This window comes from Bradyrhizobium sp. UFLA06-24 (assembly GCF_054967145.1).
The window spans coordinates 1-56,486 of record NZ_JADFUE010000028.1 but is presented as its reverse complement, the minus strand read 5'-3'; the positions used below and the strand labels follow the sequence as shown (position 1 = coordinate 56,486).

Genomic DNA, 56,486 nt, shown 5'->3' with positions numbered 1-56,486 from the left:
GCCGCCTCCCAGCAATCGGAGGCACCGGTCGCATAGGCCGCGCCGATGAATCGGAACAGCGAAAGCGCGACGCGACAGAATTCATCGCAGCCTTCGACACTTCGCGGCTTGTCCTGCGTCATGCGGCGATCTCGTCAGTGCAAGGTGGGGCTTCCGACGAACCAGCTCTGCATCGTCATCGTCCGCGCGACGTCGAGCGGACGAATTTGTCGATCCGGCAGGATGAGACCGGCCATGCGGAAGATTGTCGCGAGCCCCCTGACGGGCACGAGCGCCCAATCGGCGCCGACCGGCGGCAGCCAGCACTCGAACTGCTGGCGTGCGACTTCGATGCGCTCCTCTTGCGCCGCCGCGATCGCGCGCAAGATTCCGTGCTCGCTGCCCGACATCTTCGGGCAGGTGGGACAATGAACCTCGATGGGCGTATGTGCCGTGCACGCAAAGATCTCGACGATGGCCTCCAGCGAAGGCACGGCGTCGCCGACGCGAAAATGGTCGTACACATGCTGGATATCTGCCGCGGTCGGAACTGCGGTCCCGCTGCGCGCCTTGGCACGAAATCCCCAGATGAGGAGCCGCTCTGCTGCGCACAAGGCGGAAAGGGAGAGCGTCCTGGTATCCGTCGATCGATGCATGAAGCCTCCGGCTGGCTGCGCTCTGTGGCGATCGTTCTGCCAGCGGCACGCGCAAGTCAACGCCGCGAAGGGCGATATCGAGGTCTTCTAGAATTCGAGCAGTGGCCCCGCGCGCCGATCCATGCGACAGACCCTGCAAGAGCTCGTGTTCAACGAGCCCGGTTTTTTGAACCGTTCAAATCAGGGAACCGGGACGGGAGCTCACGTCGGCCACGCCGCTTCACCGCGATGGTCCTGCTTCAGAGCGTGCGCGCCGTACCATATTGCCGCAGACGCCGGAAACAAGCGTGGCGCATGGCCTGATTTACGACGCCTTAAGGCGGGCCAAGGCATATCGAATCCATTCGGGCGATGGTCGGGTCGCCCCCGCTTGACGGCATGCGGCGCGCGCTGGCGGCTTGCCTTTAGAGAGAGAAACTGTGCTCAACCAGATTTCGATCCGAACAAAACTTCTGAGTGCCGTACTTGCGATGGCCGTGGCGATCTGCTGCGTGACCGGCATCGCGCTGTGGTCGATGTACCAGCGCATGTATCAGGACAGGGTCAACGTCCTGAAAGCCATGGTCGACGCCGGCTACAGTCTTGCGGAAAAATTCGAGGCCGCTGCGGTCGCGGGACAATTGACCCGCGACGAAGCTCAGGCCCGCTTCAAGGATGCGTTGCTCAAGATCCGATATTCGGGCGACGAGTATCTCTTTGCCCATACCTACGATCAGGTGGGCTTCGCTCATCCCAGCCCGAAATTGATGGGCAAGGACGTCTCCGGCATCAAGGACAGCAACGGAGTTCCCGTTATCCCGGCGCTCCTCGACATCGTGCGCAAGCAGAACGAGGGTACCTACGCCTATGACTGGCCGCTGCGCCAGGACGATCCGAAGACGGCGGTGAAGCTGTCCTACGTCAAGGGTTTTGCGCCTTGGAAGATCTTCATCGGAACCGGCGTCTTCGTCGATGACATCTGGACCGACTTCATGGCGATGGTCTGGAAGATCCTCGGCATCATCGGACTGCTCGCGTTTCCGGCGATCGGTTTGGTCGGACTGGTCGGTTTCGCCGTCAGCCGCAGCATTCGCGGCGTCAGCACGGCGATGCAGGCGCTGGCCGATGGCGATCTGTCGATCGACCTCCCCGAAGCGCAGCGGGCCGATGAAGTCGGGCAGATGGCGCGTGCCACGACATATTTCCGCGACCGGATGGCCGAGAGCGAGAAGCTGCGCGCCGAGCAGGAGCGATTGCGCTCGGATACCGCCGCCCAGCGCAAACAGGACATGTACCGTCTCGCCGATGATTTCGAGCACGCGATCGGCGCAATCATCGAAACCGTCTCGCAGGCGGCAGGCAAGCTCGAGACCTCGGCGGACACTCTGACGTCGAGCGCCGACAGATCACAGGACCTCGCCAAGACGGTGACTGCGGCTTCGGGCGAAGCTTCGACCAACGTCCAGTCCGTCGCGGCCGCGACCGAAGAACTCAGCTCCTCGATCACGGAGATTAGCCGACAGGTGCAGACGTCGGCCCGCATGGCCGGCGAAGCCGTCGCGCAGGCGCACAAGACAAACGAGCGGGTCACCGAGCTCGCGAGAGCTGCCAGCAGCATTGGTGACATCGTTGCGCTTATCAACGGGATCGCGGCGCAGACCAATCTGCTGGCGCTCAACGCCACCATCGAGGCCGCGCGGGCGGGCGATGCAGGCCGCGGCTTCGCCGTGGTTGCTTCGGAGGTGAAACTGCTGGCCGAGCAGACGGCCAAGGCGACCGGTGAGATCAGCGAGCAGGTCAGCGGAATGCAGGCGGCAACCGGCGAGTCGGTCGCCGCGATCAAGGAGATCGGCAACACGATCGGCGGCCTCTCGGAAATCGCGTCTGCAATTGCCGCAGCCGTTGAGGAGCAGGGCACGGCCACGCAGGAGATCTCGCGCAACATCCAGCAGGCTGCGCATGGCACCCAGCAGGTGTCCGCCGGTGTTTCCGACGTGCAGCGCGGCGCGTCCGAGACGGGGGCGGCGTCATCTCAGGTCCTGTCAGCGGCTCGGTCGCTCGCCGCCGACAGCGCAAGCCTGAAGCAGAAGGTCAGCTCGTTCCTTACCTCCGTCCGCGCGGCCTGAGCAGGTCCGCGTTTCGGGGAACCGAAAAGTTTAAGGCTTCGCTAAGGAGGTCGGGATAAAATGGCATATCAGCCCCGCCCAGTCCTTGCGAGCTCCGATGATTTTCTCCCGCATCAGTTTCAAGCTGGTCCTCATTGTCGGCATCAGCCTGCTCGGCATGATCGCGCTCGTGCCGATCGCGCTGTCGACCCTGCGCAGCCAGATGGTCGCCGACCGCCAAGCCAAGACGCAGCACATGGTCGATGTCGGCTACGGCATCCTGGCGCACTATCAGAAGCTCGAGAGCGACGGGAAATTTTCGCGCGAGCAGGCGCAGGCGGCTGCGATGGCCGAGATCAAGAGCCTGCGCTACGACAAGGTCGAGTATTTCTGGATCAACGACATGACCCCGAAGATGGTCATGCATCCGATCAAGCCCGAGCTTGACGGCAAGGATCTCGCCGGGATGAAGGACCCCTCGGGCAATGCGCTGTTCCTCGGCTTCGTCGACGTCGTCAAGAAACAGGGCGCGGGCTTCTACAGCTATCTCTGGCCGAAGCCCGGCTTCGAACAGCCGGTCGGGAAAATCTCCTATGTGAAGGGCTTTGCGCCCTGGGGCTGGATCATCGGCACCGGCATCTATCTCGACGATGTCGACGCCGTGTTCCGCCAGGACGCAATGACGTTCGGGCTCGTGTGCCTCGCGGTGTTCGTGCTCGTGCTTGGCGCTTCCTTCGTGATCGGCCGCAGCGTGACCCGGCCGCTCGCGACGATCACCGGACTGACCGAGCGCCTCGCCGCCGGCGACAGCGCGTTCGAGGTGCCCTACACCAACCGTCGCGACGAGGTCGGCGGGCTCGCCAAGGCGCTGGCGGTGTTCAAGGACAATGCCGCGGCCGTGGGCCGGATGCATGCCGAACAGCAGGAGACGAAGCAGCGGGCCGACGACGAGAAGCGCAAGACCATGGCCGAGCTCGCCGGCAGGTTCGAAGCGAGCGTCCAGGCCGTGGTCCGCGACGTCTTCAGCGAAGCGCGCGCGATGCAGCAGGCTGCGCAAGGCATGTCGGAGACCGCGAACAAGGCGACCGACCGCGCCAGCTTCGTCGCCACCGCCTGCCAGCAGGCGTCTAACAATGTGCAGACGGTAGCCTCCGCTGCCGGGCAGTTGTCGGCCTCGATCACCGAGATCAGCCAGCGCGTGGCGCAGGCGGCAACCGTCGCCGACAAGGCCGCCGCCGACGGCCAGCGTACCAACGACACCGTGCAGGGGCTGGCCGCGGCCGCCCACAAGATCGGCGAGGTGATCGACCTCATCAACCAGATCGCCTCGCAGACCAATCTGCTCGCGCTCAACGCCACCATCGAAGCCGCGCGCGCCGGCGAGGCCGGCAAGGGATTTGCCGTGGTCGCGAGCGAGGTGAAGTCGCTGGCGAGCCAGACCGCCAAAGCGACCGACGAGATCGGCGCCCAGATCACCGCGATCCAGGCCGAGACCAATCAGGTCGTCGGCAACATCGAGAGCATCCGCGCCACGATCCTGGAGGTCAACGAGATCTCCTCGTCGATCGCAGCCGCGGTCGAAGAGCAGGGCGCCGCCACACAGGCCATTGCCCACAGCGTGCAGGAAGCGGCCTCCGGCACCGACCAGGTCTCGCAGAACATCTCCGGCGTCACCGACGCGACCGCGGAGACGGGCCAGGCCGCGGGCCTCGTGCTGCAATCGAGCGGCCGCCTGACCGAGAAGCTCCAATCGCTGGAGAACGAGGTCAGCGCCTTCGTTGCGGGCGTGCGGGCGGCGTAGGTTCTCCGCCTTCCCGCTTTGCTCCGTTCTTGCGGGGAGAAGGGGGGAATCTCTTGGCGCGGGCCCTCACCACCGCCACATCGCCTGAAGCCGGTAGTAGTCGAAACTGCGGCCGCCGGCGTCACGGATGTACTGGCCGGCATAGATGTGGGCATAGAGCGCGTGCAATTGGAGGAAGCGGTTGGCCTCCCAGGTCATGTCGACCTGGCCGATCTGCGCCACGTCAAGCGCCTTCGAGCCCTTTGCGGTGATCAGCGTTCCGATCGGACCATAGACGGAGTCGGCCACGGTGACCTTGCGAACGAAATTCCAGTTCGCTCCGAGCACGAGACCCGGGGCGATCAGCATCTGCACGTAGGGCTGGATGTTGGTCGCATTCGAGACCGAGAGCAGCGACATTTCGGAGATCACGCTGGCCGCCGGATAGGCGCCGGTGAAGTTGTGAAATACGCCGCTGTTGAGATTGTCGTCGCCGGAGGCGTAATGCGCGCGAACCCCCAGCTTGGGCGTGACTTTGCGGCGGAGAAGGTCGCGCGGTGCAAAGCGGTAGCCGACATCGCCGAATGCGCCATAGGCGGAGATGGCTGCCGAGCCGAACGAGCCCCACTGGTAGGTTGCCTCGCCGATCAGCTCAAAACCCCGGACACTGGACGCGATCCGGGCGCCTCCGCTCCAGCGATCCTCGGCCGCCGTTCCCCGCGCGTAGGTCACGCTGGCCTGCTGCCGGCCACACGTAAGCATCGACCGTTATCGGAATTCCGAACGGGCTGCGCACCGTGGCGTAGCCCCCGCGAAAATATTCGCTGTTCAAGGTGGCGTCGTCGAAGCTGCCGGGCAGGATGTTGACGGGATGCGCGGCGAAGGCGCGCAAGGTTAGCATGCGATCGTTGTACTCGGCGAGGAAGCCGTCGAACGATCGCCGGATATTGGTGGGATCGCGGACCGACAGCCAGCGGGAATCGCCGAGATAGAGCTCTTCGCGTCCGCTCCGCACCATGAAGTTGCCGCCTGCCATCGGCAGGACGACGTCCACGAAACCCTGGCGCAGGTCCGGCGCGCTCTGGTCGTAGGCGCGCTGCACCGGGCGACCGTCCTCGTGCGAGGTGTCGAACTGGACGAAGGTCCGGAACACCTGCCCGATGTGAAGATCGAAATCGAGCAACAGCCGCTCCTGGTTCGATGCCCAGTCAAACCCGCTCTTGCCTATCCCGAACAGATAGGGGCTGTAGCCGTCGAGCCGGTAGCGCGCTTCGCCGCCAAGCGAGAGCCAGCTGCCTGGCAAGCCCGGCAGCGGAATGTATTTGATCTGCTCCCAGGCATCGCGTTGCCGCTTGTTCGCGAGATAGGAGTAGTCCTCCTGCCAGCGATAGAGACGGAATGGCTTTGCTTGGGCGGCGGAGACCTCGGCGGCTTCGTCGTCCTCTTCGTCCTGCGCGCGGGCGGGCACCGCGAGTGAGGCGAACAATATTGCCGAACCGATCAGTCCGACTGCGAGACGGCGCGCGATGCCGCGACACGGCACGCTGCTCTCGGGGTGCAGCTTCGCGAACCCCGGTGATTTCGATCCGCCGGGCCCGCACGTGACCCGTCTTCGACACTGCAACGCAACCATCAACGCCCCCGCTGCGCCGCTATCAAACTTATGCGGCACCACGATTCCTCTCCCAATTCTTTCTGGGAACAGAGCATCCCCAGCACGAACTGCAATCGCGATCTTGGTCGTAGCTTCCGCGCAGTCCTGGTCGGCACGCGGATATTCCGGCTCGCGGGAGCCGCCGCTTGCGACCGGCTTTGTTGCCCTTGACGTCTGGCACTAAAGTGCAGAAGCAGGACAATCGAACCCGTCGATCCGCCACGCGGGCCATGGAGATCTCCGAATGTCGTTCTCGAAGCTGCTGATCGCCAATCGCGGCGAGATCGCCATCCGCGTCGCGCGTGCCGCGGCCGATGCCGGCATCGCGACGATTGCGATCCATCCCGCCGACGATGCGCTCTCACTGCACGTGCGTGTAGCCGACGAGGCGCTCGAAATTCCCGGCCGCGGCGCGCGCGCCTATCTCGACATCGAAGCTGTGGTAAAGGCGGCGACGAGTGCCGGTTGCGATGCAGTGCATCCCGGTTACGGCTTCCTCAGCGAGAACGCGGCGTTTGCCAAGGCCTGTGCGGATGCGGGCCTTGTCTTCGTCGGACCGAAGCCGGCCGCGCTCGAACTGTTCGGCGACAAGGTCGCGGCCCGGCAACTCGCGAAGCGTTGCGGCGTGCCTGTGATCGCCGGCACCAGCGGGCCGTCGTCGCTCGATGAGATCACGTCGTTCTTCAACTCGCTGGGCAGCAGCGCGGCAATCGTGATCAAGGCGATGGCCGGCGGCGGCGGCCGCGGCATGCGGGTGGTGGAGAATGCGAACGATCTTGCGGAAGCCTATGCGCGCTGCCAATCCGAGGCCAAGGCGGCGTTCGGCTTCGACGGTGTCTATGCCGAGCGGCTGATCCGGCAGGCGCGCCACATCGAGGTGCAGATCATCGGCGATCATCACCGGGCGATCTCGCATCTCTGGGAGCGCGAATGCACCATCCAGCGCCGGCACCAGAAGCTGATCGAGGTGGCGCCGAGCCCCTCGCTGAGCGATGGCTTGCGCGGTCGCATCATCGAGAGCGCGAAGCAGCTCGCCGCGGCTGCGGCTTACGACAATCTGGGGACCTTCGAGTTCCTGGTCGACGGCTCCGCCGAGGACAGCTTTGCCTTCATCGAGGCCAATCCGCGGCTCCAGGTCGAGCATACCGTGACAGAGGAGGTGCTCGGACTTGATCTCGTTCGCGCCCAGCTCGCGGTCGCATCAGGCGCGACACTCGATTCGCTCGGTCTGGCGCAGGCGTCGATCCCAAGACCGCGCGGCTATGCCATGCAACTGCGCGTCAACATGGAGACGCTTGACGTGTCAGGCGCGACGCATCCGACCGGCGGCGTGCTCGCCGTGTTCGAGCCGCCGTCCGGCCCCGGCGTCCGCGTCGATAGCTTTGGGTATGCCGGTTACAAGACCAGTGCGGCGTTCGACTCCCTGCTGGCCAAGGTCATCGTTCATACGCCGGGTGAAGCCTGGCACGACATCGTCGCCAAGGCCTCGCGTGCCCTGCGCGAATTCCGAATCGAGGGCGTCGTCACCAACATCGCCTTCCTCCAGGCCGTGCTGGCGCATCCCGATTTCAGGACCAACCGCATCGCGACCGACTTCATCGATCGCAACATCGCCAAGCTGGTCGAGTCGGCGGACGGTGCAGCCAAGCCGCTCTACTTTGCCGCGACCGAGCACAGAGGCACACACACCGCCGAGACGCACGTTGTGGAAGCCGTGCCTGAAGGTGCCGTGATGGTCGCGGCACCGTTGCAGGGCACCATCGTCACCATTCAGGTGAGGGAGGGCGAGGTCGTCCGTCCGGGCCAGCAGCTCGCCGTGATCGAATCCATGAAGATGGAGCATCTCGTCATGGCTGAGCAGGGCGGCCGTGTCATGAAGCTGACCGCCGGTGACGGCGTCACGCTGCTGCATGGCGAGCCGATCCTCTATCTTGAGCCGCTTGATGTTGCCGCCGACGCATCGGCAGCGGAAGCCGATGTCGATCTCGATCACATCCGTCCCGATCTCGCCGAACTGACCGCGCGCCAGGCCAACACGCTCGATCAAAATCGGCCGGCCGCGGTCGAGCGTCGCCGCAACACCAATCAGCGCACCGCGCGCGAGAACGTCGCCCAGCTCGTCGACGACGGCTCGTTCATGGAATATGGCAGCCTCGCCATCGCTGCCCAGCGCCGCCGACGCAAACTCGACGATCTCATCAAGAACACGCCGGCCGACGGCCTCGTGATGGGCATTGCCACCGTCAACGCCGAAAAGTTCGGCGCGGACGCCGCGCGCTGCATCGTCGTGGCCTACGACTACACCGTGCTCGCGGGCACGCAGGGCCACATGAACCACAAGAAGATCGACCGCATGCTCACGCTTGCTGAAGATTGGCGCGTGCCGATGGTGTTTTACGCCGAAGGCGGCGGCGGCCGGCCCGGCGACACCGACCGGCTCGGCATGACCGGCCTCGACGGCCCGTCCTTCGTGCAGTTCGCAAGGCTTTCCGGCCTCGTGCCTGTCATCGGAGTCGTCTCAGGCTATTGCTTCGCCGGCAACGCCGCAATGCTCGGCTGCTGCGACGTCATCATCGCCACCAAGAATGCCTCGATTGGCATGGGTGGCCCGGCCATGATCGAAGGCGGCGGTCTCGGCGTCTATCACCCGGCGGAAGTCGGCCCTGTCTCGTTCCAATCGCCGAACGGCGTGATCGACATCCTGGTCGAGGACGAGGAAGAAGCTACATCGGTTGCGCAGAAATATCTGTCCTATTTCCAGGGCGCGGTGACGGAGTGGGAGGCCGCCGACCAGCGGCTGCTGCGTCGTGCCATCCCCGAGAACCGGCTGCGCGTCTACGACATCCGCGGTGTGATCGATCTCGTCGCCGACAAGAACAGCGTGCTGGAGCTGCGCCGCGACTATGGCGTCGGCATGATCACCGCGCTGATCCGCATCGAAGGCAAGCCGTTCGGCCTGATCGCCAACAATCCGCGACATCTGGGCGGCGCCATCGATGCCGATGCCGGCGACAAGGCCGCGCGCTTCCTCCAGCTCTGCGACGCTTTCGATCTGCCTGTCGTCTCGCTCTGCGACACGCCCGGCTTCATGGTCGGTCCCGAGGCCGAAAAGACCGCGATCGTGCGCCACGTCTCGCGCATGTTCGTCACGGGCGCGAGCCTCACCGTGCCGCTGTTCGGCATCGTGCTGCGCAAGGGCTATGGCTTGGGGGCGCAGTCGATGATCGGCGGCGGCTTCCATGCCTCGTTCTTCACCGCGGCCTGGCCGACCGGGGAGTTCGGCGGCATGGGTCTGGAAGGCTATGTCCGTCTCGGCTTTCGTAAGGAGATGGAAGCGATCACTGATCCCGAGGAGCGCGAGACCTACTACCGCAACAAGGTCGCCGAACTCTATGCCAACGGCAAGGCGGTCTCGATCGCCTCGGTGTTCGAGATCGACAACGTCATCGACCCCGCCGAGACGCGGCGCTGGATCATGGCGGGGCTGCGGTCGGTGCCCAAGCCGCCGGCGAGGACGGAGAAGAAGCGGCCTTGTATCGACACGTGGTGAGGGCAGTGCAGCAATAGCTGCATCCCGGTTCCCGATTGACATCCCAGCCTGAGGTGCCAGACTTTGCACAATAATACAGGGTGGAGACGTCCGCGATGGCCAGCCTTTCGGCCTCGAACCATGTCGCCCGCGTCTTGTCCGTGGCCAATCATGTGGCCGACGTCGATGCCTCCTCGCGCATCGAAAACTCCTGGCGGCGATGCCTGATCAGCCACAAGCTCGACCCCGCCCGCCAGGGTCCGCCGCAGACCCTCACCGAGGCCGAGATCCGTCACGTCGCCGAGCCCCTGGAAGAGACCATCCGGCTGCTCACGCCCAAGCTCGACGATCTCGCCCGCGTGCTGCGCGATGCGGGCTATTGCGTCAATCTGGCTGACGCGAACGCGACCATGCTGTTCAGCCGTCTCCCGGGCGAGGCCGACGCGCGGATGTTTCTGGACTGGAAAATCTACACCGGCTCGAATTTCGCCGAGACCTTCGAGGGCACCAACGGACTTGGTACAGCGCTCGCCGAGCAGAAGCCGATCCTGGTGCATCGCGACGAGCATTTCCGCGCGCAATGGCACATGTTCTCCTGCGCCGTGGCGCCGCTGTTCGACCACGACGGCCGTCTCGCCGGCGCGATCAACATCACCTCCTGCCGCGAGGACCTCGAACGGTCCGCGCATCAGCTTGCGCTGGCGGTGACGATGGAGGCGACACGGCGGATGGAGGGCGCGATCTTCCGCGACCATTTCCGCAACGCCTGGATCGCCACCGTGCCAGGCGATGGCGGCAGCGGCCTGCTCGCCTATGACGAGGACCGCCGCATCGTCGGCGCCTGCCGCTCGGCGCGGGCGCTTCTCGGCCTCACCGACGGCCTGATCGCCTCAGGTATCGATCTGTCGCGCTACATCAAGCTCGACCATTCGCACCATGCCGACGACATCCTCGAGATGCGCCGCGCCGATGGGCGTCCATTGGGCCAGAGCCATGTCGCCCCGCCGCTGCGCGCAAAGGCTGCGGCGTTACGTCGTGATGCGCCCGTCGATCGCTTCGATGCCCTGCACCGGCTCGCCGGCCGCGACCCCGGTCTGATCAGGAGCGTGAAGCGCCTCCGGAGCATCGGCGATCACAATCTGCCGGTGCTGCTGCATGGCGAGACCGGCGTCGGCAAGGACGTGTTCGCCCGCGCGATTCATGCCGCGAGCAACCGCGCCCGCAGCAACTACGTCGCGCTGAATTGCGCGGCGATGCCCGAGAGCCTGATCGACGCCGAGCTGTTTGGTTACGAAGCCGGCGCTTTCACCGGCGCGCGCCGCGACGGCTCGAAGGGCCTGATCGTGCAGGCGGACGGTGGCACGCTGTTTCTCGACGAGATCGGCGACATGCCGATCGGCTTGCAGACGCGGCTCCTGCGCGTGCTGGAGAATCGCGAGGTCTGGCCGCTCGGTTCGCTCAAGCCCGTCGCCGTCGACATCCGCCTGATCAGTGCCACCCATCGCGACCTCGGCCGCATGGCGGAGGAAGGGGCTTTCCGCGCCGACCTCTATTTCCGCCTGCGCGGCATGGAAGTGCGGCTGCCCGCCTTGCGCGAGCGCGTCGACCGCGATGACATCATCCGGCAGGTTGCCCGCGAGGAGGCGCCGAACTGCCGGCTCTCGCAGGAGGCTTGGGCGCAGTTGTTGGCCTATCCGTTTCCCGGCAACATGCGCCAGCTTCGCCACGCGCTGCGGCTGGCCGGCTGCACGGCCGAGGATGGCGTCATCATGGACGCCGATCTCGATCTTCCGCCGTTCGGTGGGCGGACAACGGAGATTGATCTCGAGGCGGCCGAGCGCACCACGATCCTCCAGGCGCTGCGCAAGAACGGCGGCCGCGTGACGGAGGCTGCCCGCGCGTTAAAGCTCAGCCGCGCGACGCTGTATCGGAAGATCAAGCAGCTGAAGATCGACGCCGCGCAATAGGGCTCAATCGCAAGCGGCGATGGCAAAGGGTATCTCTCCGCCGGCCCGGAATCGTAGGGTCGGCAAAGGCGCACTTGCGCCGTGCCCACCATCTCTAACCGAGTGTTGACGTGCGTGGGCACGCTTCGCTTTGCCCACTCTACGATACTGTATTCGCGGCGGGGGGCGCTGTTTACGAAAAATCCGTCCAGCTCAAATGCCGTGAATCGAGATCGCCGACTGAAACAGTCTCGCGGATTTCCTGCGGCGTGTGGAAACTGCTGCGCAAATACACCAGCGGCGCCGCCGCGGCCGAATACGCCGCACGACGCACTTCGCCGACGAAGATCGAATGCGTCCCGGTCTCGAACTCCTGCGCCAGCGCGCAATCGAACGCGGCGACGGCGTCGGTCAGAACCGGCGCGCCCGTGACGCCGCGCGTCCATTGGCCGAACGCAAACCGGTCATCGCCATTGACGCCCTTCTGGCCGCTAAAGGTCAGCGCCAGCAGCGCGTGATCCTCGTGCAGGAAGTTGATCGCGAACGCGCCTTCCTCGCGGATGCGGGCGTGAGCGCTGGCATTGCGGTTGACGCAGACGATCAGCGAGGGCGGATTGTCCGAGAGCGAGCAGGCCGACGTCACCGTGAGCCCGGTGCGCTTGCCATGCTCGGCGCCGATAGTGACCAGCGCGACCGCGCCGGCACATTGGCGCATCGCCTGCTTGAAGTCTTTGGCGTCGACGGTCACGCGGACATCTCCGAAAATAGTAGCGGGTGCGACACGTTCGCGCCGCACCCGTATCAGGTCAAGCCGCCTTCTTCGCGGAGCCGAGATGCTTCAGGCGCGGCATCACCTCGTTCTTGAGCAGCGCGAGCGAGCGGTGCCAGGCTTCCGGCTTGTGCTTGTAGTCGAAGCCGAACACGCAGAGCACGCCGAAGCCGCCGACCTCGTCGTAGATCTTCTCGATCTTCTCGGCGACGGTCGCCGGCGAGCCGACGATCCAGTTCCGCTTGGCGCAATATTCGACCGTGACGTCGCTGTCCGGCACGTCGGGGGCGTGCTTCAGATAATCCTTGAAGCCGAAATGGCCGAGCAGCGGCAGGAAGTACTCGCTCATCATCCGGCCCATCATGTCGCCGGTCGAGAGCTTCCAGGCTTCCTCGTCCGTGTCGGCGACGAACACCTCGCGCACCAGCCGCCAGTCCTGCCGGTTCGGCTTGCGGCCTGTTTTCGCAGCGCCAATCTCGACCGAATCCCAATGACTGGAGACATAGGCCGGGTTGAGATTGAGGCTCATCGGAATGAAACCGCGCTCACCCGCAAGCTTCAAGGTGTCCGAGTTCTTGGACAGGCCTGCGACGCCGATCGGCGGATGCGGCGCCTGCAACGGCTTGATGTGAGGCTTGAGGAAATCGAACATGGTGTCCGGCTTGCTCACCGTCCAGAATTTGCCCTTGTGGGTGAACGGTGCCGGCTCGGTCCATAGCTTCAGGATGATCTCCAGCGCCTCGCGGGTCATGTCGCGGTTCTGGCCGCTCATGCCGTCGACGTTGAACATCGCCCAGTCGCTCGGCAGGCCGCTCGCCGCGACGCCGAAATTGAGCCGACCCTCGGAGAGATGGTCCAGCATCGCGACGCGGTTGGCGAGTTCGGCCGGATGATGATAGGGCAGCAGGAAGCCGCCTGGCCCGATGCGCAGGCGCTTGGTCTGCATCAGCGCCTGCGCAATCAAGAGATCAGGCGTGGGATTGGGTTCCCAGGGCGCAGTGTGGTGCTCACCGATCCAGGCTTCCTGATAGCCGAGTTCGTCGAGCCAGCGCAGGACCTGCAGGTCCCAATCATGTCCTTCCTTCAGGCCGCACTCCGGCGGATGTGAAGGCATCGTGAAATAGCCGATCTCCATGGGGTTCCTCATCTGATGTTGACGCGTCTTGCTGCGCGTTCTCTGGCTTGAACAGGAACAGCTTCAGCAAGCGGTGTGCCAGCGCGCTTCGCGGCTCGGAGCTCGCGAGAAAAGGCTGGTTTGTCGCGGCAATTGCCGATATCCCGAGGCAGATTTGCAAGGCGCCGTCTCGATGTCGTGAGACGGCGTCTTGCCGGTGAGACGAGGATAGGCGTGACATGACCGAACCCGCAAACGTCGCGGTGGACTGGGGCACCAGCAGTTTCCGGCTCTGGCTGGTCGATCGCGCGGGGAACGTGCTGGCCGAGCGTCGCAGCGGCGAGGGCATGTTGGCCGCGGCCAAGGCGGGGTTTGCAGGCGTGCTGCGATCGCATCTTGCGGCCGTCGAGGCGCCTGCTGATCTGCCCGTCCTGGTCTGCGGCATGGCCGGGGCAAAGACCGGCTGGGTCGAGGCCGGCTATGTCGACACGCCGGCGCCCTTGTCCGCGGTTCTGAAGCAGGCCGCACGGGTGCCCGGCGAGGTGCGCGACATCCGCATCCTGCCGGGCATCGCGCAGCGCGACATGAAGGCTCCGGACGTGATGCGCGGCGAGGAGACGCAATTGCTCGGCGCGCTCGGACTCGGTGCCGCGGGCGAGGCGCTGGTCTGCATGCCCGGCACGCATTCGAAATGGGTGCGCGTGAAGGACGGCATTGTCGAGCATTTCGCGACGTTCATGACCGGCGAGCTGTTCAGCGTCGTGTCGCGCGAGACGATCTTGGCGCTCGCGGTCGCCGGCGCCGACGAGGCCGAGGATATCGCGAGCTTCAAGGCGGCGGTGAAAGCCGCCTTCGATGCGCCGGCCTTCGCCGCGAATTTGCTGTTCACAGCGCGGTCGCGCCAGCTGCTATTCGGCGGCACGCCGGCTGCCGCGCGCGCGACATTGTCGGGCACGTTGATCGGCACGGAGCTCGCGGCAGGACTTTCCGGCAGCGTGCCGAAAGCTGGCATCACGCTGATTGCGTCGGGCCGGCTCGCTGCATTGTATCGTCAGGCTTTCGATGCGTTGTCGGTCAACGTGAATCCGATCGATGCCGATGAAGCGGTGCGTCGCGGCCTGTCCATGGCGGCGGCGGCGATCTGGACGGAGTAGAAGGATACTTGAGATGAGCGTTCCCTTCCCGCCGATGAAGCGGCCTCTGGTCGCGATCCTCCGTGGCGTCAAGCCCGAGGAGACCGAAGCTATCGTCGGCGTGCTGATCGAGGCCGGCATGACCGCGATCGAGATACCCTTGAACTCGCCGGATCCATTCCGCTCGATCGGCCTTGCGGCGAAGCTGGCGCCTTCAGGCGTGCTGATCGGCGCCGGCACGGTGCTGTCAGCGGCAGATGTCGATCGCCTCAACGATGTCGGCGGCATGCTCATGGTCTCGCCGAATGTCGACACCGACGTGCTGGCGCGCGCGCATCAGCACGGCATGGTGACGCTGCCCGGTGTGTTCTCGCCGACCGAGGCCTTGCTCGCCGCGCGCTCCGGCGCATCCGGCTTGAAGTTCTTTCCGGCAAGCGTGCTCGGCGCATCCGGCATTGCCGCGATCCGCGCCGTGTTGCCCGCGGGCGTGATGATCGCCGCCGTCGGCGGCGTCTCCGACCAGAACTTTGCTGAATACATCAAGGGCGGCGTCTCTGCCTTTGGGCTCGGCTCGAGCCTCTACAAGCCCGGCATGTCCGCCACCGATGTCGCCACGCGCGCAAAGGTGACGATCGATGCCTACGATCTCGCGGTTCAAAGCGGCTGATTGCCTGGCCTTAGCCGCGCTTCGTCGACGGCACGGGCAATCGCTCGTGGCGGCGCTGGAAGCGCTGCCAGTGCAGCACGATGCCGATCAGCGCCGCCGGCACGAAGCCGAGCCCGATCAGCCAGTGCGGCAGCTCCTTGGGCGAGATGAAGGCAATGGCGATGTCGGAGATCAGCCAGAGCGCTGCGAAGATCACCGCGAAATCGGTGCGCGGACAGCGCAGATAGTAGAACACCGCGGTGATGACCACCGCGGGCGCGAGCGCGATCGCGATCAGGACCGCCGTCAGCTCCTTCGGCGTCACCGCGTCGAGCACCATCGAGGCCAGCAGCCAGATGGCGGCAAACATGGCGATGATGTCAATCGGATGCCGCAACCCAATACCTCTTGCTGGAAGGCGCTATCGTGGGAGCTCAAGCCTTCGACACCGAGCCTTCGACGTCAAGGCGCTTCCGTCAAGTAAATTACGCCTATTCCTCGTCACTTCCCGGCGTCGGCCGCAGCATGAAATGACCGAAGGCGGAGGCGATCGGCTTGCCCGGATCGTCCTGCCAGGCTCGCGCTTCGAAGGCCACGATACGCCGGCCCTGCTTCACGATCGAGACATTGGCGATTGTGTCCAGCGCCCGGCCGGAGCGCAAGTAGTTGATGGTGAGCCCAATGGGCTTCGGCAGCGCCACGATGCCGAGTTCGCGCCGCACGCCGAGGATCGCCGTGGTCTCGAGGAACGCGCCGGTCATGCCGCCGTGGATGGCAGGCAGGATCGGGTTGCCGATGATCTTCGGCGAGAACGGCATCGTCAGCGTGCCGTCGCCGTTGACCCGAATGCCGAGGGCGCGCGCGAACGGACTGGTGGCGAACGGGCCGTCCGGATCGTCAGGCGCTTCCAGCGTCGGAAGGCTGCGCGAATCCATCTTGCGGTCCGCCAGCATGTTGGTGCGGTTGGCGCCGATCATGAAGCAGGCAGTTGCGGTCGCCACCGGATCGTCCTCGGAGTCCTGGTACGCGGTGGAGCGCACGAAGGCGATCGAGCGGGTGGTGCGGTAGCAGACCGAATGCGCCTTGATGGCGAGGCCTGGAGTCGCCGGCTTCTGGTAGTCGATGCGCAGGTCGAGCGTTGCGATCGCGCTGGTGCCGTCGAGCGCGAGCTGCACCGCCATGCCGCAGCTCTCGTCCAGCATGGCGGTGACGACGCCGCCATGCAGCACGCCGGTTTCGGTGTCGCCGACGAAGACGGGACGATAGGGCAAGCTCGACCACGCCTCGCCCGGCGCGAAGCGGTCGAGTTGAAGTCCGCTGATATGGCCATAATCGGAACGGCGGCCCTTGATGGCCTCGGCGAGTTCCTCGAAGGAAAGCGTGGTGGATGAGCTGGGCATGACGACGTTCTAGACCAGTGTCGGGGGCGGCGCAAAACCTCGCACGGCGGCCCTGCAATGCCGGTTTGGCCTCGACACAGCCCGCCGAAGCAACGATGGTGGGCGTCCCATCGCCCGCGAGGAGTATCCCATGGCCGACCCCGAAACACCCGTCACCAATCCGGGGCCCGTCACCATTTCCAGCTCGAGCTCGGAACGGGCGCCGATCATCTATTTCGACGGTGCATCCTGCTTCGGCCACCACAACGGTGCGATCCAGATCGAGCTCGCCGCGAATCTCCTGATGCCGGTCGGCGCCGCCGTCAGGGTCGACGTGGTCCAGACCGCGCACTTGCGCTGCAGCGTTGCCGCCGCTCTGGCGCTGCGCGAAGCGCTCGACAAGGCGCTGGCGATGTACAAGCAGGGTCAGGAGCAGCCGCCGCTGGAAGACATTCCGGCCGTGAAGAATTGACGCCTCAGAGAAGCGATCGCATTCGAATGCGATCGCTTCTAATCAGCCGACATGCACCTTCGGCTTCCTGCCGCCGTTCCACTTGCCGTCCAGCGCGCGCTCGATCTGGGCGGCAAGTTGCAGCAAGAGGCCGTCATTGGCCTGCTTGGCGATCGCCTGGATGCCGAGCGGAAGGCCGTGCTCTTGCGCTGCCATCGGCATCGAGATCGCCGGCATGCCGCAGAGATTGGCGAGCGGCGTGAAGGCGAAGAAGCGCCAGAGATTGTCGAACCAATCGCGCACGTCAGGATTGTCGGAGATCGTGAGGTATTGCTTCGTGCCGACCTTCGGCGTCGGCAGCGCGGTGATCGGCGTCAGTATCACGTCCCACTGCTCGAAGAAGCTGCCGAAGCCGCGCGAGGTCGTGTTGAACACGCCCTGCATCTTGGCGCGTTCGGCGAAGCTGGTGTGGCGTCCGGCTTCCCAGATCCGGATGTTCATGGGCTCGATCAGATCTTCCGGCGGCTTTTCCAGCCCGCGCGCGGCCAGCACGTTGGAGATCACCACCGCGAAATTCGAGATGTAACAGGTGGTCTGCGCCTCGAACGCGGCCGGAAGGTCGAGCTCCGGCAAGGCATAGTCGACGTGGTGGCCGAGGCCCTCGAGGAAGCGTCCGGCCTTCGCCAGCTCGGCTGCGATCTCGGACGTCGCGGTGTAGTCGCCCCAGGTGTGGGACAGCGCGATGCGGAGCTTTCCGGGATCGCGCTTGATCATCTCGGAATAGGGCTGCGCCGTGGTCCAGAACGGCATGAACTCGCCGGGCGCGGGCCCGCGGGCATGGTCGACGAAGGCCGCGGTGTCGCGCACCGTGCGCGACTGGCAGCCCTGGATCGAGACGAGGCCGGTGAGATCCGACATGTGCGGCGCCAGCGAGAATACGCCGCGCGACACCTTCAGGCCGATATTGCCGTTGACGCCGGCGGGAATGCGGATCGAGCCGCCGCCGTCGGTCGCATGCGCGATCGGCACTACGCCGGCCGCGACCATCGCGGCGCTTCCGGCCGACGAGCCGCAGGTGGTGTAGTCGGTATTCCAGGGATTGCGGGTGACGTAGACCGCGGGATTGTCGGCCGAAGAGCACACGCCGAATTCCGGCGTCGTGGTGCGCCCGATCAGATTGAGGCCGGCCTGGCGGAATTTACCGGTCAGGAACGTGTCGGCCGCAGCGCGGTTACCGCGCATCAGCAGCGAGCCCATCTCCTGCAGGCGACCCTTCATGGTCGGACCCAGATCCTTCATCAGGAAGGGCAGGCCGGCGAATGGGCCGGCGAGGTTGGCGCCGTCCTTGGCGGGATCGGCGATCACGTCATCGAACAGCTCGACCACGCCCGACAGCGTCGGATTGACCTTGGCAACGGCAGCGGCCGCCTGACGTGCCAATTCCTTGGCCGTCAATTCGCCCTTGCGGACGCGCGCCGCCAGGCCGACGCCATCGTGCTGCGTCCATTCATTCCAGCTCATCGGCATAGTCATGAAGTCAGATCCCTCGAGGTGTTGCGTCACCTTTTTCGCAAGGGCCGGCATGAATCAACTGAGCCGCCGCGAGGGGCAGGGTTGCGCCGGGCGGAGAGGTGGCCCGTTAATCGGAGAGCCGCGCGATCACCGCAACCGGTCCGCCGCCCGCCGGGCCCTGATGCTCGGCGCCGCCCGAAACGTAGACCGCGCCGGTGCCGGCAAGGCCGGCGATCAGGCCGCCGACGGCGGCGCGGGCATGGCGCGTCGAGCTGATGTCGGTGTCCTCGAGCATGGTGTGGCGGAAGCCGCGCACGGCGCCGTCGGGGGAGGCCTCGGCCTTGGCGAAGATGTTTACGAGCTCGCGGTTCGCGGCAACTTGCGGTGCGACGCCAAGCCCGACACTCGTCAATGCCGATATGACGGCCGGAGCATCGATCGCATCGCTCATGACGGCATGTCCGATCTCGAATTCGCTCGCGGAGCCTTCCGAATTGCCGAGCACGATGACGACGTTGTGCATCAGCTCGATCCCGGACGAGGTCGACGCAACCTTCGAGAACAGATCGTAGCGCCGCAGCACGTCTTCATCGCGGATGTCAGGCGCGATTTCGCCGAGCGCGACCGCAACGCCGAGCGCGGATGCGCCGCGCGAATAGGCCATCGAGCTGTAGGCGCTGGTCGTCGCGGTCTTGCTGCCGCGCGCGGCGGCCGCCTCGACACGCTCGCTGGTCAGCAGCGGACATTTGATCTGGACGAAATGGACGTCGGCGGTGTCAGTGATGCCCGCATCCGCCATCGCAGCCTTCACCGCCTTGGCCGTCTCGGTGATCTGCGCCGAGCGGCCGAGTTCCTCGGGCAGGAAATCGCGAGTCTGCGCCATGCCGATGCTCAGCCGCTTGCCGGAGAGGCCTGCCGGTCGCTGTTGAATCTCCTGGCGCGTAAACACTGTGATATGCGGGCTCAGCACGCCTTCGGTGCCGCCGGACATCACGAAGGCGATGCGCTGCTCGACCTCGTGCGGCGCCAGCTTGAGCTTCGGCGCCAGCGCCGTGCACAATGCGGCGACGGCATATTCCCGGGTGAAATCGTTGACGCCGCCATTGCCCTCGGTCTTGCCGAGGATCGCCAGGATGGAGGCTGGATCGACCGCGCCTGATCCGATCAGGCTCATCAGGCCGGAGACGTCGCCGGGGCCCTTGGTGGCAATCTTGAAGACGCCGACCGATGTGGTGCGCATGGAGTGTCCTTGTGGGCAGTTCGGTGGTCCGGCAGGGTCAACCAGCCGTGGAAGCGGGTGGATGTCAAGTGTGAGACGTCCGTAGCCCGCGCGGAGCGCAGCGCAATCCGGGCAAAACGCTCGATCGTCATTCCGGAGCGCGCGAAGCGCGAGCCCGATGAAAGTGAGCTTGAAGCCGGAGCTGTTGCGACATACTCCGTCATTGCGAGCGCAGCGAAGCAATCCAGAGTCTTTCCGGGGAGGAATTCTGGATTGCTTCACTAGTGGAGGGAGTATGCATCGAATCTCGCTTTCGTGCCCCGCCCCGACATCCCCACGATTGTGGCGAGATGGCATCGGTCCGACAAAAAATCCTCTGTCGACGGTTGCGTAGCGCACCTTGATGAATCAACCTCGGTTGGTCCATAAGCGGCGTCCCGCGGCCGGATTCCGGTCTGCGTCGCGTGCTTTGGAAGACAGAGGAAATCTCGCGTGGCAAATATCAACCAGAAAATTGCGCAGGAGCTTGGGGTACGGGCGGAGCAGGTTGAGGCGGCGGTGACGCTGCTCGACGGCGGCGCCACGGTTCCCTTCATCGCCCGCTACCGCAAGGAAGCGACCGGTGCGCTCGACGACGCGCAATTGCGGACCCTGGAGGAACGCCTGGTGTACCTGCGCGAGCTCGAAGATCGCCGCAAGGCGATCCTCGAATCGGTCCGCGAGCAGGGCAAGCTCGATGCCGCGCTGGAGGCCTCCATTCTCGCCGCGGACAGCAAGGCGCGCCTGGAAGACATCTATCTGCCGTTCAAGCCGAAGCGCCGCACCAAGGCGGAAGTCGCCAAGGAGGCCGGCCTCGAGCCGCTCGCCGTCAAGCTGATGGCCGAGCCCGGTAACGATCCGAAGGTCGTCGCCGAAGGCTTCATCAACGCCGAGAAGGGCGTTGCGGATGCGACTGCCGCGCTCGACGGCGCCCGCGCCATCCTGGTCGAACGCTTCGACGAGGACGCCGACTTGATCGGCGCCTTGCGCGAGGACATGTGGACCAATGCGCGCATGGCCTCCAAGGTGCGCGAGGGCAAGAAGACCGAGGGCGAGAAGTTCGCCGACTATTTCGATTTCTCGGAGCCCCTGACCAAGCTGCCGTCGCACCGCATCCTCGCGATGTTCCGCGGCGAAAAGGAGGAGATTCTCGATCTCCAGATCCAGGCCGAGGAAGCGCCGCCCGCAGGCGTTCCGGGGACCTATGAATTGAAGATCATGAAGCGGTTCGGCATCGCCGACCTCAAGCGCCCCGGCGACCGCTGGCTGATCGACACCGTGCGCTGGGCCTGGCGCACCAAGATCCAGGTGCATCTCAACATCGACCTGCGCATGCGGTTGTGGAACGCAGCCGAGACCGAAGCCGTGCGCGTGTTCGCTTCCAACCTGCGCGATCTCCTGCTGGCCGCGCCCGCCGGCACCCGCGTCACCATGGGGCTCGATCCAGGTTACCGCACCGGCGTCAAGGTCGCCGTCGTCGATGCCACCGGCAAGGTGGTCGACACGACAGCGATCTATCCGCACGAGCCGCAACGGCAGTGGAATGAGTCGCTGGCGACGCTCGGAAGGCTGGCGATCAAGCATCGCGTCGAGCTGATCGCGATCGGCAACGGCACCGCCTCGCGCGAGACCGACAAGCTCGCGACCGAGCTGGTTAAGGGCCTTCCAGAGCTGAAGATGTCCAAGATCGTGGTGTCGGAAGCCGGCGCGTCGGTCTATTCCGCCTCGGCTTTCGCATCGGAAGAGCTGCCGGGCCTCGACGTTACGCTGCGTGGCGCAGTCTCGATCGCCCGCCGTCTGCAGGATCCGCTCGCCGAGCTCGTCAAGATCGAGCCCAAGGCGATCGGCGTCGGCCAGTATCAGCATGATCTCGGCCAGGCCAAACTGGCGAAGTCGCTTGATGCGGTGGTCGAAGATTGCGTGAACGCGGTCGGCGTTGACGTCAATACGGCGTCCGCTCCGCTGCTGGCCCGCGTGTCGGGCGTTGGCTCGGGCCTTGCACAGAGCATCGTGGCCCATCGCGATGCCAACGGCCCGTTCAAGTCGCGCAAGGCGCTGAAAGAGGTGCCGCGGCTCGGACCGAAGGCGTTCGAGCAGTGCGCCGGCTTCCTGCGCATCCTCGGCGGCGAGGACCCGCTCGATGCCTCCGGCGTGCATCCGGAAGCCTATCCGGTGGTGCGCCGGATTCTCGCGGCGACCAAGAGCGACATCAAGGCGCTGATCGGCTCGAGCGAGATCGTGCGTACGCTGAAGCCGAAGGATTTCGTCGACGAGACCTTCGGTCTGCCGACCGTCACCGACATCTTGAAGGAACTGGAAAAGCCTGGCCGCGACCCGCGCCCGGCGTTCAAGGCCGCGGTGTTCAAGGAAGGCGTCGAGGAGATCAAGGATCTCCAGAAAGGCATGATCCTCGAGGGCACCGTCACCAACGTCGCCGCCTTCGGCGCCTTCGTCGATATCGGCGTGCACCAGGACGGCCTCGTGCACATCTCGGCGATGTCCAAGACCTTCATCAAGGACCCGCGCGAGGTGGTGAAGCCGGGCGACATCGTCAAGGTCAAGGTGCTGGACTTCGAGGTCGCCCGCAAGCGCATCTCATTGACGCTCCGCCTCGACGACGAGGTCGGCGCCAAGAAGGACGCGCCCGGCATGCAGCGCGACAATTCTTCTCGCAACCCCGCCCGCATGACCTCGTCGGCCCCGCGCAAGCAGGAATCCTCCGGCGGTGGCGGTGGCGGTGCGCTCGCCGAGGCGATGCGCCGCGCCGCGGAGAAGAACAACGGCAAGCGGGCCTAGAAGTGAGCCGCCCGACATAGCGCGCGCTCTCAACATCGTCATGGCGAGCGCAGCGAAGCAATCCAGTCTTTCTCCGCGGAAACAGTCCTGGATTGCTTCGCTGCGCTCGCAATGACGCGGAGAGAGCTGGGCAACCCTCCCTAACTTCCGCGTCAGAATCTGGCGCGCTTGTAAGTTGAAGCCGCCTTCCGCTTCCTCTCTGATCCTCCTCGCGCGGCAGCATATCGCCGCGGCACGGAGGATGCTTCGATGGACAACAGGCTTCTCAAAGGCCTCACTGCGGTGACGATCGCCGCAGCGATGGCGCTCGCTTCGCCGGTTCTCGCCAGAGGTGGCGGCGGCGGTGGCGGTCATGGCGGCGGCGGCTTCGGCGGTGGTGGCCACTTCGGTGGCGGCGGCATGCACGCCGGTGGCTTCGGTGGCGGCATGCATGTCGGCGGCATGGGCGGCGCGCACTTCGCCCATGTCGGCGGACCGGGCTTCGGTGGACCTGCCTTCGGCGGCGCACGTTTCGCCCATGCGGCAATCGGGCCGCGTTTCGCCGGCGCTCCGCTCGCCACCCGCGCAGCCTTCGGTCCCCGGTTTGCCGGTACAGGCTGGCACGGCAGGCCCTTCATCGGCCGGCACGCCTTCTTCTTCCGACATCATCGCTTCCATCGGTTCGCCTTCTTTGGCGCGCCCTTCTATTACGCCAATTACTACGACGATGGTTGCTGGCGCCGGAGCTGGACGCCTTATGGATGGCAATGGGTCAATGTGTGCGGGGACAATTGGTATTAGCATCGCCGGTCCGCACCATTGTCGCGATCGCCACCGGGTGGTTCCGTTCAGCCCCGGAACGGGATAATCTGGTGGCGGTCGTCGCGCGGAGTTTGTCATGACCGGAGGCCACCGCCGCATCCTCATCGTCGAGGACGATCCGGAAACCGCAGGCCAGCTCGTCGAGGAACTGAAGACGTCAGGCTACGAGGTCGATCTCGCCGCCACGGGGCGCGAAGCGCTCAGCCGTGGCGGAGAGCGCGACTATGCCGTGATCACCATCGATCGCATGCTGCCCGATGTCGATGGCATCACCGTGATGCGGCAATTGCGCGACGACGGCATCGCCTCGCCGTTCCTGATCATCTCCGCGCTCGGCGAGGTCGACGATCGCGTTCGGGGCCTGCGCGCCGGCGGCGACGACTACCTGGTGAAACCTTTTTCCTTCGTCGAACTGCTCGCCCGGCTCGAGGCGCTCGGCCGCCGCAGCGAGACCATCGCGAAGGAAACCATTTTGCGCGTCGGCGATCTCGCCGTGGATCTGATCGCGCGCAATGCCAGCCGCCGCGGCCGCAAGATTCCACTGCTGCCGCGCGAGTTTCAATTGCTCGAATATCTCGTCCGCAACCAGGGCCGCGTCGTCTCCCGCGCGATGCTGCTCCAGCATGTCTGGGACCTGCATTTCGATCCCTCCACCAACATCATCGACGTCTATGTCGGGCGCGTCCGCCGCAAGGTCGACGATGCCCAGGCCTATCCGCTGATCCATACCATCCGCGGCATCGGATACTGCCTCCGTGCTCCTGGCTGACACGCTTCGGTCCTCGACCTTCCGCTTGGCGCTGATCGCAATCGCGATCTTCGGCCTGATCGTCGCGGCGATCCTCGCCTACGTCTATTTCGGCACGCTCGCCTATGTGCGGAGCCGGGTCGGCGATGCCGGCGACCACGGCGGCTTCACTGCGATGCTCGAGCTGGCGATGATTGCGGTTGCCGTGCTGCTGGTGGTGCTGTCGGGTGTCGCCGCCGTGCTGGTGACGCGGCGCACGGTCGGGCGGATCGAGGAGATCAATGCCACCAGCCGTGCCATCATGCTCTCAGGCCTCGACCGGCGCATTCCCCTGCGCGGCAGCCATGACGAATGGGACCGCGTCGCCGAAAACCTCAACCAGATGCTCGACCGCATCGAGACGCTGATGGGCGAGGTCAAGCAGGTCAGCGACAATGTCGCCCATGATCTGCGCACACCGCTGACACGGATGCGGGGACGGCTGGAAAAGGCCTATCACGCTCCGCGCGACGGCGAATCCGATGCCGCGCTGATCGGCGACACCATCGCCGATCTCGACGCCGTGCTCGGCATGTTCGCTTCCATCACGCGGATCTCGGAGATCGAGACCCGCGCCCGCCGCAGCGCCTTTCGCGCGCTCAACCTCGCCGAGATCGCCGGCGAAGTCGTCGAGCTCTATGATGCTGCCGCCGAGCAGGTCGCAACGCGCCTGAGCCTCGCCGGCGACCGCGAGGTCGCCGTGACGGGCGATCGCGACCTGCTGTTCGATGCCATCGCCAATCTCGTCGACAACGCGATCAAGCATGGCCGCCCCGGCGGAAAGGTCACCGTGACCTGTCGCAATGGCGGCGATGGCGCGACGATCGCCATCGCCGACGATGGCCCAGGCATCGCCGCCGACCAGCATGATCACGTGTTCAAGCGCTTCTACCGCCTCGAGCAGAGCCGCTACACGCCCGGCAACGGCCTCGGCTTGAGCCTGGTGGCGGCGGTGTCGCGGCTGCATGGCGCCGAGATCGCTTTGCACGACAATGCGCCGGGCCTGACGGTCCAGCTCAGCTTCCCAAATGCGCTATAGCTCGATCACGCCGCGGCGCGCCGCATGCGCCACCGCATCGGTACGCCCGGTCGCGTCCAGCTTGTCGAGCAGCGAGCCGACGTGGAACTTCACCGTGTGCACGGAGATGTTGAGCTGGCGCGCGATCATCTTGTTGGAGGCGCCTTCCGCCATCAGCGCCAGCACGTCGAGCTCGCGCTGCGTCAGGGCAATGTCCTCCGGCATGACGCGCGGATCGCGCGCGACGATGGTCGCATTGGCGATCTCCCCGTGCGCGGCAAGGCGAAGCCCCGCGACATTGCCGAGCAACGTCGCGAGGCGGTCGGCGAGGGCGGGATCGTCTATCTCGAGCGACAGGACGATGTCAGCCGTGGTGTCCTCGCTCACGCCTCCGGCCTCTCGCCGATCGTGACCTTGAAGCTGACAGGCTCGCCGCCGCGGCGGACCGCGACGTCGACCACGGTGCCGACGCTTGCAGGTCCCAACGTTCGTGACAATGCGCGGACGCCCGAGAGCTTCTGGTCGTTGACTGCGACGATCACGTCCCCCTGCCGGATGCCGGCCGTGGCCGCCGGTCCGGCCTTGTCGACGTTCATCACCATCGCGCCGAGGCCGTCGTCGAGCCGGAGCGGCTGGAGGCCGAGCCCGAGATATCCGCGGGCAATGCGGCCGCGGCTCTCCAGCTGCGCCGCGACGCGCTCGATCGTTGCCGTCGGGATCACCAGCACCCGCCGAGGCCCGAGCACGGCCATGCCGAGGGGCTCGCCCGAGGCGTTGAGGGCAAGGCCGCCCTCCTGGCTCGGACGCAGGCGAACATCGAGCTCGATCCGGGCATCGATCTCGCCGCCGCGCAGGGAGCGCCACCCCTTGCCGGAGACCGACACCATCCCGAGCGCCGCGCTCGGGGCATCGCGATTGGTGGACACCACGACCGACAGCGCGCCGAGGGCAGGGACGGTCGCGGCCAGCTTCACCGGAGCGATGGCTGTATCGGCGCGCAGCAATGCAACATCAGTGGTGTGATCGCGGCCGACGACCGTGGCGGCAACCGTGCTGCCGTCGGCAAGCACGATCTGGAACTCGCCCTCGTCGGCCAGCGCCTCGTCGGCGGTGACGATCAGGCCTGTCTTCCAGACGAAGCCGGTCGAGCGGGAGCGATGCGAATGGACGGAGACGACGGAGGGCGCGGTCCGCGCCACGACATCCGCGAGCGCCGACGATAACGAAGTGAGAGCGGTGAGGTCGGTCATGGAAGGCTCCTGTAAGCTGTCCACAATCTGGGATGTCGCGGCAATTTGCGAAACTGGCCGGGTGGCCAGTCCTCCCTACGGCCACGCCCGACGAGCATGGGATTGGGAGCCGCTCACGGGAACGTGTAGCCGCGCGCCGGTGCGACTGCTCAAGGCGTAAGCGGCAGCTCAGAGCTCGCGATAGGCACGCTCGCCGGTTTCGGGCCGCATGAACACCCCGACGCGCTTGTTGGTCTCGGGATCGATGAAGCGTTCGCCGGTGTCGACCCAGCCGGGGCCGATCGGCTGCTTCGAAGCCGGCTTGTAGCGGGTGTCGTAGATGTAGCTCGCGATCAGGCCGATCCCGACGAATGTCACCGGCACGCCGAAAGGAAAGAAATGGCCGACGGCGAGCTGCAGAATCGCGATCACAAGCGCGGCGATACCGATCGGCAGCGACATGCTAGTGCGCGGGTTCGACGACGACGGCCGTTCCGTAGGCGACGATCTCGCTCATGGTCTGGCCGATCTCGGCGGAGTCAAACCGCATCATCACGATCGCATTGGCGCCCATCGCGGTGGCGTTCTCGACCAGGCGGTCGATGGCGTGACGGCGCGCGTCTTCCAGCAGCCGTGTATATTCCGGAATCTCGCCGCCGACGATCGAGCGCAGGCCGGCGACGATATTGCCGCCCAATCCGCGGCTGCGGACGACAATGCCAAAACACTGGCCCAGCGTCCGAACCACGCGGTGGTTCGCGACGTTCTCGGTGGTGACGATCAACATGGGGCGTTCCTGCCTGGTTGCACGCCACCATTAGTACGATTCGGGACGGAACGGTTCATTGGCGCCTATCCTCAGGATATCATCAATGCCGCCTCGCCGTACCCAGGACGTTGTCCCAACGGTAGGAATAGCCAACGCCGATGATGTAATCCGGCGAATTCCGGTTAAGGCCGAACGCCAGGTGGAAATCGATCTGCTCGGTCCGGTTCAAGAGATAGCCGCCGCCGATATTGAACAGCGCGGTGCTGGCCCCGCGCGAGGGATAATCGCCGACATATTCGGCGAACAGCGCCAGCTTGTCGTTGACCTTCCGCTCGACCACGAAGGTCGCCTCGCTGGTCTGGCGGTTGGCGGGATCCGACGGTCGTAAGAAGCTCGTGAACATGCCGCTGATTCCCCAGCCGCCGCCGAGTTCGTAGGACCAGGGCACCTGCAGATAGGGTTGAAGGCCAGGGCCTGATATCGCGGGCGTGCCGGTCGGCAGACCGACCCCTGCTACCACCGAGAGATTGGCCGGCTCCGGCAGCCCACTGACCTGCCATTTCACGGCGGGGGTGACGTTGGTAAAACCGGTGTCGACCGGGCCGGCCAGTCGCCCCACATAACTCGGCACGTCTACCAGCACTTAGAGGCAGGGCGCGACACCAAAACGGAGCCGGCTGTTGCTGCCGTCAAATCCCTTCGCCGCGCTCTGGCCCGATGTGTTGAGGCCGTTCTCGACCTGGATGCTGCCGGCAGGCACGACCAGGCTGGAATTGGTCACGTCAGGGCGATCGGTCGCGATCTCCGATTGCGGCGAGGGGCACTCACCCGCTTCGGCCATGCCGGGGCACGCCGCGACGGCGAGGAGCCCGACGCAGCGCCAAGAACCCCGCCGGCGCGGGAGGACAAGTCGCAAAATCACCAATACGCTCTTCAAAGGCATGTGCTTGCTGGCAATACGACCCCATGTTAGCACGCACCGGATCGCGCGCCTGTCAGGCAAGACTCAGCTTTCCCGGACTTTATTCCCGACATGACCGAATTTCGCGGCGTCTTTCCCTATCTGGTCTCGCCCGTCAGTGCCGACGGCGCAGTGCGGACCGATGTCCTCACAAAGCTCTGTGACGATCTGATCGAGGCCGGCGTGCATGGACTGACGCCGCTCGGCTCGACCGGCGAGTTCGCCTATCTCGATGCCGCACAGCGCCTGGCGGTCGTGCAGACCACGATCGCGGCTGCGAAAGGCCGCGTGCCCGTGGTGGCGGGCGTTGCGTCCACCTCGACGGCCGACGCTGTGGCGCAGGCGAAGGCCTATCAAAAACTCGGCGCCGACGGCATCCTGGCGATCCTCGAGGCCTACTTCCCGCTCGCGGATGCCCAGGTCGAATCCTACTTTCGCAGCATCGCGGATGCCGTGGACATTCCGGTCGTGATCTACACCAATCCGCAATTCCAGCGCTCGGATCTGACCCTCGACGTCATTGCACGCCTCGCCGCGCATCCGCGCATCGGCTACATCAAGGACGCCTCGACCAACACGGGACGGCTGCTCTCGATCATGAATCGCTGCGGCGATTCCTTGCGCGTCTTCTCCGCCTCCGCCCATATCCCGGTTGCGGTGATGCTGATCGGCGGGCTCGGCTGGATGGCGGGTCCGGCCTGCATCATCCCGCGCCAGAGCGTTAAGCTCTACGACTTCTGCCGCGCCGGCCGCTGGGACGAGGCCATGGCGCTCCAGCGCAGGCTTTGGCGCATCAATGAGGCCTTCGCCCGCTTCAACCTCGCCGCTTGCATCAAGGCCGGCCTTGCGATCCAGGGCTACCACGTCGGCGATCCCGTCCCGCCGCAGGCGCCGTTGACGGCGGATGCGCGCAAGGTGGTGGAAGCGGCGCTCAGGGAGCTGACGTGATCGTCATGACGAAATCGTAGGTAACCCGCCCGAAACCGCGGCTGGTCTGACCTCGATTGGTCCGCTAAAAGGCAGCCCGCATTGAAGACCTCGAGGACCCAGCGGAATGAACATCCTTCCCGGCAATCTGCGTTTCGGAGCGGGCCAGCCCGTCAAGCGTTTGGAAGACCAGCGGCTGCTCACCGGGAAGGGACAATTCATCGACGACAAGCCGGAGGACGGCGCGTTGTGGTTGCACGTGCTGCGCTCGCCGCATGCCCACGCGAAGATCGTCTCGATCGACACCAGCGCAGCCGCATCGATGCCGGGCGTTACCGCGATCTACACCGGTGCTGATCTCGTCAAGGACGACATCGGCGCGATTCCGACGCTGAGCATCTTTAAGCGTCCTGACGGCAAGCCGATGACGGTGCCGCCGCGCCGCCTGCTCGCCCATGAGGTGGTGCGCTATGCGGGCGAAGCAGTCGCGGCTGTGGTCGCCTCGTCGCGTGCCGACGCGCAGAGCGCCGCCGAGGCGATCATGGTCGAGTATGACGTGCAGCCCGCCGTGGTCGATCCGCGCGAGGCCGTCAAACCCGGCGCGCCAGTGGTGTGGCCGGAGGCGCCCGACAACATCGTCGGCGCGATGAGCTATGGCGATGCAGCCAAGGTGGACGAGGCCTTTGCCAAGGCCGCGCACACGGTCGAGCTCGATCTCGTCAGCCAGCGTCTCGTTCCTTCCGCGATGGAGCCGCGCTCGACCATTGCCGAAATCGACAAGAAGACCGGCCGGCTGCTTCTCCATGTACAGTCGCAGACCCCGGCCTCGACCCGCGACGTGCTGGCCGAAGCCGTGCTGAAGCGTCCCAAGGACAGCGTGCGCGTGCTGGTCGGCGACATCGGCGGCGGCTTTGGCCAGAAGACCAATCTCTATCCCGAAGACGGCATCGTCGCCTACGCCGCGACCAAGCTGAACAAGAAGATCCGCTGGCGCGGCGATCGTACCGACGAATTCGTCGGCGGCACCCACGGCCGAGATCTCACCTCGACCGCGTCCTTCGCGCTGGACGAGAAGGGCAAGGTGCTCGCCTATCGTGTCAGCTCGATCGGCTGCACCGGCGCCTACTCCTCGGGCGCGGGCAACATCATCCCGCTGGTGCTCGGGCCGTTCGTGCAAACCGGGGTCTACGATCTGCCGCTGGTGCATTTCGAGGTGAAGTCGGTGATGACCCACACCGCGCCGGTCGGCGCCTATCGCGGCGCGGGCCGGCCCGAAGCCGTCTTCATCGTCGAGCGCCTGTTCGACGCGGCCGCGCGAAAGATCGGGATGGATCCGCGGGCGATCCGCAAAGCAAACTACATCAAGCCGGCGCAGCTGCCCTACACCAACGCCGCCGGGCAAGTGTACGATTCCGGCGCCTTCGCCCACATGCTCGATCGCGCCGTGAAGCTTGCCGATTGGGATGGCTTTGCCGCGCGCAAGAAGGCGGCGAAGAAGAAGGGCTTGCTCTACGGCCGCGGCCTGACTTCCTATATCGAATGGACCGGCGGCCGCGCGCATACCGAGAAAGTCAGCCTGCACGCGACCGCGCAGGGCCGCGTCGTGCTGCATTCCGGCACCATGGCGATGGGGCAGGGGCTGCAGACCACCTACACCCAGATGATCTCCGACACGCTCGGCATTCCCATGGACAAGATCGACGTCGTGCAGGGCGACACGGATCTCGCCATGGGCTTCGGCAGCGTCGGCTCGCGCTCGCTGTTCGTCGGCGGTACGGCGGTCGCGGTTTCCTCCAACGACCTGATCCAGAAGGCGCGCGAGAAGGCGGCGAACGTGCTGGAGACCTCGGTCGAGGACATCGAGTATCAGGGCGGCATGCTCACCGTGGTCGGCACCGACCGCCGCATCAGCCTGTTCGATCTCGCCGAGAAGGAGAGCGGCGCCAAGCTCAGCGTCGATTCCGAAGGCGAGGTGGATGGGCCGAGCTGGCCGAACGGCACGCATATCTGCGAGGTCGAAATCGATCCTGAAACCGGCATGTCAAAGGTCGTGCGTTACACCACTGTCGATGACGTCGGCGTCGCCGTGAACCCGATGCTGGTGACCGGACAGATTCATGGCGGCGTCGCACAGGGCATCGGCCAGGCCCTTTACGAAGGCGTCTCCTATGACGCTGATGGTCAGCTCCTCACCGCCAGCTATCAGGATTACTGCATCCCGCGTGCCGACGACGTGCCTCCGATCGTGGTGACGCTGGATGATACCGCGCCCTGCCGCACCAATCCGCTCGGCGCCAAGGGCTGCGGCGAATCCGGCGCCATTGGCGGCCCGCCTTGCGTCACCAACGGCGTGATGGACGCGCTGAGCGAACTCGGCATCACCCAACTGAACACGCCGCTGACACCGCAGAAGATCTGGAAGGCAATCAGGGACGCGAAGGCTGGATAGCAGCCTCGCCCCGGCCGTCATTGCGAGCGCAGCGAAGCAATTCAGGATCCCTTCGCGGAAAAAGTCTGGATTGCCTCGTCGCACCAGCGCAAAATCGCTTCGCGATTTTGTCGCGAGCTCCTCGCAATGACGATCGAGAGAGCCGTCGCCCTCAAATCCCAAGCATCATCTTCGCAATGATATCGCGCTGGATCTCCGAGGTGCCGCCGAAGATCGTGTAGGCGCGGCCGTTGAGATATTCCGGTACCACCGTCAGCATGTCCTCGGGCAGCGCCGGCTCGTGGTTGAGCTTGTAGAGCGGGCGCATCGGCTCGACGGCGAGTGCGTCGTGGCCAATCACGTCGACCCCTAACCGCGTCACGGCCTGGCGGATCTCGCTGTTGCGCAGCTTCAGAATCGATGACACCGCGCCGGGGTTTTGCCCGGTCTGAAGTGCCGACAGCACGCGCAGCTCGGTCATCTCCAGCGCGTCGATGTCGACCTCGACCTCGGAGATGCGGGAAGCGATGTCAGGGCTGTCGATGGCGCGGCCCGTGAGATCGGACTCAGCGAGTTCGGTGATGGCGCGCAGCCCCTCGCGCAGCTTGGCGGACGCGATGCCGGAGCCGCGCTCGAACTCGAGCAGATATTTGCCGTAGGTCCAGCCCTTGCCTTCCTCTCCGACGCGGTTGGCGACGGGCACGCGTACGTCATCGAAGAATACCTGGTTGACCTCGTGGTCGCCGCCGATGGTGAGGATCGGCCGCGTGGTGATGCCAGGCGTCTTCATGTCGATCAGGATGAAGCTGATGCCGTCCTGCTGCCGCGGCCCGTCGCTGGTGCGGACCAGCGCGAACATGCGGTTGGCGTGGTGGGCATGCGTGGTCCAGATTTTGGTGCCGTTGATGACGTAGTCGTCGCCGTCGCGCACCGCGCGCGTCTTGAGCGAGGAGAGATCGGAGCCGGAGCCCGGTTCGGAATAACCCTGGCACCAATAGTCCTCGCCTGAGAGGATCCGCGGCAGATAGAAATTCTTCTGCTCCGGCGAGCCGAAACCTATGATGACGGGGCCGACCATCTTCACGCCCATCACGTTGACGTTGGGCGCGCCGGCCCGCGCGCATTCGGTCTCGAAAATCCAGCGCTGCGCCGGGGTCCAGTCCGGCCCTCCATGTTCGACCGGCCAGCCCGGGGCGCCCCAGCCGCGGCCGTGCAACGCGCGCTGCCAGGCCATGCCGATGTCAGGATCGGAGAATACCGACGGGGTCAGCGCGGTGGCGCGCTTCATCTCCTCGGTAAGATTTTTGGCGATGAAGCTGCGCACCTCGCTCTGGAAGGCGCGCTCTTCGGCATTGAACGACAGGTCCATGATGCGCTCCTCTCAGGCCGTGCGGGCAAGCTGGGCGTGGCGGGCATAGTGGTGCGCGCTGCCGCCGAACAGCGTGTCGAAGGCGACGAGCCGCTTGAAATAGGCGCCGACCTCGAGCTCCTCGGTGACCCCCATGCCGCCGTGGAGCTGGATGGATTGTTCGCCGACGAAGCGCGCGCATTTGCCGATCTTGGCCTTCGCGCCCGATGCGGCGCGAACGCGTTCGAGCGGGGAGCTATCGGCCTTCAGCGCAGCGCGGAGCGCCATCGAGCGGGCTTCGTCGACCTGGATCGCCATATCGGCGAGGCGGTGGCGGATCACCTGGTTGGCGGAGAGCGGCCGGCCGAACTGTTTTCGGATCTTGGTGTAGTCGAGCGTCGTCTCCAGCAACGTCTGCATGATGCCGACCGCTTCTGCACCAAGCGCGGCCGTGGCGCGATCGACGGCCCATTCGACCGCCGGCAGCGCGTCCTTGCCGTCGCCGAGCAGAGAGTCCTCCGGCAGCTGCACGCCTGACAGTCCGACGTTGCAGGCGCGTCCGCCGCCGAGGCGCGGATAATCGGTGAGCGCGAGGCCCGGCGCGGTTGCCGGCACCAGAAACAGGCCGAGCCGCCCTGACGGCCCGTGATGATCATGGAGGTGCGCAGAGACGATGATCTCGTCGGCGGCGTGGCCATCGAGCACGGCGATCTTGCTGCCTTCGAGCCGCCAGCCTTGCGCTGTCTTGGTTGCTGATGTCGCGACCTTGGCAAGATCGAACCTCGCCGCACGCTCGGAGTGTGCAAACGCCAGCTTGAATGATCCGTCGGCGATCTTGGGCAGGCTGGCCTGCTTCTGTGCCGTACTGCCGCATTTCTCGATTAGCGCAGCGCCCAGCACGATCGTCGCGATATAGGGCTCCGATACCAGTCCGCGTCCGAAGGCTTCCATCAATACGCCGATCTCGACCGGCCCGCCGCCGAGACCGCCGAACTCTTCCGCAATCGGCAACGCCAGCCAGCCGAGCTCGGCGAACTGCTTCCACACCATGGGGCTGAAGCCGAGCGGATCGTTCGCCATTTTGCGGCGGTGGTCGGCATCATAGCTCTCGGCCATGAAGCGTTCCGCGCTCTCGCGCAACAGCCGTTGCTCGTCGCTGAGATTGAGGTCCATGTTTCTACTCCGCGGCCGCCGGCTTGCGCACGGAAGGATGCAGTCCGGATGGATCGACCACCATGCCGAATTCCTGAAGATTGTGGGCGTGACAGAGCTGATGCAGTGCAAAGGCCTGGTCGATCGCGGCGGGCTGGCCCATCACGTCGACGGAGCGGTTCACCGCTTCCTTGGTCAGCTTCAGTGCGAAGGACGGCTTTGAAGCGATCCGGCGCGCCAGCTCCAGCACCTTCGATGAAAGCTCCGCGCGCGGTACGACCTGGTTCACCATGCCCAGCTGATGCGCCTCCTGTGCGCTCCAGCTGTCGGCCGTGAACAGGAACTCCTTGGCCTTGCGCGGCCCCAGTTCCCAGGGGTGCACGAACCATTCGACGCCGCAGACGCCCATGGTGACGACAGGGTCGCAGAACTGCGCGTCGTCGCTGGCAACAATGAGATCGCAGGCCCATGCCAGCATCAAGCCGCCGGCAATGCATTTGCCATGCACCTCGGCGACTGTGGGCTTGGCGAGGTTGCGCCAGCGTCGCGTGATCTGAAGATATATTTCCTGCTCGCGAGCGAAGCGACCATGGGCATTGGGTTCGGCAAAGCCACCCCAATTTCCCACAGGCGGAAAATCGACGCCCGCGACATTTTTGCCGCCAGGGCGCAGATCATGACCCGAGGAGAAATGCGGCCCGTTGCCGGCGAGGATGATCACCTTGACCGTGTCGTCCTGCACCGCCGCGTCGAAGGCGGCGTTGAGGTCGTAGGTCATTTGCAGGTTCTGCGCATTGCGCGCCTCGGGCCGGTTCATCACAACCCGGGCAATCGCGGGCTCCGGCCGCTCCACCAGAATGGTCTCGAACGAGGACATGGCGCGCTCCCCTGTCTTATTGTTTGCGTCGAGTTGACTATGCCGCGTGGTGATAGGCAAGAGGCTTGCGTCCGGGCGCCGCTTTTCGCGCCACGACGACATCTGGCGCCTCATGCGCGCAATCTGGTAGTTTGCGTTCGATTCCACCGGGAGAAATTTGATGCGCAAGATCCTGACCGTGCTGGCAGCGCTGGCCTCGCTCAGCCTCACCAATTGCGGCTACAACGCGATCCAGAGCGAGGACGAGCAGATCAGGGCCAACTGGTCCGAGGTGGTGAACCAGTACCAGCGCCGCGCCGACCTCGTGCCCAATCTGGTCAATTCGGTAAAGGGCTTTGCGCAGCAGGAAAAGGACGTTCTGCTCGGCGTCACCAATGCCCGCGCCAAGGTCGGCAGCATTCAGGCGACGCCCGAGGTGCTCAACGACCCCGCCGCCTTCCAGAAATTCCAGGCCGCCCAGGGCGAGCTCTCCAGCGCGTTGTCGCGGCTCCTTGTCGTCACCGAGAATTATCCGCAGCTCAAATCGGATGCCCTGTTCAAGGATCTGATGTCGCAGCTCGAGGGCACCGAGAACCGCATCACGGTCGCGCGCAACCGCTACATCAAGTCGGTGCAGGAGTATAACGTCACCATCCGCTCGTTCCCGAGCAACCTCACCGCCATGATGTTCGGCTACAAGGAGAAGCCGAACTTCTCGGTCGATAACGAGAAGGAAATTTCGACCGCGCCGAAGGTCGATTTCAACCCGGCGCCTGCGCCGTCGAAGTAAGTGTACTTCGTTTTGCGAATGGCTTTCACCCCACAGAACCCTGTCATCCCCCGCGAAAGCGGGGAATCCAGTACGCCGCGGCTTCTCCGTAGGCCGCTAGCGCCTCTGGAATACTGGATCGCCCGGTCAAGCCGGGCGATGACACTGAGGGTGTGGTTTGCAGCCATCGTTACGGCGTTCCTCGTTAACTTCACAATCTCCGCCGCGGCCGACGTCGCGGTCCCCCAGCTCACCGGCCGCGTGGTCGACCGCACCGGGACGCTGTCGAGCGGCGATATCGCCACGCTGTCGCAAAAGCTCAGCGATTTCGAGACGCGCAAGGGCAGCCAGATCGCGGTGCTGATCGTGCCGACGACGGAGCCGGAGACGATCGAGCAGTTCTCGATCCGTGTCGCGGAGGCCTGGAAGATCGGCCGCAAGAAGATCGACGACGGCGCCATCCTGGTGGTCGCCAAGAACGACCGGCATCTGCGCATCGAAGTCGGCTACGGTCTCGAGGGCGCGCTGACCGACGTCGCCTCGCGGCGGATCATCGACGAGGTCATCACGCCGAAATTCAGGGAGGGCGATTTCGCCGGCGGTATCTCGGCCGGAGTCGACCGGATGATGCGCGTCGTGGATGGCGAACCGCTGCCGGTGCCTTCGCGCAGCGTCAACTTTGCCAATCTGGACGACATCGGCCCGGCTGTCCCGTTCGTCCTGTTCGCCTCGCTCGTCGTCGGCGGATTCCTGCGCGCATTGCTGGGGCGACTGCTCGGTTCGGTCGCGACCGGCAGCGTGATCGGCGTGCTGGCGTTGCTGATCCTCGGGTCGGGCGCACTGGCCCTGCTCGCTGGGATCATCGGCTTCGTGCTGTCCTTCATCGCCGATCTGTTTCCGGCCTCGACCGGCTCCTCGCGCGGCGGCTCGTGGTCGGGCGGATCCTCGTCCGGCGGCTGGAGCAGCGGATCGTCGTCCGGCGGCGGCTTCAGCGGCGGCGGCGGCAGCTTTGGTGGCGGCGGCGCCTCGGGGAGCTGGTAGCCATGAGCATCAGGCGTATTGCGAGGCATCTCCTCCAGCACCACTGGCGCGCCAGACGGGTATTTCCTCAAGCCGTGCTCGACCGCATCGAGCAGGCGATCAGACAGAGCGAGAAGACGCATTCTGGCCAGGTCCGTTTCGTCGTCGAGGGCGCACTCGATGGCCGTCCGCTGTTCCGCAATCAGCATGCCCGCGCGCGTGCGCTCGACGTGTTCTCGCATTTGCGGATCTGGGACACCGCGCACAACAACGGCGTGTTGATCTATCTGCTGCTCGCCGATCGCGACGTCGAGATCATCGCCGATCGCGGCATCGACGCGAAAGTCGGCGCGGCGGGCTGGGAGGCGATCTGCCGCACGATGGAGACCGCGTTCAGCGCGGGCCAGTTCGAGCGCGGCGTGATCGACGGCATCGCGGCGGTGTCGCGGGAGCTCGCCAGGCATTTCCCGCCGTCGGGTGCGCATCCGAACGAGCTGCCGGACAAGCCGGTGGTGATGTGAGCCTAGTTGTCATTGCGAGGAGCCCTTGCGACGAAGCAATCCAGAATCTCCCAGCGGAAAGATTCTGGATTGCTTCGCTGCGCTTGCAATGACGGTAGAGACACCGTGCCTAATCATCCAGCTTGTTCAGATCCCGCACCGACTGCATGATCGGTTCGAAATTCGCGCGCGCGTCGAGCGCGTCGAACAGTTGCGCGGTGTCCTCCAAGAGGCCGTGCGACCGGGCAATGGCGATGCGAACGTCCTCCTGTGGTGTATCGGATAGCCGCCCGTGGCCCGACAGCAGGATCCTGGCGTCCAGCCCCTTCAGCCGCTCCAGCGACTGGATGTAGTCGGAAATACTGCCGGAGCCGAACACGCCGCCCATCACGCCGCCGGGCATCAAGGTATCGGCGGCGAACAACAGGCCCTTGTCCTGATCGAACAGCGTGATGCAGGCCGAGGTATGGCCCGGCGTGTACATGACGTTGAGACGGAAATTGCCGAGATCGATCAGATTGCCTTCCTCGAGCCAGATGTCGATGTTGATCGGCACGTTCGGCTCGTTGAACATCTTGCGCAGCATCGAGAAATCGTCGCGCAGCATGATCTTGTTGGCGGCCAGCCGATGCGCGGCGACATAGGTGCGGCGCTCGTTGAAATGCCAGGCCGCGCCGATGTGGTCGAGATGCTCATGGCTCAGCACCACCATGTCGATCTTCTCCGGCGGACATCCGGCGAAGTGCAGGCACTCCACCATCGCCGGATAGTTCGACGACAGCCCGACGTCGATCAGGATGGTGCGCGCCGAGCCGCGTACGAGATAGGCGTTGGCGGCGCGGTTGGAGAAGCGGATCTGGAAGACATCGTCCGCCGCCTGGATCAGCGAGCAGACCTCGTTCTTCATCAGGATCGGGAATGCGGTCGGCTTTCGGTCGCTCATGATTGCCCCGCCCGGTAGGTGACCGCGTTGGAGGCGCGCAGGCGCTTCGACAGCGCGTCCATCACCATCAGTGCGAACGCCGGCTGCTGGCTGACGAGATAGACGAAGCGCGCGTGATTGATCCGCATCACCTTCGTGTCCGGTGCCGATGCGATCGCGGTTGCCGAGCGGGCCGAGCCGTCGATCACGGCCATCTCGCCGAAGAACTCGCCCTTGCCGAGCTTGATGATGCTGGTCTTGCGCGCGCCGTCGAGTTTGGCGATCTCGACTTCGCCGTCGAGCACGACGAACAATTCGCGGCCGGTCGAGCCCTCCTCGAAGATGACGTCATCGACATCAAACGCGTTGATGCATTTCTCGATCGTCATGGCACCCCCCAAACGCCTTCTGGCTGACGGGACGCCCCATGTTAGCCGGGGAACAATCACCGGCAAACACTCCTTCGGCTGGTGAGCATGGCCTACCGCAGAGCAGCATTGGCTGACGATTTGTTGCACGCCGCCACGCCGGTTCCACTTTCCCGACCCAATTCGGCCCCGGACGAGTTCCTAAAATTTCGGTAAGCGGGTCCCGAGGTAAGGAATTCGCAAGCAATGAAAGTTACCAAAAGGTCAACCTGGACTGGAGTATTTGAGCCGTGAGCGAACCCATGCCCGAACTGGCCGGCCAAGAGACCAACGACCGGACTGGCGCTGTTGAGGCCGCCGCAGGCATCGAGGCCCCCTCGATCGCCCCCGACCACGAGACGCCGCCCAAGCCTGATCAGATCAAGCCGGATGCTCCGAAGGTCGAGCCGCCCCGCGCCGAGGTCCCGAAATTCGAGGCCAAGAGCGAACCCAAGGCCGAACCCAAGGCCGAGCCGAAGCCGGGCAAGCTGATCGTCATGGCGCCCTCGGAGCGGTCCTGGGAGCGCGAAGAGTTTGCCCCGCATGTGAAGGCCGATGACGTGCGCGAGACTGGCAGCAAGCGCCGCCTGTCGGCGATGGCTGCTGTGGTGGCGATCGCGGCCTGCGTCGGCGCCATCAGTGGCGCGCTCGCGACCGCGGGCATGATGCATTTCGCCGCCGCCCCGGCGCCTGCGCAGGTCGCCGATACCATCGCGCTCGACGCCTCCATTGCGCGGATCGATGGCGATATCGTCGCGCTCAAGGCCAATGTCGAGCACACCTCGAAGGCCGGCCTCAGCCAGATCAACCGGACCAATGACCGTCTCGACAAGCTCGAGAAGGCGCAGGCCGAACCGATGGCCAAGCTCGCAAAACTGTCCGAGACCGTCGACAAGCTGCGCGCCACGCCGCCCGCCGCCCCCGCGCAGGCCGCCGCAGCAGTGCCCGCAAACGAGACCACCGGCACGATCGCGCCGGCTCCGGCCCAGGTCGCGACAGCCGCTGCCGCGCCGGCCGCACCCAAGGCCGAGGTCGGCCGTCTGCCGACGATCGAAGGCTGGCGGCTGCGCAACGCGGCCAACGGCGGTGCGCTGATCGAGGGCCGTGGCGGCTTGTACGAGGTCTATCCCGGCGACCCCATCCCCGGTCTCGGCCGCGTCGATGCGATCCGCCGCCAGGATGGCCGCTGGGTGGTCGTCACCCCCAAGGGCCTCATCGTCGCGCGCTGAGCGTCCGATAGCCGAATTTCAAACAGGCGCTTCACCACCGCGTGAAGCGCCTTTTGACTTGAATAGGCTGTCAGGCGCGGTGTTAGTTGAGGCATGAGCCGCGCGCTGCGAATTCTCCTGGCCGTCACACTGTTGCTTGGCGGCGTCATGTCGCTCTCGGCAGCGGAGAACGCGCCGCTCGTTCGCGGCACCGCGATCACCGATCCTGATCTCCTGCGCAGGCTCGACCAGAGCGATGCGCTGTCGATCTCGCGGCTGTTGCAGCCCGAGCGTAACGGCAATTTTCCGCTGACGAGCGATGTGCTGTTCGCCTCGCTGCCGCAGCTCAAGGAGATTCCACCAGCGATCGATGCGGAGTTCGACCGCTACATCGCCCGGCACAAGCAGGCCTCCCCGAGCGAAGCCATCGGCGTCGGCGAGGGTTTCGACGTCCAGCTGTTCGATCGGGGCAATCTGAAGTCCGCCGACACGCGCTTCGTGCTGGCCGGCATCGTCAACCGCATGGACCGCGCCTATGTCTCGGAAGAGAGCTGCGGCGAGATCCGGCTGATCTATCGTCTGGCGCGGTTCGAAACCGGCAATACCGCGACGCGCCTGCCGATGACGTTCAACCTGGTGGTGAAGGCCCGCGATGCGCGCCCGTTCGACCAGAACGGCAAGCCCGTCACTTGCGCCGAGGTGGCGCGGCGCTGGCTCGACAATGGCGACTGGCAGGGGCTGATCGGCAGCCGCACCGCGCCTTACGACGCAATGATCGACCGTATCGAGACCAACATCCAGATCTCAATCGCGCCGAAATCGGCGCTGCACGATTTCCGCTCCGATTATCTGCTCAAGGTGTTCAAATACGATGCCGCCACCGGGACGTTCGTGGAATCGACGCTGGAGAACCAGATCGACCGCGATCGCATCCTCGCCGATGACGCACTCCGGCGCGACTTCAAGGACTGGCTGCTGACGCCGGCGAATCTGCGCGAGTTCGATCGCGGCACCGTGCTGATCCCGGAAAAGTATCTCGCCAAGGCGGCGGTGACGCCGACACCGGCGGGCCTTGATGCTTCGACATTGCAGCCGGAGTTCGGGATGATGCAAGGCGAGGGCGAGAGCGATCCTCTCTTCACCGACAACGACGTCGTCGGCGCGCTGAAGCAGGCGGCCGCGCGCGGCATCGCCTTGGACAACATCCGCTCGGTCGCGGGCTTCCAACGCCGCCTCAACGATGTCACCTGCTCGGGTTGCCACCAGACCCGCGGCATCGGCGGCTTCCATTTCCCAGGCGTGGACTGGCTGACGGACGGGGCCTCGAATTCCACCATCGTGCCGGCCTCGCCGCATTTCTTCGGCGACCAGATCCGCCGCCGCGACATCCTGACGGCGTTCGCGGAAGGCAAACGCCCTGATTTCTCACGCGGATTTGCCGGCCGCCCGCAAACCCGCGGCAACCGTGAGCTCGCCGGTACCGAATATCAGGATGGCTGGGGCGCTCATTGTTCCCTGCAAAATGCAGGATCGGGAACGGCCGACAAGAGTTTTACGTCATGGACCTGTGCTAAAGGTCTCACATGTCAGCCTGCGGCGGCCTCGAGCCGCATCGGCATGTGCTTCATCAAGACGCGTTAGCGCATGATCCGGAAAAGTGTGTGGCGGTTTTCCGATCAGATCATGCGCAAATCAAGCGACCCAACCGGTTCGGATGACCCATGACGGACACCAGCGAAGCCAACAAGGAGCGCAATCGCGAGATCGCGCAGAATGAGGAAGCCAAGCAGGTCGCCGGCAGCGTCCGCGTCAGCGCCTCGGCTGTCGCGGCGGCGGTCATCATCTGCGGAATCCTGTTCACGCTCCTCTGGCTGGCGCTGAGATAATAGCCGCTCTCACTTCGCGTAGTTCGTCATCCGTTTTCCCGGCAAGAGCTCGTAGGCCGGCTTCCAGCCCGGCAGTGCGGCCATGCGGCCGAGCCAGGCGTCGATGGCGGGATGGCTTTCCGCGAAATCAAAGCCGTGCTCGTCATCAGGATAGTGCAGATAAGCCATCATCGAGATATCGGCGATGGTCGGCTTGGCGCCGATCGCGAACGCGTTGTGCTGGAGGTGGCCGTCGAGAATGCCGAGGAAGTCGTCGAGCCGCCGGCGAAAGTGCTTCAGCACTTGCGGATCGCTCTTCTCGGTGAAGGCCCGCATGAAGCGGTAGGTCGCCATGTAGCCGGTGAGCTTGTGGTTGTCCCAGAACAGCCAGCGCAGCAGCTCGAATTGTTCGGCTTCCGTCTCGGCGCCGAAGCGGCCGTATTGTTCGGCCAGCTTGAGCAGGAGGGGTGCGGTCTGCGTCATCTTCACGCCGTCGACCTCGAGCACGGGAATTTCGCCCATCTCGTTCACGTTCCGGCGCCATTCCGCCGTGCGCGTGACGCCGCCGCCGAAATCGGTCCACACAGGCTCGAATGTCTCGCCGCAAAGCGTGAGCATCAGCGCCAGCTTGTAGCTGTTGCCGGATTCAGGGAAGTAGTGCAGGCGATAAGCGGGCATGGGACCTCGCGGCATTCCGTGTTTGCCGATGACTATACCGACATGGTTCTACCCCGTCATTGCGAGCGCAGCGAAGCAATCCAGCAATGCATCCGCGGTGGGATTCTGGATTGCTTCGCTGCGCTCGCAATGACGGGTCGAGAGCAGTGCGTCGCTACCCCACCGCCCCCTTCGCCCGCAGCTGCTGAATCGCGGCTTCGTCGTATCCTGCGCCACGCAAAATCTCGTCACTGTGCTCGCCGACGCCGGGCGGCTTGCGCGGCTGGACCTTCTTGGTGCCGTCGATCCAGATCGGGGAGTTGATGGTGAGCATGGTGTCGTTCTCGAACGGCACCAGCACTTCGTTATCGAGCATCTGCTTGTCGTTCGGAATATCGTCGAGAATGCCGACGATGCCGAACACCAGCCCGCTGCCGTCGAGAATCCTGCGCCATTCGGCGAGGTCTTTGGTCGCAAAAATCTCGTCAAAAATCTTGATGAGCTCGACCGAGCGGGCGTGGCGGTCGGGCTTGGTGGCGAAGCGCGGATCGTTGGTCAGGTCCTCGCGTCCGAGGCGTTTGGCCAGCGTCGGCCACTGCTTCTCTTCGCTGAGCAGCGACAGGATCAGCCAGCGGCCGTCCTTGCACTGATAGTGGTTGGCGACCGCATTGAGCGCGCGCTCGCGCGGCCGCCGCTCGCCGAACTTGGCGCCGCAGAGCTTGGCCTGCGCCAGCACGCTGGCGGCCCAGACGCCGTTGGCCATCAGGTTGGAGGCGACGTGCGAGCCCTTGCCGGTCTTCTCGCGCTGGTACAGCGCGGTGACGATCGCGCTGTACAGCGCCATGGCGCAGGGATGGTCGCCCATGCCGGCGACCGAGCGGGCCGGTGTGGTGTGGGTATCGGCGCGAACGAGGTCCATCAGGCCGGAGCGCGCCCAATAGGCGTTGCTGTCGAAGCCGGGCTTGTTGGCTTCCTCGCCCTTTTCACCATAGCCGGTGAAGGAGGCGTAGATCAGCCGGTCGTTGAGATGGGCGAGATGGTCATAGGAGATGCCGAGCCGGCCGCGCACCGGCGGCGGCATGTTGGTGATGAAGACATCGGCTTGTTCCACCAGTCTGTAGAGCACGGCCTGCGCCTCGGGCTTGGAGAGGTCGAGCGCGAGGCTCTTCTTGTTGCGGGCCTCGAGCAGCCAGGCGAAATTATGTTCGCTGGTGGGATAGCCGGGCAGGTTGGGCAGATTGCGGTAGGGATCGCCGGCGCCGGGCGGCTCGATCTTGATGACGTCGGCGCCGAAGTCGGACAGCACGGTCGCAGCCGCGGGCGCCGCGATGAAGCTTGCGCAGTCCAGAACCTTGAGCCCTGCAAAAATGCCTTTTTCCATCGCGGCGTTGCTCCCTCGCTCTTGTTGTTTCCCGCTGGCTGGAATTGGCGCGGGCACGTCGTGGGAGCCATTAGACCGATGTTTTGGCGGGATGCAACGGTATCGGGCGCAGGGCCTTACTCCTCTCCCGCAAGCAGCGCAGCGTTGCCGCCGGCCGCGGCGGTGTTGATGGTCACGGTCTGCTCGGTGGCGAAGCGTGCGAGATAGTGCGGGCCGCCGGCCTTGGGGCCGGTGCCGGACAGGCCATTGCCGCCGAACGGCTGCACGCCGACCACGGCGCCGATCATGTTGCGATTGACGTAGATGTTGCCGACCTGGACGCGGTCGATGATGGCCTCAATCGTGTCGTCGATGCGCGAGTGGACTCCAAGCGTCAGTCCGTAAGCAGTGCGCTCGATCGCCTGCAGCACGTGTCCGAGCGTCTCGGCGCGGTAGCGCACCACATGCAGGATCGGGCCGAACACCTCCTCGGTGAGCTGGCCGGCATCCCTCAGTTCGAAGATGTGAGGCGCGACGAAGCAGCCCTGCGGAGCTGTGCCCGCAAAATGCAGCCGGGCCTCGCTTTTCATCCGCGCGATGTGGGCATCGAGCCGCTGCTTGGCCTCGTTGTCGATCACTGGCCCGACATGGGTAGCGACATCTGCGGGATCGCCGATCTTGAGCTCGCGGGCGGCGCCCGCGATCATCTCGATCATGCGGTCGGCGACGTCCTCCTGCACGAACAAGAGCCGTAGCGCCGAGCAGCGCTGGCCGGCGGAGCGGAACGCTGAGGTCACGACGTCGTCGGCAACCTGCTCGGGCAGCGCGGTCGCATCCGCGATCATGGCGTTGATGCCGCCGGTCTCCGCGATCAGCGGCACGATCGGCCCGTCCTTGGCGGCGAGCGTCCGGTTGATGTGACGGGCGACCTCGGTCGAGCCGGTGAAGACGACGCCAGCGATGTCAGGCTGCGCGGTGAGCGCCGCGCCGATGCGGCCGTCGCCGGTGACGAGATGCAGCGCGCTTCTCGGGATACCTGCCTCGTGCAGCAGCGCGACAGCCTCGCGTGCGATGCGCGGCGTCTGCTCGGCAGGCTTGGCCACGACGCTGTTGCCGGCCATCAGCGCCGCGGTGACCTGTCCGAGGAAAATCGCCAGCGGAAAATTCCATGGCGAGATCGCGATGAAGACGCCGCGGCCGCGCAGCGCGAGCGTGTTGCTCTCGCCTGTCGGGCCCGGCATCGCTGTCTCGCTGCCGAACAGTTTTCGGCCCTGAGCTGCATAATAGCGGCAGAAATCGGCGGCTTCGCGCAGCTCGGAGAGCGCATCGTCAAGCGTCTTGCCGCCTTCGCGCTGAAGCAGCGCGATGTACTGTGCGCTGCGGCTCTCCAGCAGATGCGCGGCCTGCTCCAGCGCCGCCGCGCGCGTCCAGGCCGGCGTCCGGCTCCATCCGGCAAAGCCGGCGCGGGCCGCGACGACCGCCGCGCCCGCCTGCTCGGGCGTGGCGTCGGGGACCGGCTTGAGCTCGGGAGTCGCAGCCTTGACTTCGGCGAGCAGCCGGTCGAGCGCCGTGCGCTCGCCGAACTCGATGCCGGCTGAATTGTGCCGCTCCGGCGCGAACAGATCGCCCGGCAAAGGGATCTTGGCGTGATGGGCGTGATCCGGACGGATGATGAGATCGACCGGGCGCTTCAACAGCGCCGGCACCGGCACGCGATAATCGGCGGCCTGCGCCACGAAGGAGGAGTTGGCGCCGTTTTCGAGCAGTCGGCGCACCAGATAGGCGAGCAAATCGCGATGGCTGCCGACCGGGGCATAGGTGCGATAGGCGATCTCGGGGTGATCCCTGGCGAGCTGCTCGTAGAGCGCTTCGCCCATGCCGTGCAGGCGCTGGAATTCGAAGCCACCGCTCTCGCCCGCGAGCTCCAGCACGGTTGCGACGGTGAGCGCGTTATGGGTGGCAAATTGGGGAAATATGCGCGGGCGCAGTCCCAAGAGCTGCGATGCGCAGGCGACGTAGTTCAGATCCGTCATCGCCTTGCGGGTGAACACCGGATAGCCGTCGAGCCCGCGCTCCTGCGCGCGCTTGATCTCGGTGTCCCAATAGGCGCCCTTGACCAGACGCACCATCAGCTTGCGATCATGCGCGCGGGCCAGCTCGTGGACGTATTCGATCACCGCGCTGGCGCGCTTCTGATAGCCCTGGATCGCAAGGCCAAAACCGTCCCAGCCTTTGAGCGAGGCATCGGCCAGCGTTGCCGCGATGACGTCGAGCGACAGCTCCAGCCGGTCGGCCTCCTCGGCATCGACCGTGAAGTTGAGGTCATACGCCTTGGCGCGCCGCGCAAGATCCAGCAACTGCGGCACCAGTTCGCGCATCACGCGGTCGCGGCTGATCGCCTCGAAGCGCGGATGCAGCGCCGAGAGTTTGACGGAGATACCTGGGCGGTCGGGCAGGGGATGGTTGCCCGCAGCCTTGCCGATCGTCTCGATGGCGCTCGCATAGGCGTCGAAATAGCGTCGCGCATCCGCCGCCGTGCGCGCGCCTTCGCCGAGCATGTCGAAGGAGTAGCGCGACTTCTGACCAGAGCGCGGCTTGCCTCGCTCCAGCGCCTGCTCGATGGTCTCGCCCAGCACGAAATGATTGCCCATCAGCCGCATCGCCTGGCGCGTGGCGGTGCGCACTGCCGGCGCGCCCAGCCGCTTTACCAGCCGGCCGATGGTGCCGTCGGGCGTTTCGCCGGGCTGGATCACCCGCGCGGAGAGACCAAGCGCCCAGGCCGAGGCGTTGACCAGGAACGCCGTGGACTTGGTCTCGTGATGGATGAAGTCACCCTCGCCGAGCTTGTCCTCGATGAACTGGTCGGCGGTGCGGGCATCCGGCACGCGCAGCAGCGCCTCGGCCAGCACCATCAGCGCAAGGCCCTCCTTGGTGGAGAGCGCGAACTCGCGCAGCATGTCCTCGACCCCGCCGAGCCGGTCGTCGCGCTTGCGGATCGCCTCAATCAGCCGCGTTGCCGTGCGGTCGATCCGGGCTTCCTGCGCTGGGCTGAGATGCACCAACGGAAAGAGGCGCGCAGCGATGTCGGCGTCATCAGGCGCGTAGGGGGCAGAGAAGGGGGGCGGGAGGTTTGGCATGGCGTGTCCTGTAGCTGAGATCAGGATAAGACCCGCGCGACCGTGGTTCGATAGGCAAATTAATCAATTTGCCTTAAGAAATGAAGATAAGAAAGAGACTGAACGTAGAAAATATGGATCTTGATCGCATTGACCGGAAAATCCTCGCCATTTTGCAGGAGGATGGGCGAATCGCCAATGTCGAGCTCGCCGAGCGCATCGGCCTGTCGCCGACGTCAATCGGCGAGCGGCTGAAGCGGTTGCAGCGCGAGGGCTTTGTCGAAGGCTATGGCGCGCGCCTCAATCCGCACCGGCTCGGGCTAGGCTTGCTCGTGTTCGTCGAGGTGCTGCTCGACAAGACCACGCCCGACAATTTCGAGCGCTTTGCGCGCGCGGTGAAGCTCGCGCCCGAAGTGCTGGAGTGTCACATGGTTGCAGGCGGCTTCGACTATCTGGTGAAGGCGCGGCTGGCGGACATGACCGCGTATCGGCGCTTCCTCGGCGAGACCCTGCTGTCGATGCCGGGCGTGCGCGAGACGCGCACCTATGCGGTGATGGAGGAGATCAAGCGCGACGCACCGTTGCCGGTGGGCTGACCACATGCGGTCGCGATTGTCGTTGCTGTGGGGTTCATCGGCGATCTCTCCAGGCAAAAAGCCTTTCGCGTGCAGTCGCAACGCCTGTCGTCGAATGCACTGATCGTCTTCTAATTTTTTTGGCCTCACTCCCGGATGAGATCCGGGAGGCAGCAAAGGCTGGCGGGCTTATACTTTGAGGTTCTCTGCGGACGTCTTGCCCCGGTTTGCGATCTCTTCATATTCAACCGTCTGTCCCTCGTTGAGCGAGGACAGGCCGGCTTTCTGCACTGCCGAGATATGCACGAACACATCCTTGCCGCCCGACGCAGGCTGGATAAATCCATAACCCTTCGTCGGGTTGAACCACTTGACCGTACCTTTGGGCATCACGTCTTCTCCGCGGGTCTTCCTCCGAGATCACGAACCGCCAGTCCCCGCCAACCAGCCGGTTCGGTTCTACAGGATACGCGGAATGTGGCGGGCTTGGTAGATCAAACCACATCCGCATTTTACCGAAATTCGCTCAACTTCGCGGCGTTTTTGCCGGATTTGCCCGTTTCGCGGTCAATTGGCCCTGATGCCGTCAATAAGTCGCGGCCAGATAGTCGACGATCTTGCCGACGTCGCCCTCGGCGATCGGCGCGCCGTAGACCTTGATCATCTTGGTCACCTCGGCCTGCCAGAAGGCTTTCTTGTCCTTCATCGGCGGCTGGGTCGCGATGTAGTCGGACGAATGGCAGGCGGCGCAATTGCCCTGCACCACTTCGAGATTTGGCCCGGGCCTGAAGGCTGCGGTCTCATCCGGTGTCTTGTAATTGATCGGGGCGGCGATGGCCGACCCGACCAATGCGGCGGCGGCGAGCGCGATGGCGCTGAGAACGGTGCGCTGCATGATCATTCTCCTCAGGCCACGTTGACGCGGACGGTTTCGACGACGTTGCGCAAATAGCCCGCAGGGTTCCAGCGCGGCGTGTCCGGCTGTGTCTCGCCGGAATTGCTGGTGGCGCGCACCTTGAGCTCGACCTCTCCAGCCGCGAGCTTCACCGGCAGCTTCCATTCCCGGAACGAGTAATTGCCGAGGTCCTTGCCGAGCCTGGCCGAGGCCCAGGTCTTGCCGCCGTCGGTGGAGACCGAGACGTCTTTGATGCCCTTGCCGCCGTCGAAGGCGATGCCACGCAGCGTCGTCCGTCCGGCCTTCAGCTTGGCGCCATCAGGCACGTTGGTGATGAAGGAGCGGATGGTGAAGCGGTTGATCGGGATCGTCGCTTTCGGTGTCGTGCCGGGCTCGACCGAATTGTCCGGGGTGTCAGGAATCCGGTAGGCCGACTTCATCCAGAAGCCGTCATAGACGCCGTCGATGACGGTGATCTCGTTGAGGTGTTTGACCCAGTAGGTGCCGTAATAGCCTGGTACGACCAGGCGCAGCGGGAAGCCGTTGAGGAACGGCAGATCCTCGCCGTTCATGCCATAGGCCAGCATCACCTCGCCATCGGCGGCGTGGGCGAGATCCAGCGCCTTGGCGAAGTCAGGCGTCTTGTCGATGACCGGACCGTCCATGCCGCCGAAGACGACCTGCTTGGCGCCGGCCTGCACGCCCGCCATGTCGAGCACGGTCTTGAGCGACACGCCGCGCCAGCGCGCATTGCCCATCGCGCCATTGGCGAGCTGGCCACCGGCGACCCGCGGCTCGAAGAAGCCGCGGCTGTTGCCGGAACATTGCGTGACGGCGACGATCTCGGTCGCCTTCATCTTCTTGATGTCCTTCAGCGACAGTTTGAGCGGCTTGTCGACCTTGCCCTTGACCTCGAGCGTGAACTTATCGGGGTCGAGATCGTAGGGCAGGCCGGCGAGGTGATAGCGCACGAAGAACGCGTTGTTCGGCGTGATCGGGCCGTCGTTGAAGATTGCAAACGGCGTCTCTAGCTGCGGCGGACGGCTGGTGAGCCCGATCATCGGCCGCTTCTGCGGATATTTCACCAGTGGCCGCTCGCCATTGCCGAACGGCAGCGTCACGGTGTCGAGTGCCAGGGCCTTGGTGGAATTCAGTGTGGCCGCCATGGCGGCAAGGCCCGCTCCTTTGAGCAGGTCGCGTCGGTCGAACATTCAGGTCTCCTCCCGGAGCTTTTCGTTGCCTCGCGGTCATCACCGCAAGACCTGCGCTCATCTGTCTCAACCATCAGGTTGAAGTCAATTCGTGCTTTCGCAGCAAGCCCATGCCGCTGCGCTGCAACAGGCCGGTGTTACGCGGTGATGATTCTTGCTTCACCTCTCCCGCTTGCGGGAGAGGGCCTTTTCCTCTGGGGGATTGTCCCATTGCGGAGATACCCTCTCCCGCAAGCGGGAGAGGGAGCGCAGCTGTCGGCGTGGATCGCCTTACGCCGCGACGCGCTCGCCGCCGGCGATGAGGGCGGACAATGTCCTGGTATCTGCAACGACGCGCACCACCATCGGCTCGTCCCGGCCGCGGATCGCGACCTCCTGCTTCGGCAGCGCATCGTCGTGAAGGCCGGCGGTGCGGCGGACCTCCTCGGAGACGATCGCCTCGCACTGAAGCGTTTTGGTCATGTCCTGAAGCCGGGCTGCGACGTTGACGGCATCGCCAAGCGCCGTGAAGACGATGTGGTCGCGATAGCCGATGTCGCCGATGATGACCTCGCCGCCATGGACGCCGATGCCGAAGCGGATCGGCTGGCGCAGATCGTGGCTCAGCAATTCGTTGAGCTCGTCCACATGGGTTGCGATGCCCGCCACCGCCTTCAGAGCCTGCCGGCACGCAGTGTGCGGATCGGTCGTGAGGCCGAACAGGGCCAACATGCCGTCGCCGACGAACTGGTTCGGCTGACCGCCATTCTCGATCACCGCCTGCGACACCGCGCCGAGGAAACGATTGACGATGAAGACGGTGTCGAACGGCAAACGCTTCTCGGCAAGCTGCGTCGAGCCGCGCATGTCGACGAACAGGCTGACGAGATAGCGCTCCTGGCCGATCCTCGCGGGCGACGACGCCTGTGCGTTCGCCGACAGCATCTGTGGCATGAACAGCTGGAAGAAGGAGAGATCGCAATCCGGCCGCAGCTGGCAGGCCAGCCGGATCGAGGGATCGGCGGTGCCGACGCGGGCCAGCACGAAGGCTTCGCGCTGCGATGGCTCGGGCAGGGCGCCGTGGTCGCCGATGATGCGGATGCGGCAGGTCGAGCAGCGGGCGCGGCCGCCGCAGACGCTGGCATGCGGCACGTTGTGGCGCAGGCTCGCCTCCAGCACGGAGAGCCCCTTGGGCACGCGCACCGTCTTGCCGTTGCCATAGGACAGCGCGATCATGCCGCCGCGCCGCTCGCGCCAGCCGCGCACGCCGCGTCCGAGCAGCGCCAGGCCGAGTAGCCCGATATAGCTGATGGTGAGCGCGCCGGTGATGCGGTCGAGCGTGTCGGCCTGGGCGAACGTGCCGACCTCGCGCTGCGTGTAGTTTTGCTTGCGCCAGTCTCCGTCTTCGCTGTCGGCAGCGACGCTGCGGCCGCCCTGGTAGATGCCGAGCAGAGCCAGCGTTGGAATCAGTACGGCGGCCGCCAGCAAATAGGGCGCCGCGCGGGTGAAGAACGGTTTCAGCCGAAGCCAGAAATAGATGCCGATGCAGCCGTGCACCCAGGCGACGATCAGCAGGATCGTCATGGTCCAGAGCCGGGCGGGCGCCACGACGAAAAAGAGATAAAGCTCCTGCGGATACAGCTTCTCGTGCCCGTAGAGCATCTGGCCGAGCCGAATGCCGATCACATGGGCCATCACCAGCGCGGGGATGCTCAGCCCCAGCAAGAGCTGCAGCGGCTCGATCGTCCGCCAGCGGAACTGGCGGCGCTGGTAAAGCGCGTAGACGCCGAGACCCATATGGGTGAGGGCGGCGGTGTAGAACACGATCGCGACCGGGAGGAACTGCCAGAACGAGGTGTGGTAATAGACCCCGACCTGCATCGCATCGACCGAGATATTGCCGAGCGCGTGGTTGAGGAAATGGCTGACCACGTAGGCGAACAGGATAATTCCGCAGACCAGCCGGACCTGCCGCGCGCTGGTGGAGCGGACGAGTTCGGGCAATCGCAAAAGGACGGTCCTGGCCATGATTCGGTTGTATCAGCTCATTAAGGAGAACAGCCAGCGGAGAGTTAAATTCCGCCGGGTCGATGGCCGATCCGATCACATGCGCGACAAGGTTACGTAACGGTAAGTCTTGTAAGGTGGGCAAAGGCGGATCAGCGCCGTGCCCACCGTTTTGCCTCCACACCCCCGCTATCATCCCGGGCCGCGCTTCGCTTGCCCGGCATGACGGTGGCCACATTGACTCCCCCTCCCAAGTCGGGGAAAAGCGCGGCCGTGACGATCGCTCCCGACATCTCCGTGAAGCCCCACGACGCCTCGCGTCGGCCGCTTGTGGTGGCCGCGCTGGTGATTGCCGCGATGACGGTGCTGCGCATCGTCTACGCCTCCGCGATCGAGCTGCGCACCGACGAAGCCTATTACTGGACCTGGTCGAAAGAGGCGGCATTGAGCTTCCTCGATCATCCGCCCGGCATTGCCTGGCTGATCCGCTTCGGCACCGCGATCTTCGGCGACACCGTGCTCGGCGTCCGCTTCGGCGGCATTGTCGCGATGCTGGTGATGCAGCTGCTGCTCGCCGATATGGTCCGCCGCCTCACCCATGACGTGCGCGCGATCGTTGTGGCGGTGCTGATGCCCGAGGCCGCGCTCTATTACGGCCTGCTGATGGCCAAGGTCGCGCCCGATGTTGCCATGATCCCGTTTGCGGTAGCGATGATGTGGTCCCTGATGCGGCTTGCTCAGAGCGGCGACGGCCGCTGGTGGCTCGCCGCTGGCTTGTTCGCAGGGCTCTCGCTGCTGTCGAAATTCACTGCCATCATGTTCGCGCCGGCGGTTGCTGCGTTCCTGCTGGTGCCGGATTGGCGCTGGCGCTGGCTGCGCAGTCCCTATCCTTATCTGGCGGCGCTGATTGCGATCGCCGTGTTTTCGCCGGTGCTGATCTGGAATGCGCAGCACGACTGGGCCTCGTTCCGCTTCCAGGGCGTGCGCGCCACCGCCAATTACGGCATCTCGCTGCGAACCGTCGGCGACTACATCGGCCTGCAACTCGGTCTCGTCGGTTTCGTCATGCTGCCGGTGGTGCTGTCGGGCCTCGTCCTGACGGCATGGCGCGGCACTCGTTCCCGCGAGCCGGTGGCGATCCTGCTCTCGACCGCGGTGCTGGTGCCGTTCGTCTATTTCGTTCTCAAGTCGTTTACACTCCGGGTCGGTGACACCTGGCCGATGTTCATGTGGCCGGTCGGTTTTGCCGCTGCCGCGGTGAATCTAACGATGCTGCCTGGAGAAGGTTGGTCGGCACGGATGATCCGCTCGAGCATCTTTTGGGCGGAAACGGCGCTGGTGTCCGGGATCGCCTTCGTCGTGATCGTGTTCCTTTATTACGTTGCCGCGCCCTGGAACTTGCTCGGCAAGATGGATCCGATCGGCGCGGAGGCCGGCTACGAGCAGGTCGCCGCACGCGCCCAGGCCGCGCTCGACGAGACCGGCGCGACCTGGATCGCGACCACGGATTATCGCACCTATGCCATGATGCGCTGGCTGTTCCGCGGCCGCGTTCCCGTAGTCGAGATCAACGAGCGCGGCCGCTTCCAGGATTTCCATGATCCTGGCATGGACAGGATCAGGGGACACGTAGGACTCTATGTCGGTCGCCAACCCGATGATCATTCACCTCTGTGGGAGACAATCCCCGCGACGCGCACGCCAGTGGGGCAAGTCGAACGCCGCTGGCGTGGAGTCCTGATCGATACCTATACGCTCGACAAGCTCACCGGATGGACCCCGCAGCTCTCGCCGCCAAAGGACTCGCCGCTGTTCCAGTGGCGCGTGCTGGCGGGGGAGTTTGAGGTTCGTCCGCTCGCCTAGCGCTACTCCTCGTCCTCTTTCCTGCGCAACAAATCCGTCGCGAGGTCTGACAGTTTCGGCGGCGGCAGCGCGGCGAATGGCAACGGCCTGGTGACGTCGATCGCCGCCAACCCGAGCCGCGCTGTCAGCAGTCCGTTCAACATGCCTTCGCCCAGCCGCTGCGACAGCTTTGCCGCAATCCCATGCCCGAGCATCTGCTGCACCAGGCTGTCGCTGGCGGCGAGGCCGCCGGTGATGGCGAGATGGGCGATGACGTGGCGGAGCAGCCGGATCATGCCGAGCGCGCCGGGGCGGCCGCCATAGAGCCGGGCGAGCTGGCGGATCAGCCGCAGCGAGGCCACGAACACGAACAGCACGTCGAACAGTGCGCGCGGCGACACCGCCGTGACGATCGAGACTCGCTGCGCGGCCGAGGACACCAGCCGCCGCGCCTCCTCATCAAGCGGCGACATCAATTCGCGCTCGGCGAGCCGGATCATGTCGGCGCCGTCGATGATCTCGCCGGTGTGGCTTTCCAGCGCGGCACGGGCGCGCGCAAGCCGCGGGTTCTGGTGCGCGATCGCGATCAGGTCCTTGACGATGTCGCGGCTCTCCTTGCGATCGTCGGTCAAGAGCACCTCGGCGGCACGCCGATGCAGTTTCTCGATCGTCGCAAGCCGCGCAAGGCCGAACGCCTCGCGGCCGATCACCACCGCGAGCGCAAGCGTGGTGACGAAGGCGAGCGCAACGCCGACGAAGCCGAGGCTCTCGCTGCGCGCAAAAAGATCCTCGATCAGCCTGACCACGCCGAGCCCGGTGCCGAGCAGCGTCAGGCCGGCGACGCCCGACCAGAACAGCGCGCCCCAGGGAAAGCCGCGCCGCACGGGAAGCGCGGTTTCAATGGGCACCGGCAAGCTGGCCGGATCTGGCTCCGGCGTGATCTGGACGGTGGCGCGACTGAGCCGGCTGGTCTCGTCGGCCTCGGTCACGACGACATCGGGATTGTCGAGCCGGAACGTCGCCGGCCGCCGTGGCTTCGATCGGTCGTTCATGCGAGCTTGTCTCCGATCAGGAACTGCAGAGTACGGTCGAGGCGGATGTGCGGCAGCGTGGGCTCGTTCGTTCCTTCGCGTTCGAGCTTTGGCGGACGGAAGCGCAGGAAGCGGAAGTCGCTCTTCTCGGCGGCTTGCGTCGACAATCCGCGGAACGCGTCCGTCCCATCAAAGAGCGGCTCGGGATCATCAGGCAGATCGCCCGGAAACGTCGCGACCTCGGTGTTGCCGTCAAAGAACTCGCCGTTCGCGCTTTCGCCCGCCGCGGGCGTACCCAGGATGGAGGGCAAGACGTCGCGGCCATGCGCAACCTGGGCCTCGCGCGTGGCGCGGACCGCGGCGAGCGCCACCACGTCGATCTCGGCGCCGGTATCTTCGGCACGTGCGACAGCGCGAGCGACGGCGCGGCGCAGCACGGCCTCGAGGCGGTCGTGACTGGAATGATGCAGATGATCCGCTTTCGTTGCCGCGAACAGGATACGGTCGATTCGCGGCCGGAACAGGCTGGAGAGAAACGTGCTGCGGCCGATGCGGAAGCAATCGAGAATGCCCGATAGTGCCGCTTCGAGATCGTGCAGCGCCTCGGGTCCCGCGTTGAACGCGGAGAGGGCATCGGCCAGCACGATCTGGCGGTCGAGCCGCGCGAAATGATCGCGGAAGAACGGTCGCACCACGATATCTTTGTAAGCCTCAAATCGACGCGCCATCATCGCCCACAGCGATCCCTCCGGCGCCTGTCTGCCTGCGGGAACGTCGAGCGGCGCAAAGGTCAGCGCCGGCGTATCGGCGAGATTGCCGGGCATCAGGAAGCGGCCGGGCGGCAAGAGACTCATCGCGAAGCGTTCGTCGCGGCAGGCGCGCAGATATTGGGTGAACAGCTTTGCGGCTGTCAGCGTCGCCTGCTCGTCCTCGTGCGCTTCGGGCTTGAGCATGGCCAGATGCGCGTGCCAGTCTGCGGCCAGGTGCGCGCGCGGCACCTCGCGCGAGAGCGCCAGGCTCTCGGCCGACCATTGCTCGTAGCTCTTTTGCAGCAGCGGCAGGTCGAGCAGCCATTCGCCGGGATAGTCGACGATGTCGAGCGTCAACGTGCGGTCGGCTCCGTTCGGGCGCTGGTAGTCGATGACGAGACGCAGCTCGCTGATGTCCACCGTCGAGCTCGGCCAGCGACGTTCCTCGACCAGCGCGCGCAGATGGTTCTCATAGGCAAAGCGCGGCACGGCATCGTCGGGCTGCGGCGCCAGATGCGCCCGCGCGATCCGGCCCGAGGCATAGGCTTCGAACACCGGAAACCGGCCGCCGCGGGTCAGCCCGTGGATCAGCGCGGTGATGAATACGGTCTTACCGGCCCGCGACAGGCCAGTGACACCAAGCCGCACCGTCGGACTGAAGAAGTGCTCGCCATAGTCGATCAGCGCCCTTGCCGAAAGCCGCGCCTCCTCGACCATGTCCTGAAAACTGAATGCCATATGAACGCTGGTAATCCCGGGGCGGGCGGAACAGAGAAGCCGTTCACAAAAGTGGCAATTGCATGAGGAAAATCAAGCTTCATACTTCCACCGTCTTTGTCGGCAAATCAGCCGATTGAACGACGCGTGGGTCCCGAAAGACCCATATAGAAGGGCATTGCCACAGCTATCGCGGATTGCCATGACCGTCTTCCAGTTGAAGCAACTTGCATCCACCTCCGTCCACGCCGCCGCCGACGCCTTCGGCTGGAATTACGATCGCGCCGAGCTGATTGCCGACGGCATCATCCACGGCGTCGGCGTGCTCGCCGGCATCAGCGCGGCGACCGTGCTGGTGGTGCTGGCAGTCGTCTATGCCGATGCGACCGATATCGTCGGCGTCTCGATCTATGTCGCCGGGCTGATGTCGATGCTGGTGCTGTCGGCAACCTACAATCTCTGGCCGGTTTCGCGCGCCAAATGGCTGTTGCGCCGCTTCGATCATTCCGCGATCTACCTGTTGATCGCGGCGACCTACACGCCGTTCATCCTGGAGGTGAAGGACAGCGCGTTCGCGCTGGTGCTGCTCACCGGCGTCTGGTGCGTCGCTATCCTTGGTATCGTGCTGAAGCTGTTCTATCCGGGTCGGTTCGACCGCGTCTCGGTCGGCATCTATCTCGCCATGGGCTGGAGC

At 65.1% G+C, this 56,486-nt stretch carries 50 protein-coding genes and 1 pseudogene (1 of these 51 running past the window's edge); 22 read left to right on the top strand and 29 right to left on the bottom strand.

Going from position 1 to position 56,486, the window contains the following annotated elements:
• Both IF809_RS22330 and IF809_RS22325 read right to left on the bottom strand, forming a co-directional pair.
• On the bottom strand, nt 1–122 hold the beginning of the coding sequence (locus tag IF809_RS22330) for a hypothetical protein (RefSeq protein WP_453993006.1). 283 nt of this gene lie to the left of the window's left edge; only the first 122 of its 405 coding nucleotides appear in the window; the start codon lies at nt 120–122; the stop codon falls past the left edge of the window.
• Nucleotides 123–134: 12 nt separating this feature from the next.
• Complete coding sequence (locus IF809_RS22325; RefSeq protein WP_453993004.1) at nt 135–635, bottom strand: hypothetical protein; 501 nt, start codon at nt 633–635, stop codon at nt 135–137.
• Nucleotides 636–1,054: 419 nt separating this feature from the next.
• Between IF809_RS22325 and IF809_RS22320 the strand changes: the two genes are divergently transcribed.
• Both IF809_RS22320 and IF809_RS22315 read left to right on the top strand, forming a co-directional pair.
• On the top strand, nt 1,055–2,740 hold the full coding sequence (locus IF809_RS22320; protein ID WP_453993002.1) for a methyl-accepting chemotaxis protein: 1,686 nt from the start codon (nt 1,055–1,057) through the stop codon (nt 2,738–2,740).
• A gap of 97 nt (nt 2,741–2,837) precedes the next feature.
• Entirely contained in the window at nt 2,838–4,520 is a 1,683-nt protein-coding gene (locus IF809_RS22315; protein WP_453993000.1) for a methyl-accepting chemotaxis protein, read from the top strand.
• A gap of 66 nt (nt 4,521–4,586) precedes the next feature.
• Here IF809_RS22315 and IF809_RS22310 read toward each other — a convergent pair.
• Nucleotides 4,587–6,132 (bottom strand): annotated as a pseudogene (locus IF809_RS22310) (alginate export family protein).
• Nucleotides 6,133–6,397: 265 nt separating this feature from the next.
• Here IF809_RS22310 and IF809_RS22305 point away from each other — a divergent pair.
• Both IF809_RS22305 and IF809_RS22300 read left to right on the top strand, forming a co-directional pair.
• Nucleotides 6,398–9,703 carry an acetyl-CoA carboxylase family protein gene (locus IF809_RS22305; RefSeq protein WP_462838536.1) on the top strand — a complete coding sequence of 1,102 codons (3,306 nt, stop codon included), beginning with the start codon at nt 6,398–6,400 and terminating at the stop codon, nt 9,701–9,703.
• Nucleotides 9,704–9,798: 95 nt separating this feature from the next.
• On the top strand, nt 9,799–11,649 hold the full coding sequence (locus IF809_RS22300; protein WP_462838535.1) for a sigma-54-dependent Fis family transcriptional regulator: 1,851 nt from the start codon (nt 9,799–9,801) through the stop codon (nt 11,647–11,649).
• Between the two features lie 172 nt (nt 11,650–11,821).
• Here IF809_RS22300 and IF809_RS22295 read toward each other — a convergent pair whose 3' ends face one another.
• Nucleotides 11,822–12,376: a flavin reductase family protein gene (locus tag IF809_RS22295; RefSeq protein ID WP_462838534.1), complete on the bottom strand. Its 555-nt coding sequence runs from the start codon at nt 12,374–12,376 to the stop codon at nt 11,822–11,824.
• 58 nt (nt 12,377–12,434) lie between these two features.
• Nucleotides 12,435–13,532 (bottom strand): LLM class flavin-dependent oxidoreductase, encoded by a 1,098-nt coding sequence (locus IF809_RS22290; RefSeq protein ID WP_128968215.1) that lies wholly within the window; start codon nt 13,530–13,532, stop codon nt 12,435–12,437.
• Between the two features lie 218 nt (nt 13,533–13,750).
• On the opposite strand from IF809_RS22290, the gene IF809_RS22285 reads away from it, so the two are divergent.
• Together IF809_RS22285 and IF809_RS22280 are read left to right on the top strand one after the other, a co-directional pair.
• The gene (locus tag IF809_RS22285; protein ID WP_462838533.1) at nt 13,751–14,665 is read left to right on the top strand and encodes a 2-dehydro-3-deoxygalactonokinase; all 915 of its coding nucleotides are present in this window, start codon (nt 13,751–13,753) and stop codon (nt 14,663–14,665) included.
• Nucleotides 14,666–14,678: 13 nt separating this feature from the next.
• Nucleotides 14,679–15,311, top strand: coding sequence for a 2-dehydro-3-deoxy-6-phosphogalactonate aldolase (locus IF809_RS22280; protein ID WP_462838532.1), 633 nt, complete (start codon nt 14,679–14,681; stop codon nt 15,309–15,311).
• Between the two features lie 10 nt (nt 15,312–15,321).
• On the opposite strand, the gene IF809_RS22275 is transcribed toward IF809_RS22280, so the two are convergent.
• Nucleotides 15,322–15,687 (bottom strand): hypothetical protein, encoded by a 366-nt coding sequence (locus IF809_RS22275; RefSeq protein ID WP_164938868.1) that lies wholly within the window; start codon nt 15,685–15,687, stop codon nt 15,322–15,324.
• 94 nt (nt 15,688–15,781) lie between these two features.
• On the bottom strand, nt 15,782–16,690 hold the full coding sequence (locus tag IF809_RS22270) for a PaaI family thioesterase (RefSeq protein WP_462838531.1): 909 nt from the start codon (nt 16,688–16,690) through the stop codon (nt 15,782–15,784).
• A 130-nt stretch (nt 16,691–16,820) separates the two neighbouring features.
• Here IF809_RS22270 and IF809_RS22265 point away from each other — a divergent pair, with 130 nt between their 5' ends.
• Complete coding sequence (locus IF809_RS22265; RefSeq protein WP_128968211.1) at nt 16,821–17,141, top strand: hypothetical protein; 321 nt, start codon at nt 16,821–16,823, stop codon at nt 17,139–17,141.
• A gap of 42 nt (nt 17,142–17,183) precedes the next feature.
• On the opposite strand, the gene IF809_RS22260 is transcribed toward IF809_RS22265, so the two are convergent.
• Together IF809_RS22260 and atzD are read right to left on the bottom strand one after the other, a co-directional pair.
• Complete coding sequence (locus tag IF809_RS22260; RefSeq protein ID WP_462838530.1) at nt 17,184–18,653, bottom strand: amidase; 1,470 nt, start codon at nt 18,651–18,653, stop codon at nt 17,184–17,186.
• A gap of 106 nt (nt 18,654–18,759) precedes the next feature.
• On the bottom strand, nt 18,760–19,872 hold the full coding sequence (atzD, locus tag IF809_RS22255; protein ID WP_462838529.1) for a cyanuric acid amidohydrolase: 1,113 nt from the start codon (nt 19,870–19,872) through the stop codon (nt 18,760–18,762).
• A gap of 471 nt (nt 19,873–20,343) precedes the next feature.
• Here atzD and IF809_RS22250 point away from each other — a divergent pair, with 471 nt between their 5' ends.
• The 4 genes from IF809_RS22250 to IF809_RS22235 all read left to right on the top strand — a co-directional run bounded on the left by IF809_RS22250 (nt 20,344) and on the right by IF809_RS22235 (nt 25,313).
• Complete coding sequence (locus IF809_RS22250) at nt 20,344–22,686, top strand: Tex family protein (RefSeq protein WP_462838528.1); 2,343 nt, start codon at nt 20,344–20,346, stop codon at nt 22,684–22,686.
• A gap of 249 nt (nt 22,687–22,935) precedes the next feature.
• Entirely contained in the window at nt 22,936–23,466 is a 531-nt protein-coding gene (locus IF809_RS22245; protein ID WP_128968208.1) for a hypothetical protein, read from the top strand.
• Between the two features lie 97 nt (nt 23,467–23,563).
• Entirely contained in the window at nt 23,564–24,256 is a 693-nt protein-coding gene (locus IF809_RS22240) for a response regulator transcription factor (RefSeq protein ID WP_462838527.1), read from the top strand.
• A complete protein-coding gene (locus tag IF809_RS22235) occupies nt 24,243–25,313 on the top strand; it encodes a sensor histidine kinase (RefSeq protein ID WP_462838526.1) in 1,071 nt (356 codons plus the stop codon). The genes IF809_RS22240 and IF809_RS22235 overlap by 14 nt, the downstream gene beginning before the upstream one ends.
• Here the strand turns inward: IF809_RS22235 and IF809_RS22230 are convergent.
• The 6 genes from IF809_RS22230 to IF809_RS22205 all read right to left on the bottom strand — a co-directional run bounded on the left by IF809_RS22230 (nt 25,308) and on the right by IF809_RS22205 (nt 28,131).
• On the bottom strand, nt 25,308–25,679 hold the full coding sequence (locus IF809_RS22230; RefSeq protein ID WP_128968205.1) for a response regulator transcription factor: 372 nt from the start codon (nt 25,677–25,679) through the stop codon (nt 25,308–25,310). The two genes, IF809_RS22235 and IF809_RS22230, sit on opposite strands and share 6 nt — an antisense overlap.
• The gene (locus IF809_RS22225; protein WP_462838525.1) at nt 25,676–26,542 is read right to left on the bottom strand and encodes a S1C family serine protease; all 867 of its coding nucleotides are present in this window, start codon (nt 26,540–26,542) and stop codon (nt 25,676–25,678) included. The genes IF809_RS22230 and IF809_RS22225 overlap by 4 nt, the downstream gene beginning before the upstream one ends.
• 168 nt (nt 26,543–26,710) lie before the next feature.
• Complete coding sequence (locus IF809_RS22220; protein WP_462838524.1) at nt 26,711–26,983, bottom strand: hypothetical protein; 273 nt, start codon at nt 26,981–26,983, stop codon at nt 26,711–26,713.
• 1 nt (nt 26,984) lies between these two features.
• Nucleotides 26,985–27,308 (bottom strand): YbjQ family protein, encoded by a 324-nt coding sequence (locus IF809_RS22215; RefSeq protein WP_128968202.1) that lies wholly within the window; start codon nt 27,306–27,308, stop codon nt 26,985–26,987.
• Nucleotides 27,309–27,390: 82 nt separating this feature from the next.
• The gene (locus IF809_RS22210; protein ID WP_462838523.1) at nt 27,391–27,921 is read right to left on the bottom strand and encodes a transporter; all 531 of its coding nucleotides are present in this window, start codon (nt 27,919–27,921) and stop codon (nt 27,391–27,393) included.
• A gap of 12 nt (nt 27,922–27,933) precedes the next feature.
• Nucleotides 27,934–28,131 (bottom strand): hypothetical protein, encoded by a 198-nt coding sequence (locus IF809_RS22205; RefSeq protein WP_462838522.1) that lies wholly within the window; start codon nt 28,129–28,131, stop codon nt 27,934–27,936.
• A 192-nt stretch (nt 28,132–28,323) separates the two neighbouring features.
• Between IF809_RS22205 and IF809_RS22200 the strand changes: the two genes are divergently transcribed.
• A complete protein-coding gene (locus IF809_RS22200; protein ID WP_462838521.1) occupies nt 28,324–29,199 on the top strand; it encodes a dihydrodipicolinate synthase family protein in 876 nt (291 codons plus the stop codon).
• A 106-nt stretch (nt 29,200–29,305) separates the two neighbouring features.
• Nucleotides 29,306–31,627 (top strand): xanthine dehydrogenase family protein molybdopterin-binding subunit, encoded by a 2,322-nt coding sequence (locus tag IF809_RS22195; RefSeq protein ID WP_462838520.1) that lies wholly within the window; start codon nt 29,306–29,308, stop codon nt 31,625–31,627.
• Nucleotides 31,628–31,778: 151 nt separating this feature from the next.
• Here IF809_RS22195 and IF809_RS22190 read toward each other — a convergent pair whose 3' ends face one another.
• From IF809_RS22190 to IF809_RS22180, 3 genes are read right to left on the bottom strand one after another with little or no spacing between them, the layout of a single operon-like run.
• Nucleotides 31,779–32,975, bottom strand: coding sequence for an acyl-CoA dehydrogenase family protein (locus tag IF809_RS22190; protein WP_128968198.1), 1,197 nt, complete (start codon nt 32,973–32,975; stop codon nt 31,779–31,781).
• Between the two features lie 12 nt (nt 32,976–32,987).
• Nucleotides 32,988–34,127: an acyl-CoA dehydrogenase family protein gene (locus IF809_RS22185; protein WP_462838519.1), complete on the bottom strand. Its 1,140-nt coding sequence runs from the start codon at nt 34,125–34,127 to the stop codon at nt 32,988–32,990.
• 4 nt (nt 34,128–34,131) lie between these two features.
• Nucleotides 34,132–34,983, bottom strand: a complete 852-nt coding sequence (locus tag IF809_RS22180) for an enoyl-CoA hydratase (protein ID WP_462838518.1) — start codon at nt 34,981–34,983, stop codon at nt 34,132–34,134.
• A 160-nt stretch (nt 34,984–35,143) separates the two neighbouring features.
• Here IF809_RS22180 and IF809_RS22175 point away from each other — a divergent pair, with 160 nt between their 5' ends.
• The 3 genes from IF809_RS22175 to IF809_RS22165 all read left to right on the top strand — a co-directional run bounded on the left by IF809_RS22175 (nt 35,144) and on the right by IF809_RS22165 (nt 37,272).
• Nucleotides 35,144–35,752 (top strand): LemA family protein, encoded by a 609-nt coding sequence (locus IF809_RS22175; RefSeq protein ID WP_462838517.1) that lies wholly within the window; start codon nt 35,144–35,146, stop codon nt 35,750–35,752.
• Nucleotides 35,753–35,890: 138 nt separating this feature from the next.
• Nucleotides 35,891–36,772 carry a TPM domain-containing protein gene (locus IF809_RS22170; RefSeq protein ID WP_462838516.1) on the top strand — a complete coding sequence of 294 codons (882 nt, stop codon included), beginning with the start codon at nt 35,891–35,893 and terminating at the stop codon, nt 36,770–36,772.
• 2 nt (nt 36,773–36,774) lie between these two features.
• Complete coding sequence (locus tag IF809_RS22165; RefSeq protein ID WP_462838515.1) at nt 36,775–37,272, top strand: TPM domain-containing protein; 498 nt, start codon at nt 36,775–36,777, stop codon at nt 37,270–37,272.
• A 109-nt stretch (nt 37,273–37,381) separates the two neighbouring features.
• On the opposite strand, the gene IF809_RS22160 is transcribed toward IF809_RS22165, so the two are convergent.
• Nucleotides 37,382–38,194: an MBL fold metallo-hydrolase gene (locus tag IF809_RS22160; protein WP_128968194.1), complete on the bottom strand. Its 813-nt coding sequence runs from the start codon at nt 38,192–38,194 to the stop codon at nt 37,382–37,384.
• A complete protein-coding gene (locus tag IF809_RS22155; RefSeq protein ID WP_453992963.1) occupies nt 38,191–38,562 on the bottom strand; it encodes a cyclic nucleotide-binding domain-containing protein in 372 nt (123 codons plus the stop codon). Before IF809_RS22155 ends, IF809_RS22160 begins: the two co-directional genes overlap by 4 nt.
• A 281-nt stretch (nt 38,563–38,843) precedes the next feature.
• Here IF809_RS22155 and IF809_RS22150 point away from each other — a divergent pair, with 281 nt between their 5' ends.
• The 3 genes from IF809_RS22150 to IF809_RS22140 all read left to right on the top strand — a co-directional run bounded on the left by IF809_RS22150 (nt 38,844) and on the right by IF809_RS22140 (nt 41,674).
• On the top strand, nt 38,844–39,809 hold the full coding sequence (locus IF809_RS22150; protein WP_462838560.1) for a hypothetical protein: 966 nt from the start codon (nt 38,844–38,846) through the stop codon (nt 39,807–39,809).
• A gap of 93 nt (nt 39,810–39,902) precedes the next feature.
• Entirely contained in the window at nt 39,903–41,429 is a 1,527-nt protein-coding gene (locus IF809_RS22145) for a hypothetical protein (protein WP_462838514.1), read from the top strand.
• A gap of 80 nt (nt 41,430–41,509) precedes the next feature.
• Nucleotides 41,510–41,674, top strand: coding sequence for a hypothetical protein (locus IF809_RS22140; RefSeq protein WP_462838513.1), 165 nt, complete (start codon nt 41,510–41,512; stop codon nt 41,672–41,674).
• Nucleotides 41,675–41,683: 9 nt separating this feature from the next.
• Here IF809_RS22140 and IF809_RS22135 read toward each other — a convergent pair whose 3' ends face one another.
• From IF809_RS22135 to putA, 3 genes are all read right to left on the bottom strand, one after another.
• Nucleotides 41,684–42,331 (bottom strand): glutathione S-transferase family protein, encoded by a 648-nt coding sequence (locus tag IF809_RS22135; RefSeq protein WP_462838512.1) that lies wholly within the window; start codon nt 42,329–42,331, stop codon nt 41,684–41,686.
• Nucleotides 42,332–42,485: 154 nt separating this feature from the next.
• Nucleotides 42,486–43,691, bottom strand: a complete 1,206-nt coding sequence (locus IF809_RS22130) for a CaiB/BaiF CoA transferase family protein (protein ID WP_462838511.1) — start codon at nt 43,689–43,691, stop codon at nt 42,486–42,488.
• Nucleotides 43,692–43,807: 116 nt separating this feature from the next.
• Nucleotides 43,808–46,807, bottom strand: a complete 3,000-nt coding sequence (gene putA / locus IF809_RS22125) for a bifunctional proline dehydrogenase/L-glutamate gamma-semialdehyde dehydrogenase PutA (RefSeq protein WP_462838510.1) — start codon at nt 46,805–46,807, stop codon at nt 43,808–43,810.
• Between the two features lie 113 nt (nt 46,808–46,920).
• On the opposite strand from putA, the gene IF809_RS22120 reads away from it, so the two are divergent.
• Nucleotides 46,921–47,382, top strand: a complete 462-nt coding sequence (locus IF809_RS22120) for an Lrp/AsnC ligand binding domain-containing protein (protein WP_128968187.1) — start codon at nt 46,921–46,923, stop codon at nt 47,380–47,382.
• Between the two features lie 168 nt (nt 47,383–47,550).
• Here IF809_RS22120 and IF809_RS22115 read toward each other — a convergent pair whose 3' ends face one another.
• From IF809_RS22115 to IF809_RS22100, 4 genes are all read right to left on the bottom strand, one after another.
• Nucleotides 47,551–47,751: a cold-shock protein gene (locus tag IF809_RS22115; RefSeq protein ID WP_128968186.1), complete on the bottom strand. Its 201-nt coding sequence runs from the start codon at nt 47,749–47,751 to the stop codon at nt 47,551–47,553.
• 196 nt (nt 47,752–47,947) lie between these two features.
• Complete coding sequence (gene sorB, locus IF809_RS22110) at nt 47,948–48,256, bottom strand: SorB family sulfite dehydrogenase c-type cytochrome subunit (RefSeq protein WP_164938864.1); 309 nt, start codon at nt 48,254–48,256, stop codon at nt 47,948–47,950.
• Nucleotides 48,257–48,267: 11 nt separating this feature from the next.
• A complete protein-coding gene (gene sorA, locus IF809_RS22105) occupies nt 48,268–49,467 on the bottom strand; it encodes a SorA family sulfite dehydrogenase catalytic subunit (RefSeq protein ID WP_462838509.1) in 1,200 nt (399 codons plus the stop codon).
• Between the two features lie 270 nt (nt 49,468–49,737).
• Nucleotides 49,738–51,474 carry an adenylate/guanylate cyclase domain-containing protein gene (locus IF809_RS22100; RefSeq protein ID WP_462838508.1) on the bottom strand — a complete coding sequence of 579 codons (1,737 nt, stop codon included), beginning with the start codon at nt 51,472–51,474 and terminating at the stop codon, nt 49,738–49,740.
• Between the two features lie 336 nt (nt 51,475–51,810).
• On the opposite strand from IF809_RS22100, the gene IF809_RS22095 reads away from it, so the two are divergent.
• Nucleotides 51,811–53,316 carry a glycosyltransferase family 39 protein gene (locus IF809_RS22095; protein ID WP_462838559.1) on the top strand — a complete coding sequence of 502 codons (1,506 nt, stop codon included), beginning with the start codon at nt 51,811–51,813 and terminating at the stop codon, nt 53,314–53,316.
• 2 nt (nt 53,317–53,318) lie between these two features.
• Here IF809_RS22095 and IF809_RS22090 read toward each other — a convergent pair whose 3' ends face one another.
• Both IF809_RS22090 and IF809_RS22085 read right to left on the bottom strand, forming a co-directional pair.
• Nucleotides 53,319–54,347, bottom strand: a complete 1,029-nt coding sequence (locus tag IF809_RS22090; protein WP_128968181.1) for a YcjF family protein — start codon at nt 54,345–54,347, stop codon at nt 53,319–53,321.
• Nucleotides 54,344–55,813, bottom strand: coding sequence for a YcjX family GTP-binding protein (locus IF809_RS22085; protein WP_462838507.1), 1,470 nt, complete (start codon nt 55,811–55,813; stop codon nt 54,344–54,346). The genes IF809_RS22090 and IF809_RS22085 overlap by 4 nt, the downstream gene beginning before the upstream one ends.
• A gap of 181 nt (nt 55,814–55,994) precedes the next feature.
• Between IF809_RS22085 and trhA the strand changes: the two genes are divergently transcribed.
• The coding region (gene trhA / locus IF809_RS22080) for a PAQR family membrane homeostasis protein TrhA (RefSeq protein WP_462838506.1) at nt 55,995–56,486 on the top strand (492 nt) is incomplete at its 3' end.

What these genes read in the sequence shown, in the direction of transcription:
- IF809_RS22325 (WP_453993004.1), bottom strand. Translation starts at nt 635, where the DNA reads ATGCATCGATCGACGGATACCAGGACGCTCTCCCTTTCCGCCTTGTGC.
- IF809_RS22315 (WP_453993000.1), top strand. Translation starts at nt 2,838, where the DNA reads ATGATTTTCTCCCGCATCAGTTTCAAGCTGGTCCTCATTGTCGGCATC.
- IF809_RS22305 (WP_462838536.1), top strand. Translation starts at nt 6,398, where the DNA reads ATGTCGTTCTCGAAGCTGCTGATCGCCAATCGCGGCGAGATCGCCATC.
- IF809_RS22300 (WP_462838535.1), top strand. Translation starts at nt 9,799, where the DNA reads ATGGCCAGCCTTTCGGCCTCGAACCATGTCGCCCGCGTCTTGTCCGTG.
- IF809_RS22290 (WP_128968215.1), bottom strand. Translation starts at nt 13,532, where the DNA reads ATGGAGATCGGCTATTTCACGATGCCTTCACATCCGCCGGAGTGCGGC.
- IF809_RS22285 (WP_462838533.1), top strand. Translation starts at nt 13,751, where the DNA reads ATGACCGAACCCGCAAACGTCGCGGTGGACTGGGGCACCAGCAGTTTC.
- IF809_RS22280 (WP_462838532.1), top strand. Translation starts at nt 14,679, where the DNA reads ATGAGCGTTCCCTTCCCGCCGATGAAGCGGCCTCTGGTCGCGATCCTC.
- IF809_RS22270 (WP_462838531.1), bottom strand. Translation starts at nt 16,690, where the DNA reads ATGCCCAGCTCATCCACCACGCTTTCCTTCGAGGAACTCGCCGAGGCC.
- IF809_RS22265 (WP_128968211.1), top strand. Translation starts at nt 16,821, where the DNA reads ATGGCCGACCCCGAAACACCCGTCACCAATCCGGGGCCCGTCACCATT.
- IF809_RS22260 (WP_462838530.1), bottom strand. Translation starts at nt 18,653, where the DNA reads ATGACTATGCCGATGAGCTGGAATGAATGGACGCAGCACGATGGCGTC.
- atzD (WP_462838529.1), bottom strand. Translation starts at nt 19,872, where the DNA reads ATGCGCACCACATCGGTCGGCGTCTTCAAGATTGCCACCAAGGGCCCC.
- IF809_RS22245 (WP_128968208.1), top strand. Translation starts at nt 22,936, where the DNA reads ATGGACAACAGGCTTCTCAAAGGCCTCACTGCGGTGACGATCGCCGCA.
- IF809_RS22240 (WP_462838527.1), top strand. Translation starts at nt 23,564, where the DNA reads ATGACCGGAGGCCACCGCCGCATCCTCATCGTCGAGGACGATCCGGAA.
- IF809_RS22225 (WP_462838525.1), bottom strand. Translation starts at nt 26,542, where the DNA reads ATGACCGACCTCACCGCTCTCACTTCGTTATCGTCGGCGCTCGCGGAT.
- IF809_RS22220 (WP_462838524.1), bottom strand. Translation starts at nt 26,983, where the DNA reads ATGTCGCTGCCGATCGGTATCGCCGCGCTTGTGATCGCGATTCTGCAG.
- IF809_RS22215 (WP_128968202.1), bottom strand. Translation starts at nt 27,308, where the DNA reads ATGTTGATCGTCACCACCGAGAACGTCGCGAACCACCGCGTGGTTCGG.
- IF809_RS22205 (WP_462838522.1), bottom strand. Translation starts at nt 28,131, where the DNA reads ATGGCCGAAGCGGGTGAGTGCCCCTCGCCGCAATCGGAGATCGCGACC.
- IF809_RS22200 (WP_462838521.1), top strand. Translation starts at nt 28,324, where the DNA reads ATGACCGAATTTCGCGGCGTCTTTCCCTATCTGGTCTCGCCCGTCAGT.
- IF809_RS22195 (WP_462838520.1), top strand. Translation starts at nt 29,306, where the DNA reads ATGAACATCCTTCCCGGCAATCTGCGTTTCGGAGCGGGCCAGCCCGTC.
- IF809_RS22190 (WP_128968198.1), bottom strand. Translation starts at nt 32,975, where the DNA reads ATGGACCTGTCGTTCAATGCCGAAGAGCGCGCCTTCCAGAGCGAGGTG.
- IF809_RS22185 (WP_462838519.1), bottom strand. Translation starts at nt 34,127, where the DNA reads ATGGACCTCAATCTCAGCGACGAGCAACGGCTGTTGCGCGAGAGCGCG.
- IF809_RS22180 (WP_462838518.1), bottom strand. Translation starts at nt 34,983, where the DNA reads ATGTCCTCGTTCGAGACCATTCTGGTGGAGCGGCCGGAGCCCGCGATT.
- IF809_RS22175 (WP_462838517.1), top strand. Translation starts at nt 35,144, where the DNA reads ATGCGCAAGATCCTGACCGTGCTGGCAGCGCTGGCCTCGCTCAGCCTC.
- IF809_RS22170 (WP_462838516.1), top strand. Translation starts at nt 35,891, where the DNA reads ATGACACTGAGGGTGTGGTTTGCAGCCATCGTTACGGCGTTCCTCGTT.
- IF809_RS22165 (WP_462838515.1), top strand. Translation starts at nt 36,775, where the DNA reads ATGAGCATCAGGCGTATTGCGAGGCATCTCCTCCAGCACCACTGGCGC.
- IF809_RS22160 (WP_128968194.1), bottom strand. Translation starts at nt 38,194, where the DNA reads ATGAGCGACCGAAAGCCGACCGCATTCCCGATCCTGATGAAGAACGAG.
- IF809_RS22155 (WP_453992963.1), bottom strand. Translation starts at nt 38,562, where the DNA reads ATGACGATCGAGAAATGCATCAACGCGTTTGATGTCGATGACGTCATC.
- IF809_RS22150 (WP_462838560.1), top strand. Translation starts at nt 38,844, where the DNA reads ATGCCCGAACTGGCCGGCCAAGAGACCAACGACCGGACTGGCGCTGTT.
- IF809_RS22145 (WP_462838514.1), top strand. Translation starts at nt 39,903, where the DNA reads ATGAGCCGCGCGCTGCGAATTCTCCTGGCCGTCACACTGTTGCTTGGC.
- IF809_RS22140 (WP_462838513.1), top strand. Translation starts at nt 41,510, where the DNA reads ATGACGGACACCAGCGAAGCCAACAAGGAGCGCAATCGCGAGATCGCG.
- IF809_RS22135 (WP_462838512.1), bottom strand. Translation starts at nt 42,331, where the DNA reads ATGCCCGCTTATCGCCTGCACTACTTCCCTGAATCCGGCAACAGCTAC.
- IF809_RS22130 (WP_462838511.1), bottom strand. Translation starts at nt 43,691, where the DNA reads ATGGAAAAAGGCATTTTTGCAGGGCTCAAGGTTCTGGACTGCGCAAGC.
- putA (WP_462838510.1), bottom strand. Translation starts at nt 46,807, where the DNA reads ATGCCAAACCTCCCGCCCCCCTTCTCTGCCCCCTACGCGCCTGATGAC.
- IF809_RS22120 (WP_128968187.1), top strand. Translation starts at nt 46,921, where the DNA reads ATGGATCTTGATCGCATTGACCGGAAAATCCTCGCCATTTTGCAGGAG.
- IF809_RS22115 (WP_128968186.1), bottom strand. Translation starts at nt 47,751, where the DNA reads ATGCCCAAAGGTACGGTCAAGTGGTTCAACCCGACGAAGGGTTATGGA.
- sorB (WP_164938864.1), bottom strand. Translation starts at nt 48,256, where the DNA reads ATGCAGCGCACCGTTCTCAGCGCCATCGCGCTCGCCGCCGCCGCATTG.
- sorA (WP_462838509.1), bottom strand. Translation starts at nt 49,467, where the DNA reads ATGTTCGACCGACGCGACCTGCTCAAAGGAGCGGGCCTTGCCGCCATG.
- IF809_RS22100 (WP_462838508.1), bottom strand. Translation starts at nt 51,474, where the DNA reads ATGGCCAGGACCGTCCTTTTGCGATTGCCCGAACTCGTCCGCTCCACC.
- IF809_RS22095 (WP_462838559.1), top strand. Translation starts at nt 51,811, where the DNA reads ATGACGGTGCTGCGCATCGTCTACGCCTCCGCGATCGAGCTGCGCACC.
- IF809_RS22090 (WP_128968181.1), bottom strand. Translation starts at nt 54,347, where the DNA reads ATGAACGACCGATCGAAGCCACGGCGGCCGGCGACGTTCCGGCTCGAC.
- IF809_RS22085 (WP_462838507.1), bottom strand. Translation starts at nt 55,813, where the DNA reads ATGGCATTCAGTTTTCAGGACATGGTCGAGGAGGCGCGGCTTTCGGCA.